This is a genomic window from Streptomyces sp. NPDC006193 (assembly GCF_040613915.1).
Lineage (GTDB): Bacteria > Actinomycetota > Actinomycetes > Streptomycetales > Streptomycetaceae > Streptomyces.
The window spans coordinates 57343-113699 of record NZ_JBEXTB010000008.1 but is presented as its reverse complement, the minus strand read 5'-3'; the positions used below and the strand labels follow the sequence as shown (position 1 = coordinate 113699).

49 protein-coding genes (1 of these 49 running past the window's edge) are annotated in these 56357 nt (G+C 75.0%); 31 read left to right on the top strand and 18 right to left on the bottom strand.

The genetic code is table 11. The features are described from left to right. The 3 genes from helR to ABZ261_RS11345 form a co-directional block, all read right to left on the bottom strand. On the bottom strand, positions 1-2114 hold the 5' portion of the coding sequence (helR, locus tag ABZ261_RS11355) for an RNA polymerase recycling motor ATPase HelR (RefSeq protein ID WP_356857763.1). 58 nt of this gene lie to the left of the window's left edge; only the first 2114 of its 2172 coding nucleotides appear in the window; its start codon is at positions 2112-2114; its stop codon lies beyond the left edge, outside the window. A gap of 115 nt (positions 2115-2229) precedes the next feature. Beyond that, positions 2230-3291, bottom strand: a complete 1062-nt coding sequence (locus ABZ261_RS11350) for a glycosyltransferase (RefSeq protein WP_356857761.1) — start codon at positions 3289-3291, stop codon at positions 2230-2232. 156 nt (positions 3292-3447) lie between these two features. Further along, on the bottom strand, positions 3448-4119 hold the full coding sequence (locus tag ABZ261_RS11345; protein ID WP_356857759.1) for a flavin reductase family protein: 672 nt from the start codon (positions 4117-4119) through the stop codon (positions 3448-3450). A 371-nt stretch (positions 4120-4490) separates the two neighbouring features. Here ABZ261_RS11345 and ABZ261_RS11340 point away from each other — a divergent pair, with 371 nt between their 5' ends. The 8 genes from ABZ261_RS11340 (at position 4491) to ABZ261_RS11305 (ending at position 10267) form a co-directional block, all read left to right on the top strand. Continuing rightward, on the top strand, positions 4491-5039 hold the full coding sequence (locus ABZ261_RS11340) for a phosphatase PAP2 family protein (RefSeq protein WP_356857757.1): 549 nt from the start codon (positions 4491-4493) through the stop codon (positions 5037-5039). 98 nt (positions 5040-5137) lie between these two features. Continuing rightward, positions 5138-5590: an SRPBCC family protein gene (locus ABZ261_RS11335; protein ID WP_356857755.1), complete on the top strand. Its 453-nt coding sequence runs from the start codon at positions 5138-5140 to the stop codon at positions 5588-5590. A 138-nt stretch (positions 5591-5728) separates the two neighbouring features. Continuing rightward, positions 5729-6013, top strand: a complete 285-nt coding sequence (locus ABZ261_RS11330) for a hypothetical protein (RefSeq protein ID WP_356857753.1) — start codon at positions 5729-5731, stop codon at positions 6011-6013. Positions 6014-6239: 226 nt separating this feature from the next. After that, positions 6240-6668 (top strand): phage holin family protein, encoded by a 429-nt coding sequence (locus ABZ261_RS11325; RefSeq protein ID WP_356857751.1) that lies wholly within the window; start codon positions 6240-6242, stop codon positions 6666-6668. After that, positions 6665-7180: a DUF3618 domain-containing protein gene (locus ABZ261_RS11320; RefSeq protein WP_356857749.1), complete on the top strand. Its 516-nt coding sequence runs from the start codon at positions 6665-6667 to the stop codon at positions 7178-7180. Before ABZ261_RS11325 ends, ABZ261_RS11320 begins: the two co-directional genes overlap by 4 nt. A 279-nt stretch (positions 7181-7459) precedes the next feature. Further along, positions 7460-7705, top strand: a complete 246-nt coding sequence (locus ABZ261_RS11315) for a hypothetical protein (protein WP_356857747.1) — start codon at positions 7460-7462, stop codon at positions 7703-7705. A 403-nt stretch (positions 7706-8108) separates the two neighbouring features. Further along, on the top strand, positions 8109-8969 hold the full coding sequence (locus ABZ261_RS11310) for an oxygenase MpaB family protein (protein WP_356857745.1): 861 nt from the start codon (positions 8109-8111) through the stop codon (positions 8967-8969). 203 nt (positions 8970-9172) lie between these two features. Continuing rightward, positions 9173-10267 (top strand): glutamate--cysteine ligase, encoded by a 1095-nt coding sequence (locus ABZ261_RS11305; RefSeq protein WP_356857743.1) that lies wholly within the window; start codon positions 9173-9175, stop codon positions 10265-10267. Between the two features lie 83 nt (positions 10268-10350). Here the strand turns inward: ABZ261_RS11305 and ABZ261_RS11300 are convergent, their stop codons facing one another. Then, positions 10351-10707, bottom strand: a complete 357-nt coding sequence (locus ABZ261_RS11300; RefSeq protein ID WP_356857741.1) for a PRC-barrel domain-containing protein — start codon at positions 10705-10707, stop codon at positions 10351-10353. Between the two features lie 144 nt (positions 10708-10851). Then, positions 10852-12057: a spore photoproduct lyase family protein gene (locus ABZ261_RS11295; protein WP_356857739.1), complete on the bottom strand. Its 1206-nt coding sequence runs from the start codon at positions 12055-12057 to the stop codon at positions 10852-10854. 468 nt (positions 12058-12525) lie between these two features. Here ABZ261_RS11295 and ABZ261_RS11290 point away from each other — a divergent pair, with 468 nt between their 5' ends. Both ABZ261_RS11290 and ABZ261_RS11285 read left to right on the top strand, forming a co-directional pair. Beyond that, positions 12526-16383: a helix-turn-helix domain-containing protein gene (locus ABZ261_RS11290; RefSeq protein ID WP_356857737.1), complete on the top strand. Its 3858-nt coding sequence runs from the start codon at positions 12526-12528 to the stop codon at positions 16381-16383. Between the two features lie 174 nt (positions 16384-16557). Further along, entirely contained in the window at positions 16558-17424 is an 867-nt protein-coding gene (locus ABZ261_RS11285; RefSeq protein ID WP_356857735.1) for an NlpC/P60 family protein, read from the top strand. 85 nt (positions 17425-17509) lie between these two features. Here ABZ261_RS11285 and ABZ261_RS11280 read toward each other — a convergent pair whose 3' ends face one another. Next, on the bottom strand, positions 17510-17974 hold the full coding sequence (locus ABZ261_RS11280; RefSeq protein WP_356857733.1) for an SRPBCC family protein: 465 nt from the start codon (positions 17972-17974) through the stop codon (positions 17510-17512). A gap of 162 nt (positions 17975-18136) precedes the next feature. Then, positions 18137-18352, bottom strand: a complete 216-nt coding sequence (locus ABZ261_RS11275; protein WP_356857731.1) for a hypothetical protein — start codon at positions 18350-18352, stop codon at positions 18137-18139. 137 nt (positions 18353-18489) lie between these two features. On the opposite strand from ABZ261_RS11275, the gene ABZ261_RS11270 reads away from it, so the two are divergent. Both ABZ261_RS11270 and ABZ261_RS11265 read left to right on the top strand, forming a co-directional pair. Continuing rightward, positions 18490-19035, top strand: coding sequence for an AAA family ATPase (locus tag ABZ261_RS11270; protein ID WP_356857729.1), 546 nt, complete (start codon positions 18490-18492; stop codon positions 19033-19035). Between the two features lie 143 nt (positions 19036-19178). Continuing rightward, positions 19179-19802: a polysaccharide lyase family 7 protein gene (locus ABZ261_RS11265; protein WP_356857727.1), complete on the top strand. Its 624-nt coding sequence runs from the start codon at positions 19179-19181 to the stop codon at positions 19800-19802. A 52-nt stretch (positions 19803-19854) separates the two neighbouring features. Here the strand turns inward: ABZ261_RS11265 and ABZ261_RS11260 are convergent, their stop codons facing one another. Beyond that, the gene (locus ABZ261_RS11260) at positions 19855-20652 is read right to left on the bottom strand and encodes a family 16 glycosylhydrolase (protein ID WP_356857725.1); all 798 of its coding nucleotides are present in this window, start codon (positions 20650-20652) and stop codon (positions 19855-19857) included. Between the two features lie 226 nt (positions 20653-20878). Here ABZ261_RS11260 and ABZ261_RS11255 point away from each other — a divergent pair, with 226 nt between their 5' ends. After that, entirely contained in the window at positions 20879-21130 is a 252-nt protein-coding gene (locus tag ABZ261_RS11255) for a hypothetical protein (RefSeq protein WP_356857723.1), read from the top strand. Positions 21131-21285: 155 nt separating this feature from the next. On the opposite strand, the gene ABZ261_RS11250 is transcribed toward ABZ261_RS11255, so the two are convergent. Beyond that, positions 21286-22653, bottom strand: coding sequence for an alkaline phosphatase PhoX (locus tag ABZ261_RS11250; RefSeq protein ID WP_356857721.1), 1368 nt, complete (start codon positions 22651-22653; stop codon positions 21286-21288). 326 nt (positions 22654-22979) lie between these two features. On the opposite strand from ABZ261_RS11250, the gene ABZ261_RS11245 reads away from it, so the two are divergent. Genes ABZ261_RS11245 through ABZ261_RS11235 form a run of 3 tightly spaced genes read left to right on the top strand, consistent with a single transcriptional unit; the run spans position 22980 to position 25467 of the window. Continuing rightward, entirely contained in the window at positions 22980-23783 is an 804-nt protein-coding gene (locus ABZ261_RS11245; RefSeq protein WP_356857719.1) for an alpha/beta hydrolase, read from the top strand. Next, the gene (locus ABZ261_RS11240) at positions 23783-25135 is read left to right on the top strand and encodes a SpoIIE family protein phosphatase (protein WP_356857717.1); all 1353 of its coding nucleotides are present in this window, start codon (positions 23783-23785) and stop codon (positions 25133-25135) included. Before ABZ261_RS11245 ends, ABZ261_RS11240 begins: the two co-directional genes overlap by 1 nt. Next, on the top strand, positions 25132-25467 hold the full coding sequence (locus ABZ261_RS11235) for an STAS domain-containing protein (protein WP_356857716.1): 336 nt from the start codon (positions 25132-25134) through the stop codon (positions 25465-25467). Before ABZ261_RS11240 ends, ABZ261_RS11235 begins: the two co-directional genes overlap by 4 nt. A 90-nt stretch (positions 25468-25557) precedes the next feature. On the opposite strand, the gene ABZ261_RS11230 is transcribed toward ABZ261_RS11235, so the two are convergent. After that, positions 25558-25869, bottom strand: coding sequence for an STAS domain-containing protein (locus ABZ261_RS11230; protein WP_356857714.1), 312 nt, complete (start codon positions 25867-25869; stop codon positions 25558-25560). After that, complete coding sequence (locus tag ABZ261_RS11225) at positions 25869-30035, bottom strand: SpoIIE family protein phosphatase (RefSeq protein ID WP_356857712.1); 4167 nt, start codon at positions 30033-30035, stop codon at positions 25869-25871. The genes ABZ261_RS11230 and ABZ261_RS11225 overlap by 1 nt, the downstream gene beginning before the upstream one ends. Before the next feature lie 306 nt (positions 30036-30341). Here ABZ261_RS11225 and ABZ261_RS11220 point away from each other — a divergent pair, with 306 nt between their 5' ends. Next, positions 30342-30743, top strand: a complete 402-nt coding sequence (locus tag ABZ261_RS11220) for an STAS domain-containing protein (RefSeq protein ID WP_356857710.1) — start codon at positions 30342-30344, stop codon at positions 30741-30743. A 131-nt stretch (positions 30744-30874) separates the two neighbouring features. Here ABZ261_RS11220 and ABZ261_RS11215 read toward each other — a convergent pair whose 3' ends face one another. Next, positions 30875-31324 (bottom strand): ATP-binding protein, encoded by a 450-nt coding sequence (locus ABZ261_RS11215; RefSeq protein ID WP_356857708.1) that lies wholly within the window; start codon positions 31322-31324, stop codon positions 30875-30877. A gap of 249 nt (positions 31325-31573) precedes the next feature. Beyond that, the gene (locus tag ABZ261_RS11210) at positions 31574-31720 is read right to left on the bottom strand and encodes a hypothetical protein (protein WP_356857706.1); all 147 of its coding nucleotides are present in this window, start codon (positions 31718-31720) and stop codon (positions 31574-31576) included. A 207-nt stretch (positions 31721-31927) separates the two neighbouring features. Between ABZ261_RS11210 and ABZ261_RS11205 the strand changes: the two genes are divergently transcribed. The 3 genes from ABZ261_RS11205 (at position 31928) to ABZ261_RS11195 (ending at position 33268) form a co-directional block, all read left to right on the top strand. Then, positions 31928-32311: a hypothetical protein gene (locus ABZ261_RS11205; protein WP_356857704.1), complete on the top strand. Its 384-nt coding sequence runs from the start codon at positions 31928-31930 to the stop codon at positions 32309-32311. Between the two features lie 54 nt (positions 32312-32365). Next, positions 32366-32632, top strand: a complete 267-nt coding sequence (locus tag ABZ261_RS11200) for a hypothetical protein (RefSeq protein WP_356857702.1) — start codon at positions 32366-32368, stop codon at positions 32630-32632. Between the two features lie 207 nt (positions 32633-32839). Then, a complete protein-coding gene (locus ABZ261_RS11195) occupies positions 32840-33268 on the top strand; it encodes a hypothetical protein (RefSeq protein ID WP_356857700.1) in 429 nt (142 codons plus the stop codon). 243 nt (positions 33269-33511) lie between these two features. Here the strand turns inward: ABZ261_RS11195 and snpA are convergent, their stop codons facing one another. Then, positions 33512-34222, bottom strand: a complete 711-nt coding sequence (gene snpA, locus ABZ261_RS11190) for a snapalysin (RefSeq protein WP_356857698.1) — start codon at positions 34220-34222, stop codon at positions 33512-33514. A 182-nt stretch (positions 34223-34404) separates the two neighbouring features. Between snpA and ABZ261_RS11185 the strand changes: the two genes are divergently transcribed. Further along, the gene (locus tag ABZ261_RS11185; protein WP_356857696.1) at positions 34405-35421 is read left to right on the top strand and encodes a LysR family transcriptional regulator; all 1017 of its coding nucleotides are present in this window, start codon (positions 34405-34407) and stop codon (positions 35419-35421) included. Between the two features lie 100 nt (positions 35422-35521). On the opposite strand, the gene ABZ261_RS11180 is transcribed toward ABZ261_RS11185, so the two are convergent. Further along, the gene (locus ABZ261_RS11180) at positions 35522-39274 is read right to left on the bottom strand and encodes a family 78 glycoside hydrolase catalytic domain (RefSeq protein ID WP_356857694.1); all 3753 of its coding nucleotides are present in this window, start codon (positions 39272-39274) and stop codon (positions 35522-35524) included. A gap of 285 nt (positions 39275-39559) precedes the next feature. Between ABZ261_RS11180 and ABZ261_RS11175 the strand changes: the two genes are divergently transcribed. From ABZ261_RS11175 to ABZ261_RS11165, 3 genes are all read left to right on the top strand, one after another. Beyond that, positions 39560-41368 (top strand): protein kinase, encoded by a 1809-nt coding sequence (locus tag ABZ261_RS11175; protein ID WP_356857692.1) that lies wholly within the window; start codon positions 39560-39562, stop codon positions 41366-41368. 86 nt (positions 41369-41454) lie between these two features. Further along, positions 41455-41631, top strand: coding sequence for a hypothetical protein (locus ABZ261_RS11170; protein WP_356857690.1), 177 nt, complete (start codon positions 41455-41457; stop codon positions 41629-41631). A 711-nt stretch (positions 41632-42342) separates the two neighbouring features. After that, positions 42343-43464: an NAD(P)/FAD-dependent oxidoreductase gene (locus tag ABZ261_RS11165; RefSeq protein WP_356857688.1), complete on the top strand. Its 1122-nt coding sequence runs from the start codon at positions 42343-42345 to the stop codon at positions 43462-43464. A 287-nt stretch (positions 43465-43751) separates the two neighbouring features. Here ABZ261_RS11165 and ABZ261_RS11160 read toward each other — a convergent pair whose 3' ends face one another. Continuing rightward, positions 43752-44786, bottom strand: coding sequence for an alcohol dehydrogenase catalytic domain-containing protein (locus tag ABZ261_RS11160; protein WP_356857686.1), 1035 nt, complete (start codon positions 44784-44786; stop codon positions 43752-43754). Positions 44787-45077: 291 nt separating this feature from the next. On the opposite strand from ABZ261_RS11160, the gene ABZ261_RS11155 reads away from it, so the two are divergent. From ABZ261_RS11155 to ABZ261_RS11135, 5 genes are all read left to right on the top strand, one after another. Next, positions 45078-45995 (top strand): helix-turn-helix transcriptional regulator, encoded by a 918-nt coding sequence (locus tag ABZ261_RS11155; RefSeq protein WP_356857684.1) that lies wholly within the window; start codon positions 45078-45080, stop codon positions 45993-45995. Positions 45996-46410: 415 nt separating this feature from the next. Beyond that, on the top strand, positions 46411-46851 hold the full coding sequence (locus ABZ261_RS11150) for a pyridoxamine 5'-phosphate oxidase family protein (protein WP_356857682.1): 441 nt from the start codon (positions 46411-46413) through the stop codon (positions 46849-46851). A gap of 133 nt (positions 46852-46984) precedes the next feature. Further along, entirely contained in the window at positions 46985-49369 is a 2385-nt protein-coding gene (locus tag ABZ261_RS11145; RefSeq protein ID WP_356857680.1) for a phosphoketolase family protein, read from the top strand. A gap of 136 nt (positions 49370-49505) precedes the next feature. After that, positions 49506-50195: a response regulator transcription factor gene (locus ABZ261_RS11140; RefSeq protein WP_356857678.1), complete on the top strand. Its 690-nt coding sequence runs from the start codon at positions 49506-49508 to the stop codon at positions 50193-50195. A gap of 221 nt (positions 50196-50416) precedes the next feature. After that, the gene (locus ABZ261_RS11135; RefSeq protein ID WP_356857676.1) at positions 50417-52147 is read left to right on the top strand and encodes a GAF domain-containing protein; all 1731 of its coding nucleotides are present in this window, start codon (positions 50417-50419) and stop codon (positions 52145-52147) included. Between the two features lie 337 nt (positions 52148-52484). Here ABZ261_RS11135 and ABZ261_RS11130 read toward each other — a convergent pair whose 3' ends face one another. Then, positions 52485-52943 (bottom strand): cyclic nucleotide-binding domain-containing protein, encoded by a 459-nt coding sequence (locus ABZ261_RS11130; RefSeq protein WP_356857674.1) that lies wholly within the window; start codon positions 52941-52943, stop codon positions 52485-52487. A 523-nt stretch (positions 52944-53466) separates the two neighbouring features. Between ABZ261_RS11130 and ABZ261_RS11125 the strand changes: the two genes are divergently transcribed. Further along, entirely contained in the window at positions 53467-54150 is a 684-nt protein-coding gene (locus tag ABZ261_RS11125) for a pyridoxamine 5'-phosphate oxidase family protein (protein ID WP_356857672.1), read from the top strand. Positions 54151-54230: 80 nt separating this feature from the next. Here ABZ261_RS11125 and ABZ261_RS11120 read toward each other — a convergent pair whose 3' ends face one another. Next, entirely contained in the window at positions 54231-55439 is a 1209-nt protein-coding gene (locus tag ABZ261_RS11120; protein ID WP_356857670.1) for a phospholipase D-like domain-containing protein, read from the bottom strand. A 319-nt stretch (positions 55440-55758) separates the two neighbouring features. On the opposite strand from ABZ261_RS11120, the gene ABZ261_RS11115 reads away from it, so the two are divergent. Next, entirely contained in the window at positions 55759-56208 is a 450-nt protein-coding gene (locus tag ABZ261_RS11115; protein ID WP_356857668.1) for a hypothetical protein, read from the top strand. Positions 56209-56357 lie beyond the last annotated feature (149 nt).

Here is a 56357-nt window from a genome sequence, read left to right as displayed (position 1 = left end):
TCCACCGCCCCCTCGACGCCCTCGCCGAACCGTCCGGGCTCGACGAGGACGACCAGGTCGAACTCCAGGCCCTTCGACAGCGCGGGGGTCAGCGAACGGACCCGGGACGCCGGCGGCCGGAACGAGGGATCACCGATGACGCAGGCGGTCCCCTCGGCGTGCTCGGCCAGCCAGGCGTCGAGGACCGGGCGCAGATCGCCGACGGACCCGTGGACGACGGGGACGCCGCTGCGGCGGACGGAGGCCGGTACGTTGGCGTCCGGCAGCACCGACCGGATGACCGGCTCGGCCTCCGCCATGACCTCCTTAGGCGTGCGGTAGTTGACGCTCAGCGAGGCCAGTTCGATCCGGTCGAACCCGACCCGCTCCAGCCGCTCCCGCCACGACTCGCTGAAACCGTGCCGGGCCTGGGCGCGGTCCCCGACGACGGTGAAGCTCCGGGACGGGCACCGCAGCAGCAGCATCTGCCACTCCGCGTCCGTCAGTTCCTGCGCTTCGTCCACGACGATGTGCGCGAACGGGCCGGCCAGCAGGTCGGGTTCGGCGATGGGCAGCTCCGACTCGTCGACCAGGCTGACCCGCGCGTCCGCGCCGCGCAGCATCGTCACCAGGCCCTCGCCGTCGTCGCCGTCGGCGCCGGAGTCGGCGGCGGCCCGGACGAGGTTGTCGACGACCTGCGTCATGCGTTCGCGCTGGGCGGCGAGGACGGCCTCCTGCCGGCGTCTGCGGCGCGCCGCCTGCGGGTCACCGAGCCGCTGCCGTGCCGCGTCCAGCAGCGGCAGGTCGGACACGGTCCAGGCCTGCGGGTCCGCGCGCTGCAGCCTGCGCACCTCGTCGCGGCTGAGCCACGGTGCGCACATCCGCAGGTAGGCGGGCACGGACCACAGGTCCCCGACGAGGTCGGCCGCCTCGATCAGCGGCCAGGCGCGGTCGAAGGCGGTGAGCAGTTCCCCGTCCTGCCGCAGCGACCTGCGCAGCAGGTCGTCCGGGACGTCGTCGCCGTGCTTGCCCACCAGGATGGCGAGCAGCTCCTCCAGGATCTGCTCGCGCGCCTCGTTGTGCGGTGTGCCGGGCTCCGCGGCCTCGAACGCCGCGGCCCAGTCCTCGGGGCCGAGCCGGATGTCGGACCAGTCGGTGGCGACCGTCATCGCCTCGGCGGGCGGCTCCTCGTAGAACCGGACGGCCGTCTCGATCGCCCTCACCATGTCCGCGGACGACTTCAGGCGGGCCGCCTCCGGGTCCGTCTCCACCCCGGCCGACGCGCCCTCGGCGACGAGGTCCCGCAGCGTGCAGGTCTGCACGCCCTCTTCCCCGAGGCTGGGCAGGACGTCGGAGACGTACGCCAGGTAGGGCCGGTGCGGACCGACGAACAGGACGCCGCCCCGGCGGTGGCCGATGCGGGGGTCGGAGTGGAGGAGGTAGGCGGAGCGGTGCAGCGCGACGACCGTCTTGCCCGTGCCGGGGCCGCCGTCGACGACGAGGGCGCCCCGGGACCCCGCGCGGATGACGGCGTCCTGGTCGGCCTGGATGGTGGCGAGCACGTCCCGCATCCGGGCCGACCGGTTGCCGCCCAGGCCGGCGATGAAGGCGGACTGGTCGTCGAGCGCCGCGTGCCCTTCCAGCCCGTCGGGGACGAACACCTCGTCCCAGTAGTCCCGGACCCGGCCGTCGGACCACCGGTACCTGCGGCGGCTCGCCAGGCCCATCGGGTTGGCGTGGGTGGCCCCGAAGAACGGTTCGGCCGCGGGGGAGCGCCAGTCCAGCAGCAGCCGGCGCCCCGCGCTGTCGGTGAGGCCGAGACGCCCGACGTACACGGGCTCGGGGCTGTCCGCGCCGACCATGCGCCCGAGGCACAGGTCCAGGCCGAAGCGGCGCAGGGTGCGCAGGCGGGCGGTCAGCCGGTGGATCTCCGCGTCCCGGTCCAGCGCCTGCCGGCCCGTGCCGCCCGGAGCCCTGCGCTCGGCGGCGAGGCGGTCGGTGAGTTCGGCGATCGAGCGGCCGAGGCATTCCGCGACGGCCGCGAAGTGCCGCTCGTCCCCGGCGATCAGCGTCGGGTCGGCCTTGGGGGAGAGGTGGTCGGGCAGGTCGAACACGCCGGTGGTGAGGGGGTTCATGGTTTCGGCTCCGAGGTGAGGTCGCCCGCGGCCATGATGTGCGGCGGGCTGTCGGGGTGGGTCGCCGTGTCCGGTTCGGTGATCCCGTGAGGTGCACGCGGACACGGGCGGTGCTTCAGCGGCCGGCGGTGCCGGACAGCGGCCGCGTGGCCACCGCCGCCCCGTCGGCGCGGACGGCGCGGGCCGCTTCGGCCGCACGTGCGCGGGTCGCGGGGGCCAGGGCCGTGGCGAGCGCGGCCGCCGGGGAGCCGGCGGCCGGGACCGGACCGTCGTGCGCAGCGCCGATGCCCGACTCGGTGACGCGGCCGGCCCGGTACGTCCGGTCCGCCGCCTGGACGACCACGACTTGGGGCGCGCCGGCGCGGGCGGCGGCCGTCGTGGTCCCCGCGCGGCCGTGGGGCCCGCGCCGCCGTGGCGCACGACGGCGGCCACCCGCCCGCCACAGCGCCTCCCGGTGGGCCTCGCCGACGACGGGGCAGTCGTCGCGGTCGTCCTCCGGGCCGAGTCCGGCCCGGCGGCGGGCGAGGAGGACACGGCGGCCGTGCGCGCGGACCGCCTCGACGGCCGCCCGGGCGACGTCCTGGGGGGCGTGCAGGGGCATGCTCCCGAACACCACGTGCAGCTGCGGCGCTCCGGCGTCGAGGAACGCCTCCATCCTTTCCGGCAGCGGCCGTTCGTCCGGCACGGTCCACGCCCCGGTCCGCACGGCGTCGAGGCCCGGCGCCCCCCGCCGCGGATCCAGGAGCGGATCGGTCGCCGGCCAGGGCCGGTCCCCGGTGACGTGGTCGCGGACATGGGACACCGGCGGCCGGCGGTGCGGCGACGGCAGGGTGAGCCGCTGGAAGGTCACGGGCACACAGCGGACGCCGAGCCTCCCGGCCGCCGCCGGCATGTCGCCTCCCTCGGCCACCGCCGGGATCGTCTCGAACCGGGCGGCGATGACGTCGGCCGCACGCCGGGGCGGGGAGGACGGAGCCGGCGCCGCGGTCGTCGGGGCCCGCGCCGACCGGCCCACCGGCACGAGCGGCACGCCGGCGCCGGCCGGCCGCTCCTCGGAAGTCTCGGCCGGCGCAGCGCACACCCGCGCCGCGGCGCCGAGTTCCGCCGACCGCACCGCGAGGGCCACCAGCGGTTCGGCGTCCCCGCGTGACCCTGAGGCCGACAACACAGTGCGCACTTCGTGAAACTCCCATATCCGCAGCTATCCGGGTCCGGCCGGCAATTCTGCGGTACGACGGGGGCCTTGCCGCAAGACCCCCGGTGCGCTATACGTTGAGAGTGGCAAGGAGTGGGTGAGCTCCTTGCCGTTCGTTTTTCCGCCGCCCCCTGCGCATCAGCACCGCACGTGCGGTGGCTCCCCCCGGGTGGCGGTTTCCGCGGCGCGCCGCGCCGGCATCTCCCAGCCGCGGGCCAGCGCCGACGGGTGCAGGTTGGGGCCGCCGCCGTAGAACTCGCAGAACTTCATGATCAACGGGTCCCACCGGTCGGCGTCGATGTACCGGCGACTGCCCGGCACCAGGAGGTCCTCCTCGACGTGGACCCGCACGATCCGCGCGTCGACGGCCACGACGCCCGAGTCCTCCTCGGCGAAGGCGTGCACCCTGTCGACGACGGCTTCCAGATGCACCGGGCACTCCGCGACCCGCGGCGCACCGACCGTCTCCGCGGGCAGCGGCGTCAGACCCGCCGCGCCGAACTTGTCGGGCTCGTAGCGGTACCCCTTGCGCCGCTTGTGTTCCGGCACCACCGGTGACCCGGTCAGCAGGGCGAGGCGGTCGACGGCCGCGACGAGTGCGGACGACGGGAGGTTCAGCACGCACTCCCCGGTGCGGGTCAGGTTCTCCGTCGTCCGCGACGTCTCGTCGAGCCCCAGCATGCAGGACCGCCCCACCCACCACACGGACGACATCGGCGCCAGGTTCGCGGACCCGTCGTCGTTCGCCGTACCGAGCAGGACCACGGGTGTGCCGAAGTACAGGACTCGTGGGTCGATGGTGCGGTGCATGCTCTGGCTCCACCTGTCGTGCTGCCGTCCGGGCCGCGCCCGGACGATGATCCGCCGGCGGCGGACACTCCACTGTGCGGCGGCGGCGGCCTCGGCACCGGCGGAAAACCGACGTCGAGTCATCGACGGACGCACGGCGCGCCCCGCCGGGTCCGGCGCCCCGATGCCAGGAGTGCGACGTCCGGCGCGGGCTTGCGCAACGCGGCCCGGAGGCAAGGCCGTTCACGTGCGCCCGGCGGGCCGTGCGGGTCCGCTGCGGCCATCGCGCGCTCCGGGACGCGGGGGGCGGGAGGAGCGGCCCGGGCGGGGGATCGCCCGGCCGAAGTGGACGATCATGGTGTAGGGCCCCGGCTGCGGGATACACGCGCTGCATGAGGGTGATGGCGGAGTTGCAGAAAGCCGACCGGGTGCTGATACGGAAGGCCGCTTCCCGGATTCCGCCCGGCGTGGGGAAGGCCCTGTCGGTGGTGGAGGAGGCCGCGGAGAGCACCAAACTGTGGTGCGGCGCCGCCGTGGTGATGGCAGCGGTCGGCGGATGGCGCGGCCGGACGGCGGCCGGCGCCGGACTGGCGTCGATGGCGCTGGCGCAGCTCGTCTCCAACGGGCTGTGCAAACAGCTCGCCGACCGGGACCGGCCGCCGAAGGAATGGATCCCGCACGACGAGGTCCACGACCGCCCCGACTCCTCCTCGTTCCCCTCCGGACACACCGCCGCGGCGGCCGCCTTCACCGCGGCCGTCGCACCGACCTGGCCCGTCGCGGGCGCCCTGTGCGCCGTGCCGGCGGCCGCGGTGGCGCTGGAACGGGTGCAGTCCGGCGCCCACTACCCGAGCGACGTCGTCACCGGCGCCGCCATCGGCCTGGCCAGCGCCTGGCTCGTCCGGCGCTCGCCGCGCCTGCTGCTGCGGCGCGCCCTGTAGCGGCGTGCCGCAGCGCGAGCCGAACCGTCGCACGCACACGTGCACGTGCCCGGCCGGGCCCCGGCCCGGCATCGAACGCGAGAAGAAGGAGGACACGCATGTCGCAGGTGGAAGAGTCCATCGAGGTCGACGTCCCGGTCCGCACGGCCTACAACCAGTGGACGCAGTTCGAGACCTTCCCCCAGTTCATGGACGGCGTGGAGCGCATCGAGCAGCGCACCGACACGCTGACCCACTGGGTGACCAGGATCGGGGGCGCCGAGCGGGAGTTCGACGCCGAGATCACCGAGCAGATCCCCGACGAGCGCGTCGCCTGGACCACCGTCGGAGGCGAGGCCAAGCAGGCCGGGGTCGTCACCTTCCACCGCCTCGACGACACCCGCACCAAGGTCATGCTGCAGATGGACTACGAACCCGACGGCCTGTCCGAGAACGTCGGCGACAAGCTCGGTTTCGTCAAACGGCAGGTCACCGGTGACCTCAAGCGGTTCAAGGAGTTCATCGAGTCCCGCGGAGGCGTCGAGACCGGCGCCTGGCGCGGCCAGGTGTGACACCCGGCGCCCCACCCGGCGCCCCGCCCTCCTCCCACGGGGGCGGGGCGCCGGTGCGCCGCCCGGCATGACCCGGGCCGAGCGGGCTATACGCCTAGGCATCTGCGCGCTACCGCGCTGTGAGAAGGGGACGAGGCGATGGTGATCGGACGCTACGAGGCACTCGCGATCGGCGCTGCGGCCGTGGGGGGAGCGGGGGCGGCCGTCGCGGCCGTCCGCTGGTGGGCCCGCCGCCGGCCGCGGCCCGATCCGCTTCCTCCGGGCGAGGACCGGGTGGCGCGACTGCACCGGGCCTTCCAGGACCCCGCGGCGCCGCCCGCCGGCGCACCGGACGCGGTGCTGCGCGCCTACTGGAGCCGGCTGCAGCCGCTGGACCTGGCAGCCGGGGCCGAAAGCGCCGTCCCCGCGCTGCCGCCCGAGTGACCGCACCCGCGTCCGTCCGGCGCATCACCGGGGCTTCGCGGGCCACCCCGCAAAGCGCCGGCGCCGCACCGGCCGGCGCCGGGAGCAGGAAGCCGGGCCGCCCGGCCCCTGAACCGGCCCGTACCGGGTACTCGCACGGTCACCGGACGGCCGGGCGCACCGGTGGGCCTTTCGGCCCGGACGCGGCCGGCGGGACGCAAGCAACGAGAGACGGGAGGTGATCGCCATGTCGAGTACACAGGCCCACCAGGGAACGGACCGGCAGGTCCCGGGCCACGAGCCGGTGGGCGAGCTCGTGCAGCGCGCGTCGCAGCAGCTGACGGAACTGGTACGCGCCGAACTGCGCTTGGCGCAGGCGGAGATGAAGGAGAAGGGCAAGCGGTACGGCAAGGGCGGCGGCCTGTTCGGCGGCGCCGGAGTCGTCGGCTTCCTGATGCTCCAGGCCCTGGTGGCCACCGTGATCGCCGCGCTGGCGGTGCCGCTGCCGGTGTGGGCCGCGGCGCTCATCGTGACGGCGGTCCTCGGCGTGATCGCCGCCGTGCTGGCGATGACCGGGAAGAAGGAGGTCGCGCAGGCCGCGCCGCCCACACCCCAGCAGACGATCGAGAACGTGAAGGCCGACGTGGCCGAGATCAAGGAGAGTGCGCATCGATGACCCAGCCGCCGCATGACGAGCCGACCGCCTCCAGCCAGGAGGAGCTGCGCGAGCAGGTGGAGCAGACCCGGCAGGAGTTGGGGGAGACCGTGGAGGCGCTCGCCGCCAAGGCCGACGTCAAGGCCCGGGCCCAGGAGAAGGCCGTCGAGGTCAAGGATCAGGCCGCCGCGAAGGCCGGTGAGCTGAAGGAGCAGGCCGCGGTGAAGGCCGGGGAGCTGAAGGAGCAGGCCGCGGTGAAGGCCGGGGAGGTCAGGGTCCGGGCCGCCGAGGCGGCGGCCCGGATGCAGGACAAGCTGCCCGAACCGGTCAAGGACAAGGCCGCGCTGGCCGCCGAGCAGGCCCGGGCGAAGGCCGCCGAGGCGGGCCGGCTGTGGGAGGAGAAGGCGCCGGAGCCGGTACGGGCGAAGGCGGCGCAGGGTGCTCGGATGGCGCGGGAGAACCGCACCTTGCTGCTGGCGGCCGCCGGGGCGGTGGTCGTCGTCGGTCTGGTCTGCCGCCGCCGCAAGGGGTGAGCCCCCGCAGACGTCCCGACGTCTCGCACCGGTGAGGCGTCCCGGAGGGTGCGGCGGACCCGCTCGTCCCTGACGGCCGGGTCCCGCAGACACGCGGCGAGGACCGCGGGCCCGAGGGCCCGTACGGGCAGCAGGGCGGCCGCCGGTTCGGCCGGTGGCCGCCCCGCCGCCGCACCGACCGGGGCGGCCCGCCGGCCGCCGGCCGCCGGCCGCGGACCGGGTCCGCGTACCGGCGCCCCGCCCAGCTTCAGCCCACCGCACGGAAAGGTCGACACGGTCGTGCCCGCACACGCGACGTCCGCCATCGCCGCCACCGTGGCCACAGGCATCGTTCTCGCCGCTCGCTGGAGGAGCGCCGGCAGAGGCGCACGCACCAGGTTCCGGGCCGGCCCGGCGCGGCCGCCCTGGCGCCGCACCGCGGGGACTCCCGCACCGGGCGACGTCCCGCCGCCGGTCCGGCAGGCCGAGGAACACGTGTACCGCTGCTGGCGGCACCTGCGCACGCAGTACGGCTACGGCGACTGAGAGCCGCGCACGGCACACCCGCGCGCGGGTGTGCGGACAGAGCCGGACCGCGCGGGACGCCCGGCCCCCGTTTCTCCCGGCCGAGTGCCGCAGCCGTCACAGGGCGGAGTGCGTCCGGAAGGCGTCCCTCGGGGGGCGTCCCCCCGGCCCCGGGCGGTGCCGCACAGGGGCCCGCGCGGTCGCGGTCGCCTCCGCGCCCACCCGCTCCCGCGCCCAGGCCGGCGGCGGGCCCGCGCGCGCTCCCGTCCCACGGGGTCCCCGGAGGCGTCCCCCCGGCCCCCTCAGGCGCAGCCGCCGCGGGCGACCCGCACCGCCCTTCCGCCCGGACCTGCCCGGAGCGGGACCCCGTGCCCCCGGACGACGCCCGGGGATCCGGGACACTGGAAGGTGATGGGAGGCGGCCATGGTGAGGGATGTGCGCGGGCAGCTGGGCCAGGCCCTGTTCCGGCGGGTGGCCGGACCCGACGGAGCGGTCGTCCGGGCCCGGATCCACGGGACGCCGGGCCCGCGCTGGTTCGGCCCCGACCGTCCGATCCGGGCGGTCCACGGCGACGCGTCGATGTTCATCGGGGGGATCAGCGCCCTGCTGCTGCAGTCCCTGCACCCGCTCGCCATGGCGGCCGTGGCCGCCCACTCCGGTTACCGCGGCGACCCCTGGGGCCGACTGCAGCGCACCAGCACCTTCCTGGCCGTGACGACGTACGGCACCGCCGAGGACGCCCAGCGGGCCGTCGACCACGTCCGCGGCATCCATGAGCGGATCCGCGGGACGACGGCCGAGGGACTGGCGTACCACGCGGCCGATCCGCGGCTGCTCGGCTGGGTGCACGCGGCCGAGACGGACAGTTTCCTCCGTGCCCACCAGCGCTTCGGGGCCCGCCCGCTCGACGCCGCCGGCTACGACGCCTACGTCGCCGACACCGCCCGGGTCGCCGAGGCCCTCGGGGTCGTCGACCCGCCCCGGGACCGCGGTGAGCTGTCCGAACGGCTCGCCGCCCACCGGCCCGGGCTGCGGGCCACCGCCGAGGCCCGCGCCGCCGCACGCTTCCTGCTGCTCCAGCCCCCGCTGCCCCTGGTGGCACGGCCCTTCTACGGCGGGCTGGCCGCGAACGCCGTCGCGCTGCTGCCGCCGTGGGCCCGGGGCATGCTGTGGCTGCCCCGGCTGCCGTTGGTCGAGGACATCGCCGTACGCCCCGCCGGCCATGCGCTCACCAGAACCATCCGCTGGGCCATGACCCCGCCGCCGCTGTCCCGCACGGAATGAAACCGGACGCCGCGCGGACGGCCGGAAGTCGGCCTCACCCGTTCGCCGCCGGGGGGCCACGTTTACGGAACCCTTCCGCGCGGCACTTGCAGGGGGCACCCTGAGGAAGACGGGGGCGGCGCCGGGCGGAGTGGTGTGCGCCCGGCGGGAACGCGCCCGTTCCCCGCTGGGGTTGGCGTGCCGTGGGAACGGAGGGTCGGCTCATGGCGACCGTAGGCGTCGAGGAGGAGTACCTGCTGGTCGACCCGGTCACGGGCCGGCTGGCTCCGTACGCGGAGAAGATCCGGGCGGCGGCCGGTCTCGAGCCGTTCGTCACCTCCCGGGAGATCCAGTCGGAGCTGCTGCAGGCGCAGGTCGAGGTCGCCACGCCCGTCTGCAGCTCGCTGGAGGAGGTCGGGGGCCACCTGCTGCGGCTGCGGCACGCCGTGGCCGGGGTGGCGGAGGAGCACGGCTGCAGGATCGTCGCCAGCGGGACGGCGCTGCGCCGGGAGGAGGTGCCGGTCCCGGTCACCGAGCAGACGCGGTACAAGGCCATGCAGCGGCAGGCGCCCCAGCTGGTCGCCGAGCAGATGGTGAACGGCATGCACGTGCACGTCGCCGTCCCCGACCGGCGGGTGGGCGTCGCGGTGCTGAACCGGCTGCGGGTGTGGCTGCCGACGCTGACTGCGATGGCGGCCAACTCCCCGTTGTGGGAGGAGCACGACACCGGTTTCGCCAGCTGGCGCACCGTCGTCTTCGACCGCTGGCCGGTCAGCGGCATCCCGCCGCACTTCGCCGACGAGAAGGACTACGACGCCCGGGTGCGGCGGCTGGTGGAGACCGGGGTGATCAGCGACGTCGGGCAGGTGTACTGGCAGGCGCGGCTGTCCGAGCGGTACCCGACGGTGGAGGTGCGGTGCACGGACGTGCAGCTGCGCACGGACGACGCGGTGATGTTCGCCGGCCTGGTGCGGGCGCTGGTCGACACCGCGGCCCGCGAGGCGGACGGAGGGCAGCCGCTGCGGCAGACCGACCCGGAGCTGCTGCGGGTGGCGATGTGGCAGGCGGCGCGGCACGGGCTCAGCGGTGAACTGATCGACGAGAAGGGCCGGCGCCGGCGCGCCGGGGACGTGGTCTGCGGACTCCTGGAACACGTCGCTCCGGCCCTGGAGGCGGCCGGTGACAGCCGTGGGATCACCTCGCTGGTGCACCGTCTGCTGCAGGAGGGGACCGGCGCCGACCGGCAACGCCAGGCCCTGGCCGGGGGCGGCCTCGACGCGGTCATGCGGATGCTCGTCGAGGCCAGCGGTATGCCGTGAGGCAGGCCGTCGCCGCCCGGACGGGCCGCCGCGCGCGCGGGGGGTGCCGGCCGGTCGGCCGGACTCCCGGCGGCCGTGGTGCCTCAACGGCGGCCCAGGCGCCGCTCGCCGCCGGCGCCCGGCGTGTACGGCAGGTCGTAGTGGGCGAAGACCTCGGGTTCGTCGGCGGCGGGCAGCTCGCCGTCGGTGTCGATCGACGGCGCCTTCTTGACCGCGTCCTTGCTGTGGGCGACCTTCAGGTAGTTCGGGCCGACCGTCGCCCCGGTCAGGGGCACGAACGCCAGACGGCGGCGGGTGGGCAGGCCCAGGGTCACCGTGGCGAAGAAGGGCTGGTCGGTGGCCGTGTCGACGTAGACCGACTCCAGGACGCCGATCTTGTGGCCGGCCGTGTCGACCACGTCGTGGCCGCGCCACTCACGGATATCGGATGCCTCGAACATCGCAACCTCCCGTGCAGGAGTACCCACGCCGGAGTACCCACGGGGAGCGGGGTGATGTCATCCCGGGGCGTCCCGGCCGCGGCGGGCGGCGAGCGCGCGGCCCCGGCCGCCCGCCGCGTGCCGGGCACACCGCGGGCCGGGCCGTCAGAACGCGTACCGGATGCGCAGCCAGGGCGCCCGGGCCGCCACGAGTCCGCGCAGGGCGTCCACCGCCTCCGCCTTGACACGGTTGGTGTAGCGGACGTTCAGGGCCCCGTTCTGGGAGCGTTTGCCCTGCTGGAGGGCGGGCTGCCACAGCACCTCCTCGGCACGGGGGTGCCAGCCCAGGTTGACCTCGTGCAGGTCCCGGTTGTGCGTCAGCATGATCACTTCGGCGGCGGCCTGCTGCTTGACGCGGTCCGGCAGGACGTCGTCCAGATGCCGGAGCAGATCGGCCCAGGCCTCCTGCCAGCCGGGGCGCAGGACGACGGGGGAGAGGTTGAAGTGGACCTCGTACCCCGCGTCCAGGAAGTCGGCCGCGGCCGCGATCCGGTCCTCCACCGGCGAGGTCCGCAGGTCAAGCAGCCGTGAGTCCGCCGGGGGCATCACCGAGAACCGGACGCGCGTGCGCCCCCGCGGGTCGAGCGCCAGCAGGTCGGGGTTGACGAACTTGGTGGCGAACGACGCCTTCGCCGTGGGCCACTGGCGGAAGGACCGCACGAGATCGGCGGTGTTGTCGCAGATCAGCGCGTCCACCGAGCAGTCCCCGTTCTCCCCGATGTCGTAGACCCAGGCCGAGTCGTCGCACTGGTTGGGTTCCCGTTTGCGCCCCTGGCGGGCGATGTGCCGGGCCAGGTGGGCGATGATGCCGTCGATGTTGGTGAAGACGGTGACCGGGTTGGCGTACCCCTTGCGCCGCGGCACGTAGCAGTAGGCGCAGGACATGGCGCAGCCGTTGGAGGGGCCGGGGGCGATCCAGTCGGCGGACCGCCCGTTGGGCCGGGTGGCCAGCGTCTTCTTCTCGCCGAGGACCAGGGTCTCGCCCTTCACGCGCACCCAGCGCTCGACGTTCCCCTCGTTGCCGTGCAGTCCGGGGATGCGCCAGTGGGAGTCCACCTCGATCACTTCGGCGTCCGGGAAGCGGGCGAGGATCTCGCGGCCCCGCGGGGAGGCCGCCGCGGCCGGTTCGGCGTAGACGGCGCGGACGGGCAGGAGGCGGCGGGCCGCGGGGGAGTCGCGGAACGGCAAGCGGCCTTCCGGCGGGACCCTGGGGTGCGCGCCGCCCGCTCCCCGGGGCGCGGGGGCGCCCAGCGCGTCGAGACCGAACAGGGCGTCGGAACCGTCGTCCGGTCCGGCGGAGGGGTGCCTCATGAGTGCTCCGCTCGGGATGGTCGGGATGCTCAGGCTGCTCGGGATGCTCGGGATGGCCGGGGTGTCGGAGGTGGAGTCCTCCCTTCCACTGTAGGCACGTGCCGCACGTGCCCGGCCGCGCGCCATCGACGGGATCCCGCCCGGCGGCCCTTTCGTCAACGCCGGTCTCCGTCTGCCACGATCGAGGGATGCCGCAGGGTCCAGGCACCCGCCGCCGGCGGCGGGCCGAGCGGCCCGGCACCCCGCCGGCCACGACGAACGGCCGGGGATCCCGGCGGGGACGGGGTGAGCGGGCTGCCGCACTGCGCCGGTGACGGGTCGGGCCGACCATCCCGCACGCCCCCTGAAGCGCAGGCGTCCACCCCGCCGGCCCCGTTTTCGGTCACCTCGGCACGCGTGGCCGGGCCACCGGTCGGGGCCCGGCAGTAACCTGGGCTCCCGCCGTCTCACGGCCTGGGCACACTCGCCATGGGGGACGCCTTGGGGGAGCCGCAGCAGGGAGCCGACGCCGGCGACCGGAACCAGGACGACGGGGAGCGGACGGCGCCGACCACGCCGTCCTTCCCCGCACAGTTGCGCCGACTGCGACAGCAGCGCGGTCTGTCGCTCGCCGACCTGGCCAGACAGACCCACTACAGCAAGGGGTACCTGAGCAAGATCGAGACCGGTGCGAAGCGCGCCACCGTCGACGTGGCCCGCCGCTGCGACCTGGTCCTGCACGCCGAGGGCGCGTTGCTGCGCCTGGTCGCGCCGCCGCGCACGGCGGAAGGGGGCGACGGGGCCGACGCCGCCGGCCCCGCCTGCCCCTATCCGGGCCTGTCGGCGTTCACCGCGCAGGACGCCGGCCGCTTCTTCGGCCGGGAGCGGGCCACGGCCGCGCTCGTGGAGCGGGTCTTCAGCAGGGTCGGCGAGGGACCGGTGCTGCTCGTCGCCCCCTCGGGAGCGGGCAAGTCGTCGCTGCTCAACGCCGGCCTCGTGCCCGCGCTCCGACGCCCGGGCGGCTTCCCGATGGCCGGCGTCGACCGCTGGCCGGTCGTCGCCCTCACCCCCACCGCGCACCCGCTGGAGGAACTGCTGGAGCGCACCGCCAAGGTCCTCGGCGGCGATCTGGAGCTCACCGCGGCCCGGCTGGGCGAGCGGCCCGAGGCGCTCCTGACGGCCGTCCAATCCCGCGCGGACGCCGGCGGGGACGGCCGCCGGCCGCCCCCGCCCACCCGGCTCGTCCTGCTGGTCGACCAGTTCGAGGAACTGTTCACCCTCTGCTCCGACGAGACCGAACGGCGCGCCTACGCCCGCGTGCTGTGCACGCTGGCCGCACCGGCGCCGTCCGCCGGCCGCGATCCCGCCGTGGTCGTCCTCGGGGTGCGCGCCGACTTCACCGGCCGATGTCTCGAACTGCCGGAACTGGCCCCCGTCTTCACCGACGGCCTCCACGTGCTGCCCCCCATGACCACGGCGGAGCTGTGCCGGTCCGTCACCCGGCCCGCCGAACTCGCCGGTCTCACCCTCGATCCCGGCCTGCTTCCGGTGCTGCTGCGCGACGCCGGGCTGGCGGGCGCCCCGGACACGCAGGTGGTCCCCTCCGGGGTGCTGCCGCTGGTGTCCCACGCGCTGCTGGCCACCTGGCGCCACCGGGAGGACGGCACGCTGACCGTCGCCGGGTACGAGCGGACCGGCGGCATCCAGGGCGCCGTGGCACGGACCGCCGAGGACGCGTTCGCGCAGCTCTACCCGGCCGAGCAGAAGACCATCCGGCGCATCCTGTCCCGGCTCGTGCACGTCTCCGAGGGCGCCGGCGCCACCCGGCGCCGGGTCGGCCGTGCCGCCCTCATGTCGCGGCCGGCCGACGCGGAGAGCGCGGACACCGCGCTCGACGTCTTCGTCCGCGCCCGGCTCATCACCGTCGACAGCGACAGCGTCGAGATCACCCACGAGGCGCTGCTGCACAGCTGGCCCCGGCTGCGGGAATGGATCCGCGCCGACCGGGCCGGACTGCTGGTCCGCCAGCAGCTCGCCCACGCCGCCGCGGAATGGGAACGCGAGGGGCGCGACCCTTCCGCCCTGTACCGCGGCACACGGCTGGACACCGTCCGGGCCTGGGCCGAGGAACCGGACGGGCTCGGCCCGCTGAGCCCGGTCGAGGAGGCGTTCCTGCGGGCCGGCGAGGCGGAGGAGGAGAACCGCCGGCGCCAGGCCCGCCGTCAGGCGCGGCTGCGCCAGGCGATGGTGGCCACGCTCGTCGTCCTGCTCGGCTGCGCCCTGACCGCCGGCGGCCTCGCCTTCCGGCAGCGCGCCGAGGCACTCGCCCAGGAACGCCTCGCCCGCTCGCAGGCACTCGCCGCCCGGTCCACCCTGCTGGCCGGGGGCCGCCCCGAGGCGTCCATGCTGCTCGCCGCGGAGGCCTACCGCACCCGGCCGACCCCCGCGGCCCGCGGCGCCCTGCTGAGCACGCAGGCCGAACCGTTCGCGGCCCGGCTCGGCGGACACCGCGGCCCCGTCAACGCGGTCGTCTTCGCGCCCGGCGGCCGTCTGCTGGCGACCGCCGGTTCCGACGGCACCGTCCGCCTGCGGCGCCTGACCGGCCGTCGGACGACCGCGGTCCTCACCGTGCCCGGGCGGATCCGCTCGATCGCCTTCAGCCCGGACGGCCGCACCCTCGCCGTCACGTCCACCGCGGGTCCGGTGCGCCTGTGGTCGCCGGACGGACCCGCCCGCGCCACCCCGCTGCCGGCCGCGGACACCCGCGCCGCCCGCGCGGTCGCCTTCGCCCCCCGCGGCCACACCCTCGCCGTCGCCGGCGCCGACGGAACCGTCCAGTTGTGGGACACCGCCACGACCCCGCGGCGGACGGCCCGCCTCACCGGCCACCAGGGACAGGTCGACGCGCTCGCGTTCGCCCCGGACGGCGCGACGCTCGCCTCGGCCGGCGCGGACCGGACCGTCCGGCTGTGGGACACCCGCCGGGCCGGGCCGGCGGCCGTCCTGCGCGGCCACACCGAGGAGGTACTCGGCCTGGCGTTCGCCCCCGACGGCCGCGGCCTGGCCAGCGGGGGAGTGGACCGCACGGTACGGCTGTGGGACGTCGGCGGCCGCCGGGCCACGGCGACGCTCACCGGCCACAGCGACGACGTCAACGCCGTGGCCTACACCCCCGACGGCACCACCGTGGTGAGCGCGAGCGGGGACGGCACGACCAGGCTCTGGGACGTCCGCGGCGGACGGATCGTCACCACCCTCACCGGACACACCGACTACGTGATGTCGGTCGCCGTCGACGCCACCGGCACACGGCTCGCCACCGGCGGGTTCGACCAGTCGGTGGTGCTGTGGGACCTGCGCGGCCGGATCCTGGCCGCACGCCCGTTCACGGAGGTCTCCGCCGTCGCCTACCGGCCGGACGGGCGGCTGCTGGCCACCGCCGACGCCGACCGCACCGTACGCCTGTGGGATCCGGCCCGCCGCGGCACGCCCACCACCCTGACGGGACGGCAGGGAAGCGTCACCACCGTGGCGTTCGCGCCGGACGGCCGCACCCTCGCCTCGGCCGGCTCCGACGGCACGGTCATGCTGTGGGACGTGGCGGGCCGCCGCCCGCTCACCGCGCTGCGCGGGCACAAGGGCGCCGTGTTCGCGGTGGCGTTCGCGCCCGGCGGCCGCACCCTCGCCTCCGCGGGCGCCGACGGCAGCCTGCGCCTCTGGGACGTCCCCGGCCGCCGCCCGCTCGCCGTCCTCACCGGCCACACCGACTACGTCAACGACGTCGCCTTCAGCCGGGACGGGCGGACACTGGCCAGTTCCGGCGACGACCTGACGGTGCGCCTGTGGGACGTGCGCACCCACCGGCCGCTGGCCACCCTGACCGGCCACACCGGCGCCGTCCGGGGCGTCGCCTTCAGCCCCGACGGCCGCACGCTGGCCAGTTGCGGCAACGACGGCACCGTGCGCCTGTGGGACGCGGCGCGGCGCCGGCTCCTCGTCTCGCTGACCGGCCACACCGGGTCGGTGCGCGGACTGGCGTTCTCCCCGGACGGGCGGATGCTCGCCAGCAGCGGCAACGACCGTTCGGTACGGCTGTGGGACGTCCCGCGCCGACGGCCGTGGGCCACACTCACCGGGCACGCCAACGCGGTGTGGAGCGTGGCGTTCGCACCCGACGGGTCGACGGTGGCGAGCAGCAGCAGCGACGGCACGGTACGCCTGTGGAGCCTGGACACCGGGGCGCGGCTGGCCGACATCTGCCGCCTGGACCGCGGCATGACCCCGGCCGCTCGCCGGGCCCTGCTGCCCGGCGAGCGCCTGCCCGGCGCGCCCGCGTGCGGCCGCTGACCGACCGGCCTGCTCGGCAGGGGTTTCCCCCGGGGTTTCCCGTTGCCCTTCGCAACAGGCCCGCGCGGACTGCTCGACCGGCGCCCCTCGCCCCGGAAGGCTGGGGCCGCACCACTTCTTCCTCCTCCCCGGCGGAACCGGCGGAGGACCGGATCACGGAACGGGGGTACCGGTATGCTCCGCCGAACCGGCGCCATCGGCACACTCATCACCCTGCTGACAGCTCTGCTCCTCACCCCGGCGGCACTCGCCGTCGACCGGCTCACCCGGCCGGCCGCCGCGGCGGCCGGCTGCGGCGTCCTCGCGCCGGGCGCCTCCGCCGCGGCCGAACGGGCCGTCGACGCCGCCTGCGCCCAGGTCGCGGCCGGCGTCTGGTACACCTGGGGCGGCGGCCACGGACCCCAGCCCGGCCCCACCTACGGGCACGTGGACCCGACCGACCCGGCCAGCGAACACGACCCCGAACGCCTCGGCTTCGACTGCTCCGGCCTGGTCCGCCACGCCTATGCCCGGGCCACCGGCGCCGACATCCTCGACGGGGACGCCAGCGCCCAGTACTACACCCACCGCACCGCCGCCCGCTTCACCGCGGCCGAGGGGCTGGCCCCGCTGCGCCCCGGCGACCTGCTCGCCTGGGGCACCTCCGCGCACCTGCACCACGTCGCCCTCTACCTCGGCGAGGGCAGGATGGTGGAGGCGCGCCAGTCCGGCACCAGGCTGATGGTCAGCGACGTCCGTCTCGGCGGCGACTACTTCGGCGCCGTCCGCGTCGACACCGGAACCGTCGAAGGCCCCGTCGTGCGCACCTGGGGCACCGGCGTGTGGACCAAGGCCCAGCCCTCCACCAGGGCGGCCCGCGTCTACGCCTTCCCCGGCCCCACGACCGTCCGCGTCGCCTGCCAGAAGCACGCCGAAGTCGTCACCGCCGAGGGCTACACGAACGACGCCTGGTCCTACCTCCCCGACTACCGCGCCTGGGTCACCAACATCTACATCCAGGGCCCCGCCTGGCTGGACGGCGTACCGGCCTGCGCGACCTGACCGACGGGAAGGGCGTACGCCGCCCGCCCGGCGTACGCCCGCCCCGCGTGCGCCCGCTCGGATGCTGTCCGGCCCGGTACCGGGGTCAGGATCCGGCGGCGGACGCGTGGCGGGCCAACTCGGCGGCCAGCCGTCGCATGACCGTGCGGTTGGCGCGCCGCATCGTGGCCCGGACGACGGGCGCCAGCAGGCGGTCGGCGACCGGGGCGCGTGACCAGGCGTAGGTGAACGCGACCCGGCTCCCGCCGTCCCGCAGCGGTTCGATGGTGTAGACGCCGTGGGCCACGCGCCGGCCGGCCGCGCTGACGTTGCGCTCGACGATGCGCCGCGGTGCCTGGGCCTCGACGACCTCGATGGCCACGTCGGTCCTCGTGCCGGCCAGCGCGGCGGTGACCGTGGCACACGATCCGACGCCGCGGGCGGGGCCGCTGTAGCGCCAGTCGGTCAGGTAGTGGTCCGTGAACCGCTGGTGGTGAGCCATGACGTCGAGGAAGTCGTAGACCTGCTCGGGCGCCTGCGGCACGTCGATCGACACGGTGACGGGCTCCATGCGCCACACGGTACAGGGAAGGGGTGCCGATGGGTCCGCTCGCGGCGTGGTGGATGCGGGAAGACGCGCGGTCCGAGTCCGCGCACGGCACGGACGGGGGCCGGCGTACCCGATCGGCCGAGGCCCTTGGTGGCCGCGTGTGGCTCGCCGAAGAGACACGCCCTAGCCGGCGTCGCGGTCCATGACGCGGCGTGCCGCCTCCGCCTCCGCCGCCGCCGGGGACAGCTCGTCGAGGATGTCCAGCTCGTCGTCCGCTTCCAGTTCCCGCTCCCAGGCCGCGGCGAGCTGTTCCTGTTCCTCGCGCGGCTTCGCGCCGACGGCCTCCCGGTGGCCGGGGTCCAGGGCCGCCAGGAATCGTTCGACCGGGTCCGTCCGCATACCGTGCTCCTCGCCGCCAAGGGGGCCCTATCGGCCCAGCATGGCCAACCGGGGCCGCCGGCGGCCGCCCGACACGGGCCGGGTCCACCCTGATGGCTCTGCCGCCCGGCGTGTGCCGCGGCCCGGCGGTGGGTAGCGTGCCGGCTGTGAGGGTGGGCACCGAGGAGACCCGGCTCGTCGTGCTGCGGGGCAACAGCGCCTCGGGCAAGTCGTCCGTCGCGGCGGGCGTCCGGGAGCGGTTCGGCCGCGGTGTGGCCCTGGTCGGCCAGGACAATCTGCGCCGCGTCGTGCTGCGCGAACGCGACCGGCCCGGCGCCGCGAACATCGGGCTGATCGACCTGACGGCCCGTCACGCCCTGGACGCCGGTTTCCACGTCGTCGTCGAAGGCATCCTCTACGCCGCCCACTACGGCGAGATGCTCACCCGGCTGTGCGCCGACCACCGCGGCCCGACCCACTGCTACTACCTGGACGTGCCGTTCGAGGAGACGCTCGTCCGGCACGCCACCAAGCCGCAGATGAGCGCGTACGGCGAGGCGGAGCTGCGCGACTGGTACCGGCCCCTGGACCTGTTGCCCGGCGGTGCGGAGACCGTGATCGGCGCCGGCAGTCCACTGGGGCGGACGGTCGACCGCGTCATGTCCGACACCGGCCTGGCCGGCCTCCCCCCGCGCGAGCGCTGACTCCGCCCGCCCGCAGGCCCCTTGACGGCTTTGGTTCAGACCTTTATGTTCACGGGTCACCAGCCATCCAAGGATGCGCTCGCTGTTCAGCATGCTGAACGCCGGTCTGTCTCCTCCCCCCACCCTCCAGCTCGTCGGGGGACTTGTCCCGCAGCACTCACCGCACCATCCCCTCCTCCCGCCTCAGGGGACCCGACGGCTACCAGGACGCGTACTTCTCCACCGACACGCGCGACGGCGCGATGACCTTCTGGGCGCCGGAGAAGGGGGTCACCACGCCCAACTCCCGTTACGCCCGCTCGGAGCTGCGCGAGATGAACCGCGACGGCAGCGCCGCCGACTGGCCCCTGAGCGGCGCCCACCGGATGAGCGCGACGCTGCGCGTGGTCTCGGTGACCTCCAGCGTCTGCGTGGGCCAGATCCACCTCGGCAGCGGGGGCTCCTCCACCAAACCGCTGCTCGAGCTGTACCAGCACGCCGACGGCGACATCGTGCTGGGCACCGAGAACTCCCCGTCCGGCGGCCAGACGCCGCACACGGTGGGACACGTGCCGATCGGCAGGACCTGGAGCTACACCATCGCCGTCTCCGGCGGCGACACCATCGACCTGACCGTCAACGGCACCACCACCCACTACGCCATCCCGTCGTCCTTCAAGCCGTACAAGCAGTACTTCAAGGCGGGCTCGTACAACCAGTCGTCGTCGGACAGCACCACGAAGGGAGCCCGCGTCGCCTTCTACGGACTGACGGTCTCGCACGGCTGACGACGTGCACCGCACCCGCCCCGGCGCGCCGGCCCCCCGAACCGGCGGCACGTCACGGGCCGGCCGGCCGTCGCCCGCCCTCGCCCGCCGCGGACGCCGTCCCGGGATCCTCGGCGGCGGCCGCCCCGCTCCGCGCGGCGCCGCCCGCGGACGGACGCCGTACCACCAGGCCGCTCACCTCGTACGACATCTCGGTGGTGCCGGGGGCGGGCGCCGGGTGGTAACGCCCGGCGCACACCGAGAGGTTGACGATCAGATACGCCCGCCAGGCATGTCCCACGCCCCGTCCGTCCGCGAAGACCCGCTTCCCGTTCAGCCACCACACCACGGAGTGCGTGCCGAACTCGGTACGCAGGTCCACCCAGGCGCCGGGGCGGACGGCGTCGTCGCGGTGGTAGCGGTTGGCGCCGCGCACGTGGTTGGTGAACTCGAGCAGGTCGGGGTTGTCCGGGTGGTACTCGAAGACGTCGATCTCCTGGTCGCCGTCCCGCCATGTCCAGACGGCCGGCCAGGCGCCGATCTCCCGCGGCAGCCGGACGCGGGCCTCCAGCACGTCTCCCGGCCGGACGGTGAAACCCTCCCTGCTGCCCTCGGTGGTCAGCAGGCCCGTGTTCCACCTCCCGTCCGGCCGGCGGGTGGCCCGGAAGACCCCCGAGCGGCTGTACTCGGGGTCCGGGACCAGGTAGTCCAGTTTGTTGTCGTCCGGGTTGACCGGGCCGCCTCCCGGATAGGCCCAGGAACGCCCCGCGACCCACTGGGCCGCCGAGGTGAAGTCCGCCGTGAACACCACGTCGGAACCGGCCGGGCGGCGGGGGGCCGGCAGCGGGCTGCCCGGTGTCGCTTCGTCCATGTCCGATGTCTCACCGTCCGGCGGCCGGTCATGCGCGCGGGCCGCGACCCGCCGGTGAGAACGACCCGTGTGAGTGAACGGCACGGCCCGGGAACCCGCCGCGGCGGCGGGGCGGTTCCGCAGGCCGCGCCGACGGGCCGGGAAACGGCGCCGGGACGTGCGGTGAAATCGCCGTCCGGGGGTATCGGCAGGGCAAGGCGCGACGGCACGGTACGGAAGGGTGACGATGGGTTCGCTGAGGCAACTGCGACAGCTCAGGGCCGTGTACGCGGGCGGGGTGGCCGCCTGGTCCCTCTGCCTGGTGCTGGCCATGGTCCGGGACGACGGGTCGGCACGGCAGACGGTGACGCTGCTGGGCCTGCTCGCCGTCTTCCTCGTCCTGCTGCTGTGGACGACGTGGTGCCTGTGGGAGGCCGGGACGCGTCGCCGGGCGGACATGGCCGGGCCCACGGCGAGCGCCCACGCCGAGCAGTCCTAGGTGTCCGTCTCCGCGGTCGGCGCCGGGTCGGACGAGGATGCCCACGGCGCCGATGGCGGTCCCGGCCCGTCGGGCAGCGGACGGCCCGCAGCCGGACCGGATCGCCGAGCGCGTGCCGGGGCGAGGGACGGGCGCCCCGCCCCGCACGCGGGCTGCTATCTGCGCCACGGGCCGGTCACCGCGAACGTGGTGCCGGGTGTGTAGCAGTTGACGTACATCGTCCCGCCGTCGGGGGAGAAGGTGACCCCGGCGAACTCGCCCCACTCGGGCTCCTCGGCCGTCCCGATGTTCTGGCGGCCCCGCGCCAGCGGGTACACCTCGCCCGTGCGGGTCACGCCGAAGACGTGCTGAGCGCCGTTGCCGTCCTCGCACACCATCAGGCCGCCGCCGGGCGCGAGGCAGATGTTGTCCGGGGACTCGCCGGGCAGCCGCACATCGGTGTCCGGGCCGAACACGACGACCAGGGTCAGCCGGCGGCGCGCGGGATCGTAGCGCCAGATCTGGCCGTAGTGGTCGGCCGCGGAGCCGTCCGCGCTGCGGGCGAAGGACGACACGAAGTACACACAGCGGCCGCCCCAGTAGCAGCCCTCCAGCTTCTGCGCGTGGGTGATGCCGCCGGGGCCGTAGTCCTGCAGCCGGGTGGGGACGGTGGCGGCCAGCGGGTCGGGTACGTCCACCCACGCCACGCCGTCGAAGTGCGCCCCGGTCTCCTGGATCGTCGACAGGTCCGGCACGCCGGGCACCCGCATCGCCTGGAGCCGGCCGCCCGCGCGCAGTGACCCGACGCCGCCGAGCGGCCGGTGCGGGAGGAATCGGTAGAAGAGGCCGAACGGCTTCTCGAAGGCGTCCTCCGTCTCGTAGACGATGCCGGTGCGCGGGTCGATCGCGACCGCCTCGTGCTGGAAGCGGCCCATCGCGGTGAGCGGGACCGCGCCGGTGCGGTGCGGGTCGGTGGGGTGGACCTCGAAGATGAAGCCGTGGTCCTCGGTGTAGCCGTTGACGCCCGCCCTGTCCTCGGTCTCCTCGCAGGTGAGCCAGGTGTCCCAGGGCGTTCGGCCGCCCGCGCAGTTGACGGCCGTACCGGCGATGGCGACCCGTTCGGACAGGACCCGGTGGCCCGCGTCGACCGTCAGGGCCGTGCAGCCGCCCTTGCCCGCCGGGTCGTAGGTGAGGCCGCTGACGGACGGGACCGGGATCTTCGCGGTGACGCGGTTCTCGTGGTTGCGGACGAGGTGCGTGCGGCCCCCGCTGCCGGCGAAGGCGGCCATGCCGTCGTGGTGCGAGGGGACGCTGCCCTCCCCGGAGCGGAGCCGGTCGCCCTCGCGGGAGAGCACCGTGTAGCGGAAACCTTTCGGCAGGTCGAGCAGTCCGTGCGGGTCGGGGACGAGCGGGCCGTAGCCGGTGCGGCCCAGGTCCTGCGCGGCGGCGGTGCCCGCGAAGAGCTCGGACAGGGCCCCGGTGAAGGCGATGCCCGCCCCCAGCGCACTCGCTCCGGCCAGGACCTGGCGGCGTGTTGCAGACATGCGGCAGCAACCTTCCTGCTGGCGGACAGGAACTGTGATCCCGCTGTGTCTATCACCTGGCGAGGGCCGCGGGAACCACGCGCGGAGCACGTGTCACACGGCGGGGGCCCGGTCCGGGGACCGGCCAGCCGGTGCCCGCGGCGGACCGGTCCGGTGGCGGGCCCCGGCGGCCCGCCCGTCGGCTGCGGGCCGGTCCGGTGGCGGGCGGGGGCGGGCTTCCGGGAGGCTCCCGGCGGCCCCGGCCCCCGAGCGGGCGGCCCCGGCCGGGCACGCGTCCCGGCGGCCCGCGAGCGGGACCGCTCGCACGAGGTGCGAGGATGGCCGGTATGGATATCCGCCGAAGGAACAATGTGACGGTCACCGGCCCGGCCGACGCGCCGGTGGTGGTGCTCGCGCACGGGTTCGGGTGCGACCAGAACATGTGGCGCCTGGTCGTACCGGCGCTGGCCGAACGGTACCGGGTGGTGCTGTTCGACTACGTGGGCTCCGGCGGTTCCGACCTGTCCGCCTGGAGCGAGGAGCGGTACTCCTCGCTGGACGGCTACGCCCAGGACGTGGTCGAGGTCTGCGCGGCGCTGGACCTGGAGGGCGCGGCGTTCGTCGGGCACTCGGTCAGCGCCATGGTCGGGGTGCTGGCGGCGAACGCCGCGCCCGAGCGGATCGGGTCGCTGGTGATGGTGGCGCCCTCCCCGTGCTACATCGACGACGAGGGCTACCGCGGCGGCTTCACCGCCGCCGACATCGAGGAGCTGCTCGGCTCCCTGGAGTCGAACTACCTGGGCTGGTCCTCCGCCATGGCCCCGGTGATCATGGGCAACCCGGACCGTCCGGAGCTGGGGCAGGAGCTGACCAACAGCTTCTGCGCCACCGATCCCGACATCGCCCGGGTCTTCGCCCGCACCACGTTCCTGACCGACAGCCGGGACGACCTCAAGAGCGTGACCGTGCCGACCCTGGTGCTGGAGTGCGCCCAGGACGTGATCGCCCCCCGTGAGGTCGGCGCCTACGTGCACGCCGCGATCCCCGGCTCCCGCCTGGTCACCCTCGATGCCACGGGCCACTGCCCGCAGCTCAGCGCCCCGGAGGCCACGGCGCAGGCCATCCTCGGCTTCCTGGCGGCCGGGTCGTGATGTGCCGTGTGGACGGCGTGCCCGAGCCGTCCGAGACTGGTGACGAGGAGGCCACCGACGCGGCCTTCACCGCCCTTTTGGAGGACAGCGCGGAAGATCTGTACGAGTCGGCGCCCTGCGGCTATCTGTCCACACTGATGGACGGCACCATAGCCAAGGTCAACAACACGCTGCTGGACTGGCTGGGCCTGGAACGCGCGGACGTGGTGGGGCGCATGCGCTTCGCCGACCTGCTGACGGTCGGCGGCAAGCTGTACCACGAGACGCACTTCGCCCCGCTGCTGCGCATGCAGGGCGAGCTGCGCGGCATCGCCCTGGAGATGAAGACGGCGAAGGGCGGCCGGCTGCCGGTACTGGTCTCCTCCGTGATCAAGCACGGCACGGAGGGCGACCCGCTGCTGATCCGCACCACCGTCTTCGACGCCTCCGACCGGCGCTCCTACGAGGAGGAGCTGCTGCGCCGCCGCCAGGACGCCGAACGGGCACGCGCGGAGGCCGAGCAGGCCCGTGCGGAGGCGGAGCAGGCACGTGCCGAGGCGGAACGGGCCCGCCGCCAGGCCGAGGCCGACCGGGAACGGCTGGCCGACGCGCTCGCCGTGCTGCAGCAGTCCCTGCTCCCCCACACCCTGCCGGCGCTGCCCGGACTGGAGACGGCCGTCTACTACCACACGGCCTCCCCCGACCAGCTCGGCGGCGACTTCTACGACCTGTTCCCCATCGACGGCGGCCGGTGGGCCTTCTTCCTCGGCGACGTGTGCGGCAAGGGCCCCCAGGCCGCCGCCCTGACCTCGCTGACCCGCTACACGCTGCGCGCCGCCGCCTACCACGACCCCGACCCGGAAGCCGCGCTCAGCACGCTGAACGTCGTCCTGCACGAGCGGTACACGGCCGGCGGAGACCCCCGCTACTGCACCTGCATCTTCGGCGTCCTGGAACCCGGCGAGGACGGCCGGGTGGCGGTCCGCCTCGGCTCCGGCGGCCACCCGCCGGCGCTCGTGATGCGGGCGGGCGGACGGGCGGAGTTCCTGCCCACCCCGGGAGGTCTCCTCGTCGGCGTCCTGCCCGCCGCGCCCTTCGTGACCGCCACGGCCGTGCTGGCCCCCGGCGACACCCTCCTGCTCTACACCGACGGCCTCACCGAGGCCCGCACCGGCCTGACCGGTGAGACCCTGTACGGCGAGGACGCCCTGCTCGCCTTCGCCGCCGAACACGCCGCCCCGACTCCCGGCACCGTGATCAGCGCGCTGTCCGACCTGCTGGAGAGCTTCGGCGACGGTCTCAACGACGACACCGCCCTGCTCGCCCTCGGCGTCCCGGCACCCGTCGACCCGGCAACGAACGACCCACGATGACCCCGCTGAACATCACACACCGCGCCACCGCCACCGGGCCCGTCCTGCACGTGACCGGAGAACTCGACTACGACCAGGCCGCCGCTCTGCGCCGGCGGATCGAGGAGGTCTCCCTGCGGCCGGGACAGTGCCTGACGCTCGACCTGTCCGGCCTGGAGTACTGCGACTCCACCGGCATCACCACCCTGCTCGCCGCACGCCAGTACGCGCAGGCCGCCGGCGCCGACATCGCCCTGTCCGCCGTGCCGCCCGCCCTGCGGCGCGTCCTCGGCATCGTCGGCCTCGACCAGGTCTTCACCCTCCGCCCCGACGGCGGCCCGGCCGTCTCCTGAACACCCGGCGCCGGCCGTCGCCGCGGCCGCACCGCTCCACCCGAGACAGCCCCCGCCCCGCAGCCCGGTGCCGGGGCGGCCGTCCCGCGTTCACCGCGGCGGCTCCTCACCGGGGTCCGGGCCGTGGACGGTGGTCAGCGCGGACAGGCCCGAGACGGTGAGCACGGGCTCCAGCAGGGGCGTGGCGACGAGCTCCAGGCGGTCCGCGTGCGCGAACAGCACGCTCAGCCCGGCGCTGTCGAGATACTCCACGCCGGTCAGGTCCAGCACGACCGGCCCCTCGGCGGCCTCCAGGGCCTTCGCGAGGGAGCCCGCGTTGCTCATGTCGATCTCACCGGCGGCGGTGAGCTGACGCGTTCCGTCCGGGCGCCGACCGGGGGTGAGGGTGAGAGGAGTGGACATCAGGCGATCCTCATCTGCATGTCGACGGTGGTGCCGGACGGACCGGGAACGATGGTGACCTGCTGCATCAGGGCCCGCATCAGGGCGACCCCCCGGCCGCGGTGGGGTTCGCTCCCCGGCTGCGGGTGCTTCCACCGCCCGCTGTCGGCGACCGTCAGCCGCAGCCGGTCGGCGAAGGCCTCGGCGCGCAGGCGGACGGTCCCGCCGGGGGAGTGCCGGTGGCCGTGTTCGATGGCGTTGGCGCACGCCTCCCCGGCGGCGACGAGGACGTTCTGCACGGTTCCCGGGGCCAGGTCGCACAGGGCGAGCCAGTCGCGCAGCGCCTTGCGTACCGGCGCCAGCCGCGCCGACTCGGCCGGGAAGGCCACCTCCAGCGGCGCCGGATGGCGGTACAGCAGCAGGGCGACGTCGTCGTCGTAGCCGTCGGCCGGCGCGAGCCCGGACAGGACGCGGGCGGCGAGGTCGTCGACGGGCTCGCCGCGGCCCTCCTGCACGGCCGCGCCCGCCTGCTCGATGCCGTCCCGCAGGGAGCGGCGACGGCGTTCGACCAGGCCGTCGGTGTAGAGCAGCAGCGTGCCCCGCGCCGGCAGCGTGCACGTGCCCTCGGGCCGCTGCCTGCCGGGGCGCACGGCGAGCGGCAGGGAGCGGTTGTCGTCCAGGAGCCGGGTGCTGCCGTCGGGGTGGGCGAGGACCCCCGGCGGATGGCCGGCGCTGGAGTACGTCAGCTCCCCGGTCCCGGGGTCGAGGGTGCCGCAGAAGACGGTGGTGCAGGCCGCGCCCGGGACGCCGGCGGCGAACTGGTCGAGGGCCATCAGCGTCCGCGCGGGACTCGCGTCCTGCAGCAGCAGGGCGCGGCAGGCGCTGCGCAGCTGCCCCATCACGCTGGCCGCCTCCAGACCGCGGCCGACGCAGTCGCCGACGACGATGCCGATCCGCCCGTCCGGCAGCGGGACGGTGTCCCACCAGTCGCCGCCCACCTCCAGGGGCGGGGTGGCGGGTTCGTACCGGACGGCGAAGCCCGTCGGCAGCCGGTCCGGCCCGAGGATGGCGCGCTGCAGCGCGATGGCCGTCTCGCGCTGCTGGTCGATCTGGTGCGCCCGCACCAAACCCTGGGCGAGGTGGCCGGCCAGCAGGGACAGCAGCAGCTGGTCCTCCGGGGTGAAGGGCCGGTGTTCGCCCAGGTCGATCCAGACGGCGAGGGGGCCGCACGGGTGCTCCAGCAGGACGCCCGCGCCGGTCTGCGCGGGGACCGGGGTGAGCGGGGTCCGGCGGCGCAGGCCGTCCAGCGCCTCACGGCGGTCGGCGGGCAGGTCCTCCCACCGCAGACCGGCCTCGGTGGCCGTGAGCGCCGGCACGTCCTCCCGGCCGAAGACGGCGGCCAGGACGCTCCGCGCGTGCCACAGGGTCTGCAGTTCGCGCAGGGCGGCGAAGAGCGCCTCGGGCAGACTGGCGGCCCGGGACAGGGCGGTGCTCAGCGCGGCGAGTGCCGTCTCCCGCTGGACGGCGTAGTGCTCGGCGGTGACGTCCCGGAAGGTGCCCACCGTGACCACGCGCCCGGTGTCGGGGTCCTGGGCCTTGTTGAAGCTCGCGGTCACCCACAGCCGGTGGCCGTCGCGGTGGACGACAGGGACGGTGCAGGAGCCCCGGGCGTCGGCGACCAGGTCGCGGAAGGCCTCCTCGACCTGCCGGTGCGCCTCGGGATCGGCGTCGGCGTCCGGCCACCAGGGGTGGACCGGCCGGTACGGCAGGCCCTCGGGCCCGTAGCCGAGGATGCCGGTGAACGCCGCGTTGATCTCCACGACGGCCCCGGAGTCGTCGCAGACGAAGAACGCCTCCTGGAGGGAGTCGATGAGCGCGGTGCGCCAGCGGGCGTGATGGGTGCGCAGGCGTGCCATGTCGACGTTCGCGCGGACCCGGGCCAGGAACTCGGCCGCCGCGAACGGCTTGACCAGGTAGTCGTCGGCGCCTGCCTCCAGGCCCTCGATCGACGCCTCCTGCCCGGCCCGCGCCGACAGCAGCAGCACCGGCACGGACGCGGTACGCGGATGGCCGCGCAGCCGCGCCACCAGCTCCAGCCCGTCCAGCCGGGGCATCATCACATCGCTGACGACCAGGTCGTAGGCGCCGCGGTGGACGGCGTCCAGGGCCTCGGCCCCGTCGCAGACGGTCACGGCGTCGTAGCCCGAGGCGGCCAGGATGCGCGCGAGGTACTCGCGCATGTCGGCGTTGTCGTCGGCGACCAGCACCCGGGCCCGCGCCGTCCGGCCCGGGCTGTCGAGGGCGGCGGCCCCCGTGTCCCCGCGCACCACGGTCTCCTCGGCGGACCGTGCGGCGCCCGGCAGCCAGCGCAGGGCTTCCTGGACGTACGGGTCGGCGGTCGCGGAGGCCACGGCGCTGCCCGCCTCCGCCACCACCGCGTCGGCCGGCAGGTGGGCCGTCCCGAACGGGATGCGGAGGGTGAACGCGGTGCCCACGCCCTCGGTGCTCTCGGCCGTGATGGAGCCGCCGTGCAGAGCGACGAGCTCCTGCACCAGGGCCAGCCCGATGCCGCTGCCCTCGTTCGAGCGGGACCGGGCGTTCTCGATGCGGTGGAAGCGCTCGAACAGGCGGGGCATCTCCGCCTCGGGCACACCGATGCCGGTGTCGGCCACGGTGACCACGGCGTGCGCGCCCGCCGCGCGCACGGCGACCCGGATCGAACCCTCGAAGGTGAACTTCAGCGCGTTGCTCAGCAGGTTCAGGACCACCTTCTCCCACATGGAGCGGTCGACGTGGACCGGCTCGCCGAGCGGCGGACAGTCCACGTGGAAGGCCAGCCCGGCCTTCTCGACGGCCGAGCGGAAGACGCTGGCCAGCTCGGCGGTGACCACGGCCAGATCGACCGGCTCGTACCGCGCCTGCATGCGGCCGGCCTCGATGCGGGAGAAGTCCAGCAGTGTGTTGACCAGCCTGCCCAGCCGCAGCCCGTTGCGGTGGATGACGTCGAGTTCCCGCCGCACCTGTCCGTCCCCGCCGGCGAACCGGGCGCGCAGCTCCTCCAGCGGCCCCATGATCAGGGTCAGCGGGGTGCGGAACTCGTGGCTGATGTTGGAGAAGAAGGCGGTCTTGGCCCGGTCCAGTTCGGCCAGCTCCTCCGCCCGCCGCTGCTGCGCCTCGTAGCTGCGGGCGCTGCCGATGCCGGAGGCGATGTGGCCCGCGGTCAGCTCCACGAAGCCCCGGTACCCCTCGTCCAGCACCCGGTACCGGTTGAGCGCCGCCACCAGGAAGCCGTAGGGCGCGCTGCCCTGCTGCAGCAGCGGGACCACGAGTGCCTGCCGGGGCGGCTCCGGCCAGTCGCCGGCGGGCAGATCGGCGAACGCCTCCCCGGCCAGCGGCACCAGCCGCGCCTCACCGGAGGCCAGAGCCGCCGCGGGCCACACCGGGTCGGTGTCGTCCGCGGCGAGGACGGCGGGTGCGGCCGGATGCCCCGGGGGGATGCCGGTCGCACCGGCGAGCCGGGCGGTCCCGTCGTCGAACAGGTAGGTCAGGGTGAACGGCAGATCCTGCCGGTTGCGGCTCAGCTGCAGGTCGGCGAAGGCCAGCACCTCCTGCTCGGTGCGGATGACGCTCGGGTCGGATCCCAGGTCCCGCAGCGTGGCCATCCGCCGCTCGCCGATCACCCGCTCGGTGTCCTCGCTGACCACGCACAGCATGCCCACGACGTCACCGCCGTCGTCCCGGAGCGGGCTGTAGGAGAACGTGTGGTACGTCTCCTCGCTGTAGCCGGAGCGCTCCAGGAACAGCAGCAGCCCCTCGTCCCAGGTGGCCTGCCCGGTGCCGAGCACGGTGTCGATGCGCGGCCCGATGTCGTCCCAGATCTCCGCCCACACCTCGCTCGCCGGACGGCCCAGCGCCCACGGGTACTTGCGGCCCAGCGTGTCCCGCCGGTAGGCGGCGTTGCAGAAGAAGGTCAGCTCCTCGCCCCAGGCCATCCACATGGGGAACCGGGAGGAGAGCAGGATGCTCACCGCGGTCTGCAGGCTCTGCGGCCAGCCCTCCGGCGGACCCAGGGGCGTGGCCGCCCAGTCCACCTCGGCCAGGTCCCTTCCCACCTCGCGGTCGGCGGCGAAGACGCCGCCCCCGGCCGCCGTGGACGGCATGTGCCCAGCGTCGTCCGCACGCGCCATGCGACACCCTTCCGTATCCGCCGGCCCCTGAGGCCGTCACCCTGCGGGGGCGCGTCCACGCGGCCCCGTGCGCAGGACACCGCCCGCCGCGCCCCGGCCCGCACCGGCGCGGCGGAGGACGCGCCCGCCGCCGCGACGCCGGTCGCCCGTCCCCCGCGGACGGCCGCCGGGAGGCCCGGGGCCCCGAGAGAACCGGGTCCCGCCCGCGCGAGCCGGTGGGCCCCTAGGATAATGCTGCCCTTTGGGCACTTGGTGGGGGTATGCAGGTCCCGCTGCCCCGCCGACCTCGTCGCACAGAAGGAAACCGTGGCCGAGATAGAGGGCGCTCTCGCCATCACCACCCAGCACGACGCCTCGGGGGCCGTGGTGCTGTCCGTCACCGGAGAGCTGGACCACTACACGGGTCCCGCGCTGCGCCAGGCCGTCGAGGAGGTGCTGCGCACCCCCGGCACCGGGCTCATCGCCGATCTCTCCGGCGTCCAGTACTGCGACTCCACGGGCATGACCGTGATCATCACCACCTACCACCGCGCCGAGGCGGCGGGCTCCCCGCTCGTCGTCGCCGGACTCAGCCCGGGGCTGGCCGAGCTGTTCCGCGTGGCCGGGCTCGACCAGATCTTCCCGCTCTATCCCACTGTCCGGGACGCCGTGGGCGCGTTCCGCGGCACCGGCGGCGCCCCGGCTCCCGGCGGCGGCCTGCGCCACTGAGGACGGCGTCCCGGACGACCGGCGCCGCCCGGGGCGGCTACGGTCCGGGCGGCAGGGCCCGGGCCGCGCCGCCGCGCGCCGCGACGGTCCGGCCGGGCGGCCGCCGGCCCGTGGGCGGCCGCCCCGTGCCGTCAGCGTTCCGTCCGCGCCCCGTCGCGGTGCGGGCCCGGCCCCGTCTCCTCGGGCGGGCGGAAGCAGGCGGTGACGGTCTTGCCGTGGGGGCAGGGGCGGGTCTCCCACGTGTCGGCCAAGGCGTCGACGAGGAACATGCCCCGTCCCCCGTCGCGTTCGGTGCTCGGCGGGCGGGGCGACGGCAGGGCGCTGGAGGCGTCGTGGACGGCGATGTGCAGACAGCGGTTGTCCCACGTCATGATCAACTGCGCGTCGCTGTGCGCGTGGGTGTAGGCGTTGGTCACGAGTTCCGAGACGGTCAGCAGGATCGCGTCCACCGTCTCGGGGCTGCGGGAGGCCCAGCCCAGGGTCTGCAGGTGCTCGCGCGCCCAGTCCCGTGCCGCTTTGACCTCGCTGTTCAGCGGCAGTGAGCGTGCCCAGCCCACTGCCCGGAGGGACGATCCGTCCACTGTTTGAACCTCTTCCTTGTCAGTCCTGACCGTGTCCGGGTACCCATGAGAACGGCCGGAAGGGGCGGTGCGCCCCGGTCGGGTCCGCGTCCGGCCGCGTCACCGCCGCCGGGAGGCGTCCCCTGCGGCGGCCCGCCGCACCGGCGGCACCCGCCCCGCCCGCACCGGACCGTCCGCACGGCCCGCACACGCCGAGCCCCGTCCGGCGTGATCACCGGACGGGGCTGCCTCGTGCGCCGGAGCGCGCCGTCACCGGCGGGTGCGCAGCTTCTCGAGGAGCCGCTGGGCCTGGGCGCGGCGGCGGGGGTCGGCGGCCGCGCGGCGCGCCTGTTCCATCGTGCGCCTGCCCTGCGGACTTCTCGCGAACTGCTTGATCCGTTCGATCACTGCGGACACGACGATCCTTCCGTCCGGGGTCCCTGCTCCTTCCAGGTCCTGTGACACCGCGTGTACCCGGTCTCCGGCGATCCAGCCCTCCGGCCCCGGGTGGTCCGCGCGCGGCGCAGCTCCGTGCGGGGACGTCGCGGTGGTCGCCCCCGGCGCCGTCGCTCTGGCATGGTGGTTCGGCACACCGACGGCCGGGCGGTGACGGGGGGTTGGGACATGGCCGACGAAGACGGCTTTCCGGTACTGGTCCGCGACGAGGACCCGTGGCAGGCGGCCGGCGCAGTGCGCGGCACGCACCTGCGGGTGTGGCGCCGGGGACCCGGCCGGGTGGCGGCGGTGATCAGCGGTCCCGGCGCGTGGGCGTACGAGGAGGCGGTCGCCCGGCTGCGCGACGAGTATCCGCACGACGCCGTCGAGCTCTACCACCACCATCCCGGCGACTGGACGACCGCGGCCTTCTACGCGCGGCTGACGGTGGCGGACGACGGCGCCGTGACCCGCACGCGGCTCTTCGGCGACGAGCTGGCGCGGCGCCTGGGGCCCTCCCTGTACGCGACCGAGGACGTCGAGGACGAGACGGCCGGATACGGCGGCCCCTGAGCGCTCCCGTCCGCGCGGAACGCACGCCCGTGAACGACGGAAGGAGTACGACAGGTGACGCTCTACGGGATCAAGCCCGCCCACATCGCCGGTTTCGCGTTCCTCTGCCTGGCGGTGGGCGCGGTGCAGCTGTACCGGCACGACGGCCCGTACTGGCTGATGCCCGTCCTCTTCGTGGCCGTGGCCTGGAGCAACGGGCGCTGGCGGGAGGCGGGGCGTCAGGACCCGGCTCAGCTGTCCGGCGCGGCCTTCCTCGTGATGCTGCTGGCCCTGCCGGTGAGCCTCGCGGCGCTGGTGTGGAGCGTCGCCGTGGAGCTGTGAACAGGGGACCGCGCGCCCCGGTGGCGGTGGCCGTCCCCGCCCCCGGCGCCGGTGCGTCCGCCCCGCCGCGTGCCGAACGGCGTGCGCCGTCGGGGAGTTCGGGCGTCGCCGCACGGCCGCCGGCCGGGGACCGGCCTCGGGGACGCGGCCCGGCGGGGCCGGGGGACCGACACGTTTGCCCGTGCCGGGGCGGGCAACGCGAAGCCCATGACTGCATCGAACAACGGGACGAGTCAGAAGTCCGCACGGGATCAGGCGACCGCCTCGAAGGCCCGGCGGACGGCCGACAAGGCGACGGCGCCGGCCGGTCGCGCCGCGGACAAGGCCGCGGCGGCCTCCGACGACGCGGCCTCCGCCGTGAAGGCGGGCGCCGGACGTGCGGCCGAGACGACGGGCGCGGCCGCCCGCACCGCCGCCCGGAGCGTCGAGTCGGGCCGTCGGGCGCTGGTCACCGCATCGGGCCGGGTCGCGGCCACCGCCAGGACGGCCTGGACGGTGGTCGCCCGGCGGAAGCTGGTCGCCGCCGGGGTCGGGGCCGGCCTCACCGCGCTGACCGCCGCGTCGTACGCGGTGGGCCGCCGGGCCGAGCGCCACACCCACGGACCCCTCACGCGCCTCACCCAGGGCCGCATCTGACGGGTCGCCGCAACACACCGTGCGGCGGGGGCCGCGCGACCGCGCCAGGCGGTGCGGGCGCCAGGTCCCGCCGCGAACGGCACGGCCCTGCGAGCGCGCCGAGGGGCTCGGCCTTCCACGGACGAAGGCCGAGCCCCTCGGCGCGCCCCCGGTCTGCGGTACGGACCGCGGGCCGGCGCCGCGGTCCGTACCGCGGTGACGGGCTGGGCCGTGGGGGAGCTCAGCCCGTCACGCTCACCGGGGTCAGCGCTCGGCGGCCACCTGCGCCAGGGCCCGGGCGAGGCCGTTGGCCCACAGCTGGTTGACCCGGGAGCGCTCGGTGGCGTTCGGGTACCGGTTGGTGCAGGACGGGCCGGGGCCGCCGCCCGACATCAGCTCGCTGCACGGGCCGCTGTAGTGGTCCGGCAGACCCAGCACGTGACCGGTCTCGTGGGCGGTGACCCGGATGGAGTCGTACTGCCGGTTCTGCGCGTAGTCCAGGAAGATGTAGCCGCTGCCGTGCCCGTCGGTGGAGGCGTACGACCCGCGCGAGTCGTTGCCCTCGTAGTAGGCGAAGTCGCCGCTGCCCGAGGTCGCCTGCAGCTTGACGTTCGACACGGAGCTGTTCCAGATGGAGGCGGCGCTCGATATCTGGGAGCGGAAGCTCGGCGCCTGCGAGGCGTTGTAGTAGACGGTCACCGCCTTCAGGGAAGGCTGCGCGGCCTGCCTCTTGGCGACCGACTTCAGCACGGCGTCGAAGAACGCCTTGCTGCCCGCCTGCTCGGCCGCCGTGCCGACATAGCCGGCGGAGGCGGCGGAGGCGGCGGAGGCGGTACGGGCGGGCGCCGCGGCGGTGTCCTGGGCGCCGGCCGGGCCGGCGGTGCCCAGCGCGGCGGAGGCCAGACCGAGACCGAGGGCCAGGGCCACGAGTCTGCGGGAGTTCTTCGGCCCGTCGGGGGTGCGGAACGACGCCATGTGGGGGCTCCTACTCGTCCTGTGGGGTTGAACGGTGAGTTGCCAGTGAGTCTCGGACAGGCAGACGGGACGGCGGATGATGGCAACTCGGGATAGTGCGGGGCTATCGCGGGCCGACTCGTCCGCTTTCGTTGGAACTTGAACGTCTGGTGCGGTGCCGCGCGCGGACCTACGCTCCCCCCATGGAGCTCGAGGTGAGGCATCTGCGCGTTCTCTGCGCCATCGCCGACACCGGCAGCCTGCACAAAGCGGCACGGGAACTCGGCCTGGCCCAGCCGTCGTTGAGCACTCAGCTGCGGCGCATCGAGCGAGCGCTCGGTGCCCAGCTCTTCGTACGCGCCCGGACCGGCTGCCGCCCCACCCCGCTGGGCCTGGCCGTGCTGAGCCGGGCCAGGCCGCTGCTGGCGGAGTTCGCGGCGATCGTCACCGAGACCAGGGCGGCGGCCGCCCGCGCCGCCGGCGGTTTCCAGCTCCGCATCGGCGCCACGGCGAGCCGGGCCATACCGGGCTGGCTGCGCCTGCTGAGGGCGCGCGTACCGCGGATCGAACCGACGCTGCAGATGAACGTGTCCGCCAACGCCCTGCTGGACATGGTCGCCGCGGGCCGGCTCGACATGGCCTTCGTGCACGAGGTCGAGGGCAGCCCGCTGCGTGTGCCGCCCGGCCTGTGCGTGCGCGTACTGGTCGAGCGGGAGCCGCAGTTCGTCACGCTCGCCGCGGACCATCCGGCGGCGTCATGGCGGGTGGTGCGGCTCGCCGACCTGGCCGGCGACCGCTGGATGGTCGACTCCACGGTCGACGGCGAGTGGGACGCCCTGTGCCGGGTGCTGCGCGCCGCGGGCCTGGAGTGCGAGATGCTGCACGGCGACTACCTCACCGCGTACTCGCTGGCCGCCACCGGTGAAGTGGTCACGGTCAGCCAGGCCACCGCCCATCCCCGCCCCGACCTCGCGATCCGCCCCCTCGAGGGCGACCCGATCGGCGTACGCCTGCTGCTGGCGGCCCGTACCGAGGCCGACCTGGACGACGCCTACCCGGAGTTGGAGGAGGCCTACTGGACGGCGGCCTACGAGGCGCCGGCCTACCGCGAGTGGCTGGAGCGCGCGCACCCGCCCGGCGCGGCGGCCCCGCCGCACGCCTGCCCGGGCGTGCCCGCGCCGCCGGCGCCACGGGGACGCCCGGCGGCGCTGGACCGGTAGACACCGTCGACCCGCCGCACGGCACCGAAGCCCTTCCGGCGCCGCGCCGGGCACGCCCGTCCGGCGACCGAGCCCGGGGCCGGGCGCGGTCGCCGTCCGGTCAGACCGGCGCGGTGAAGGTGTGACTGCCGGACGGCAGGTGGTACGTCGCCGGGCCCGCAGGGACGGCATGCGCGGGGGCGGAGACCGCCCCCGGCCGTGAGGTGGGGACCGTGACCTCGGCGACGGTGTTGACGGGCACGGTGACCCGCAGGGTGAGCCGGGAGCCGGACACCGACCAGACGCTCGCCGCCGTGCCGTACGGGGTCTCGTAGGTGCTCTCGGCGCCGGTCAGCCCGCCGCCGGGCCGGGGTGCGACGCGCAGGGAGGCGTAACCGGGACTCGCGGGCCCGAGGCCGCCGACGTGTTGGTAGAGGAAGTCGCCGACCGAGCCGAGCCCGTAGTGGTTGAAGGAGTTCATGCCGGGGTCGTTGAACGAGCCGTCGGGACGGATGCCGTCCCAGCGTTCCCAGACCGTGGTGGCGCCGTGCTCGATCATGTAGCCCCAGCCGGGGAAGCCGCGCTGCAGCAGGACCCGGTAGGCGGTGTCGGCGTGGCCGTGGGCGGCCAGCACGGGCAGCAGGTTCTCGACGCCGAGGAAGCCCACGCTCAGATGCCCGCCGGCGGCGGCGACCCTGGCGGCCAGTTTGTCCGCGGCGGGCTGGACCAGGGACGCGGGGAGCAGGCCGAAGGCCAGGGCGAGCACGTAACCGGTCTGGGTGTCGCCGCGGACGGTGCCGTCGCCGGTGACGAAGCGGGCGCTGAAGGCCGCCGCCACCTGGTCGGCGAGCCGCCCGTACGACGCGGCCTCGGCGGCACGGCCCGTGGCCTCGGCCATGCGCGAGACCAGACGGGCCGACCGGGCGAAGTAGGCCGTGGAGATCAGATCGTGCGCGGTGTCGTCGCCGACGTTGAGCCAGTCCCCGAACGTCCGCCGGTCGCGGATCAGGTCGCCGCCGGCGGTGGCGCGCAGGTAGTCGACCCATTTCGCCATGGCCGGGAAGTGCCGGTCGACGACCGCGAGGTCGCCGAAACGCTGCCACAGCGTGTACGGGACGATCGTGCCCGCGTCGCCCCAGCCCGCCGCGCCGGAGCCGTCGATCACCGCGGGCGCGACATCGGTGAAGGCCCCGTCGGCCTGCTGGGCGTCGGTCAGGTCGTCGGTGAACTTGGCGAGGAAGGCGTGGGTGTCCAGGTTGAAGGTGGAGGTCGCGCAGAACGCGGCGATGTCGCCCGTCCAGCCCAGCCGCTCGTCGCGCTGGGGGCAGTCGGTGGGGATCGAGAGCATGTTGCTGCGTTCGCCCCACACGATGGCGTGCTGCAGCCGGTTCAGCAGCGGGTCGGAGGTCCGGAACGTGCCCGGCTGCGCGGCGTCGGTCCACACCGCCCGGCCGGTGACCGTGCCGGCGTCGGGCCGGAAGCCGTCCGGCAGCCCGCTGAGTTCGACGTACCGGTAGCCGTGGACGGTGAACCGGGGCTCGTACGTCTCGACGTCCCCGGTGCCCGCGAGCGTGAACCGGTCCGTGGCCCGGGCGGCGCGCAGGTTGGCGGTGTAGAGGGTGCCGTCCGGGTTCAGGACCTCGGCGTGCCGGACGGTGACCGTGGTGCCCGCGTCGCCCCGCAGCGCGATGCGGTTCCAGCCGGTGAAGTTCTGCCCCAGATCGAAGATCCACACCCCCGGTTCCGGCTGGGTGATCCGCCGCGGCCGGAACTCGTGCCGCACGGCGACGCCGTTGTCGACCTGCGCGACCAGGCGGGGCGAGGCCGCGTCGCGGACGGCGGCGGCGGTCCAGCCGCTGTCGTCGAAGCCGGGGAGGTCCCAGCCGTGGACGGCCAGACGGGCGTCGTAGGACTCGCCGTCGTACAGGTCGTCCGCGGTGATCGCGCCGGTCGTGGTCCTCCAGCCGTCGTCCGTCGTCACCCGCTGGGTGGTGCCGTCGGTGAAGGTGATGAGCAACTGCGCGGAGTACCACGGCTGAGAGCCGTACCGCCGGCTGCCGGCGAAACCCAGGCTGCCCGAGTACCAGCCGTTGCCCAGCCAGGCGCCGAGCGCGTTCGCGCCCTGCCGGATCCGCGTGGTGACATCGTGGACCCGGTACTGCAGGCGCTTGGTGTAGTCGGTCCAGCCGGGAGCCAGCACGTCGCCGCCGACCTTCCGGCCGTTGAGCCGGGTCTCGTGCAGACCGAGCGCGGTCGTCAGCAGCCGGGCGGAGGCCACCGGCCGGCGCACGGTGAAGCTCGTGCGCAGCAGCGGAGCGGGCCCGGCGACGCGCACGCCGGTTCCCCACGGCCCACCGCCGTACGGCGCGACGACCCGCGCCGCCGGCCAGTCGCCGTCGTCGTGACCGGGGGCCTGCCAGCCGGACGGCGCCTGGCCGTACGCCTTCCACGCCGCGTCCGTGACCACGGTCGGGCCGCCCGCCACGGTCAGCTTGGCGATCAGCCCCGCCGGGGACTCGCTGGTGTTGCGGCAGGCGATCGCGACCGTGTTGCGGCCGCCGGTGAGGTGGGCGGTGACGTCGACCAGGGCGGCGCTGCGCCACGCGTCGGTCACCCGGGGCGAGGCGCTCACCAGGGTCCCGTTGACCCAGACGTCCGCGGTGTCGTCACCGGTGACGACCAGGGTCGCGGCGGCCGGCGCACCGGTCAGCGCGAAGGTGCGCCGGAAGCACCGGGTCTCCACGGGCCGTCCTGCCCCGGGATCGCCCTCGGGGTACCAGATCCACGCGGCGTCCGACAGGTCCGGTCCCGGCGGCCGGCCGATGAACGCGGCGCGCCACTCCTCGGCCGGCGACAGCAGCCCGGTCTCGAACCACTGCGGTGCGCTCCACGCGCTCGCCCGGCCCTGGGCGTCCCAGACGCGCACGCGCCAGAAGCAGCGCGTCAGGCTGGTCAACTGCTTCCCGGCGTAGGGGATGCCGGTCTGCCGGTCGGACGGCACCCGGCCGCTGTCCCACAAGTCACCGGCGCCGTCGGCCGTGGACGACACCCGGATCCGGTACCCGGCCTGCCGCTGCCCAGGTGCCGCCGAGCCGAGCTTCCAGCCGAACCGCGGCCGTGCGGCGTCGACTCCGAGAGGCACGGCGCGGTGCTCCACGGTGCACGCGGCGACGCGCAGCGGCGAGGCCGCCGCGAGGTCGGGAGCGGCGACCCCGGTGTGCCAGGGAGCCGTCCCGTAGGCGCCGAGGTCCCGGGCCGCCGGCCAGCCGCCGTCCTCGAAGCCGGGCTGCTCCCATCCGTCGCGCACCTCCTTGCCCGCCGACCAGCGGGCGTCGGTGACGACGTCGGTCGTGCCGCCGGAGGTGACGACGCGCACCCGGCCGAGGACACCGGCCGGGCCGCCCAGGTTCCGGCTCGCCAGCGCGAGGGTGTTGGCGCCGGGTCTCACCTCGGACCGCAGGTCCACGTAGAGGGCGGTGCGCCAGGACCGCGCCGTCCTGGGCGATCCCGCCAGCGGCTTGCCGTTGAGCCACACGTCGACCGTGTCGTCGCCGGTGACGACGAGCTGAGCCTCGCTCACCTCCCCGTCCGCGACGGTGAACGTCCTGCGGAAGAAGCGGTGTCCGGCGGGGGCGTCGCTGCCCGGACCGCCGTCCGGATACCGGATCCAGCGCGCCGGGGACAGGGCGACGGGACCGGCGGGCGGGGCGCCGGCGGACGCCTCCGCGGAGCCGGGGAACCCGCCGACGCCCGCGGCGGCGAGAGCGCCCGCCGCCAGCGCCGATCCCGTGCCGAGGAAGTCCCGCCGGCTGAGCGGGGACGGGTCGCGGGGGGCGGGTGAGCCGGGGGAGGGGGGAGTGGTCCGACTGGACAACGGAGGACTCCTTCACGCGGGTCGGGGGAGCGGGGCAAGCGGCCTGCTGGGCTGCGCGGCGGACGGGGAGGGGACCGGCCGGCCGGGCGGACGGCGGCGGAGCGGACGGTCGGCCGGAGGAGACGCAGGCCGACGGAGGCGCGGCGATTGAAACGTTTCAAATCGACAATGCGGTCGCAACGTACGAGAGTTGACCGGGCGCGTCAAGAGAGCGCGGTGGGTCCGGCCGGGCGGCTCCCCGGGCCCGTGCGGGCGCCGCCGGCCGGGACAACTAAGCTCCCGCGCATGAGCGAAGCGGTCAGCGGCAGCGGTGGCAGAAGGGTTGTCGACGGGCGGTTCGAGCTGGAGAAACGGCTCGGCGGCGGCGGGATGGGCATGGTGTGGCTGGCCCGGGATCTGGTGCTGCACCGCAACGTGGCCGTCAAGGAGGTGCGGCCGCCCGATCCGGACCTCGCCGAGTACGACCCGGAGGCCGCACGGATGCTGCGGGAGCGGGTGCTGCGGGAGGCGCGTGCCCTGGCCCGGGTCGACCACCCCAACGTGGTGACCATCCATCACATCGTGGACGGCGGCCCGGGCACCTACCCCTGGCTCGTCATGGAACTCGTCACCGGAGGCTCCCTGGCCGACCGCCTCGCCCGCGGGCCCATGGACCCGCGGGAGGCCGCGCTGCTGGGCCGGGAGGTGCTGGCCGCCCTGCGCGCGGCGCACGAGGCCGGCATCCAGCACCGGGACGTGAAACCGGCCAATGTGCTGCTGCGTCCCGACGGGCGTCCGGTCCTCACCGACTTCGGGATCGCGGCGATCCGCGAGTCCACCGCCCTCACCGCCACCGGGTCGGTCATCGGCACACCGGACTACATGGCTCCGGAGCGCGTCTCGGGCGACGGCGGTGGCCCCGCCTCGGACCTGTGGTCGCTGGGCATGATGCTCTACACCGCTGTGGAGGGCCGTCATCCGCTGCGCCGGGGCACGACGCTCGCGACGCTCGCCGCCGTCCTGAGCGAAGAGATCCCGCCACCGGTGCGGGCCGGTGGGCTGAAGGACGTTCTGCTCCGGGTCCTCGTCCGCGACCCCGCGGCCCGGCCGGGCGCGGCGGAGCTGGCGCGGATGCTGGACACCGCGGCCGGCGCGGCCGGGCCGCCCACCTCCTACCGGCTGTCGCCCCCGCCCGCCGCACCGGCCGCCGGTTCGGCGTCGTCCCAGGCGGCCGCACCGGCTCCCGGTCCCGGGGCTCCCGGTCCCGGCCCGGCCGCACCGGCTGCGGCCTCCGGCCCGGCCGCTCCGGTTCCCGGTTCCGGCCCCACGGCGCCCGGGTTCGGTCCGGCGCCCGCAATGCCCGCGGGGCCGTACGACGCCCGCCCCGCCCCCACGGTGGCCTCCGGGGGCAAGGACGCGCGCCCCGCGTCCACGACCCTGCCCGTGCGCCCCGGCCGGCGCCGGCCCTGGGCGACGGCGGCCGTGCCCGTCGCGGCGGCGGTCCTCGCCGGCAGCCTCGCCTGGACGCTGTGGCCGGACGGGTCCGGCCGGCGCTCCGGCGGCACCGGGCCCTCGGCCTCCGCCGGTCCGGCCACGAGGCCGCCGTCGGGGGAGCGTTCGGGTTCCTCCGCCTCCCCCGCGGGACAGGAGCGGACCGGTGACACGGATTTCCTGACCCCGGCGGGCATCCGCACCGCTGTCGCCGCCTTCGAGAAGGAGACCGGGCGGCACCGTTTCGGCCGCCTGAGCGTGTATCCGGAGTACGTCACCGCCGACCTCATGGTGAACGGCAGCGACAGCAAGTACGACAGTTACACCTACCGTGCCGGCCAGGGGGTGCGGAAGGGCATCATCAGCGGCACGCTGAGCAGTACGACGCCCCTCACCCTGGACGAGTTCGACTGGGACGCGCTGCCCGCGCTGCTGCGCGAGGGCGAGAGGAAACTGAACGTCGACGACGTCACCTCCCGCTACCTGCTGGTGAATCCCCCGAACAAGGTCTTCGGCACACCCGCCGGCATGTCCGTGTACCTCAGCAACTCCTACGGCCAGACCGGCTATCTGCAGGCGGACCCCCGAGGAAAGGTGCTGAAGGTCGTGCCCAACGACGACTGAGGGACGCGCCGGGTGTGTCCGGCCCGCCGAGGGGCAAGCGCAGTGCACCGGACTTGACACCCCACGGCATCGGAGGGATCGGCACCTTGCTGTCCATCGTCTCGGCGGTTCTGTTCTTCATCGCCTTCCTGATCAACGCGGCCGACATCTCGACCAACGACACGTTCACCTCGACGAACATCATGCTCATCGGTCTCACCCTGCTCGCGCTGCACCTCGCGGGCGTGGGGAGCGGCTGGCCGGCCCGGGGCCGCAGACGCTGAACGGCCATGGCCCCCCAGGCCGCCCGGGCGCCCCGGCCGTGCGTTCGCCGCCGGGGTGCCCGGGCGGTGTCCTTCCGCGCCGTCCGGCGCCGGCGACGGCGCGGGACGGCTCCGGACGGCGCCGGGCGTCGGTCCACGACCGCTCCGCCCGGCCCGCAGACCAGGCGCCGCTGCACGAGGACGAGGAACACCGGCCCACCGGCGCCGTCATCACCGTGGACGCCGCCACGACCCCGCCCCAGTCCGGCTCGTCGGGCCGGCTCGTCGGGCCGGCCGCCGCGGCGGCCGGCCCCGGCCGGGCGCGCCGCCGCGCACCGCCGGCGGTCACCGCAGTCCTCGGCCGCCTGCCCGCCGCCCCGCCCGGCGGCGGCCGTGCCGGGCAGCTCATGCGCGATCGCGACACCGCGCCGCACCCCTGAGGGCGGTCCTGGCCGCCCGCCCGGCGCCACCGGCGCCCCGACGCATCCGGCCACGGCACGCCCGGCCTGTGCGGTGCGTCGCAGCCCACCGGGCCCCGGCTTCTGCGAAGCGGATCCCGGGTTATAGTCACAGCGTCGCGAAAAGCGAAGTTCCGGGGGTTCGCCGCCGGACATCGCCCGTACATCGATGCAGATGGTTCTCATCGTTGAGCGTCTCCTGGCCGGAGCCGGACATCTCGTCCGCCGGCAAAGACCGTCGTCGGCCGGTGCCGGCGCAATCGAGGAGCGCTGCATGCAGAAGACCATCGCCATCGTCGGAGCGGGACTGGGCGGGCTGACGCTCGCCCGGGTGCTGCAACTCCACGGCGTCGCCGCGACGATCTACGAGGCCGAGGCCTCGGCGACGACCCGCACGCAGGGCGGCCTGCTCGACATCCACGAAGAGACCGGACAGGTCGCGGTTCGCGCAGCCGGTCTGTACGACGAGTTCCGCACGCTCGTCCGCCCGGGCGAGGACGCCAAGCGCGTGGTCGACCGCCACGGCACGGTCCTGTTCGACCAGCCCGCGGATCCCGGTTCGACCCGTCCAGAGGTGGATCGCGGCGAACTGCGGCAGCTGTTCATCGACTCGCTGGCGCCCGGGACGATCAGGTGGGGGCACAAACTCGCTTCGATCCGACACCGCCCGGAAGGCGGTCACGACCTCACCTTCGCAGATGGTTCCACCACGCGTGCCGACATCACCGTCGGCGCGGACGGCGCCTGGTCGAAGGTGCGTCCACTGCTCACGCCCGCCAAGCCTCTCTACAGCGGCACCTGCTTCATCGAGATCGCTCTCAGCGCAGGTGCCCATGACGCTCAGGCGAGCGTGGCCGCGATCGGCAGCGGCACGCTGATGGCGGTCGCGCCGGGCAAAGGCATCATCGCCCACCGCTACGCCGACGGGCATGTGCGCGGGTACGTGGCGCTGAACAAGCCCGAGGAGTGGATGAGGTCGATCGACTTCGGTGACCCGGCTGCGGGCCTCCGCCGGCTCGCCGGCGAATTCGACGGCTGGTCGCCCCTGCTCACCGCCTTGGTGACGGAGAGCGACGCGGAACCGTGGCTCCGGCCCATCCACGCGCTTCCTGTCGGACTCACATGGGACAGGTCACCCGGCGTGACGCTCGTCGGCGACGCCGCGCATCTGATGTCCCCTTTCGCCGGCGAGGGCGCGAACCTCGCCATGTTCGACGGTGCGGACCTGGCGAACGAGTTGGTGGAGCAACCCGACATCGAGGCCGCGCTCGCTGCCTACGAAGAGCGGCTGTTCCCGCGCAGCAGCGACTCCGCCGGACGCTCGGCACAGAACCTGAAGGTGTTCTTCGGCCAGGAAGCGCCGCAGAGCGTAGTCAGACTGTTCGATCGCTCCTGACACCTCAGTCCGAGATCTTGCGGGGGGCCCGGAGGGCCACAGCCACGGTTGCCGCGTGATCATCGGGCGTTGTGTGAACGCCGCCAGCGCGGCCCCGGACCGGGTCACCGATCCGAACCACCCCACCGCAGCCACGAACTGATCGCGCTGGCCGTCCCGGAGATCCGCTGCCTACTCGCACCACGGCCCGACGCAGCCACTACCGACGACGATCCGCCGAACCCAAGGAACAGGTTGCGAGACCGTACTGGAGTACCAGTCCAGCGGCCCGTTGCGGGACCGGCCGCTCAGAAGGTGATGAGCGCCTTGATGACGCGGCGCTCGGCCATGGCCCGGTAGGCGTCCGGGGCCTGCTCCAGGGAGTAGCTCCGGTCGAAGACGCGGCCCGGTGCGATGGAGCCGTCCAGCACGTCCGGCATCAGCTCCTCGATGTACGCGCGGGCCGGGCTGGCACCGCCGGTGAGGGTGACGTTCCGCAGGACCATGGACCGGCCCACGGGGCCTTCCTCGTACTGCGGCACGCCCAGACGGCTGACGGTGCCGCCGTCGGCGACCGCGGTCAGGGCGGTCTCCAGCGCCTGCCGGGTGCCGACGGCCTCGATGACCTTGGCGACCCCGTCGCCTCCGGTCAGCTCGCGCACCCGGGCGACGCCCTCCGCACCGCGCTCGGCGATCACATCGGTGGCGCCGAACTCGCGGCCCAGGCCGGTGCGCGCCTCGTGCCGGCCCATGAGGACGATCCGCCCTGCCCCCAGCCGCCGCGCGGCGAGGACCGCGCACAGACCCACCGCGCCGTCCCCGACGACCAGCACGCAGTCGCCCCGGCCGACACCCGCGGTGACGGCGCCGTGGTGCCCGGTGCCCATCACGTCCGACAGGGTCAGCAGCGAGGGCAGCAGCCCGGCGTCGACGCCGGCCGGCAGTTTGACCAGGGTGCCGTCGGCCTGGGGGACGCGCACCGCCTCGCCCTGCCCGCCGTCCACGCCGTCGAAGCCGTACCGCCCGCCGTGCCGGCAGGAGAAGTGCAGGCCGCGCGCGCAGCGGTCGCAGGTGTTGTCGCAGTACGTGAACGGAGCGACGACCAGGTCACCGGCCTTCACGGCGGACACCGCGGAGCCGGTCTCCTCGACCACACCGAGGAACTCGTGCCCCATCGGGCGGCCGGCGCCGGTGGCGGGCATGGACCCGTACGGCCACAGGTCGCTGCCGCACACGCACGCCAGGACGGTGCGGACGACGGCGTCGGTGGGCCGCTGGACCACCGGGTCGGGACGCTCCTCGACCCGAACGTCTCCGGCTCCGTACATCACGGTGGCACGCATGAGAGGCAGCTCCTGTTCCGCTGTGTGTTCCGCCGGTCCGGCGGGGAGAGGGGGACTGGTCGCCGTGGGCCGGGCGCCGGCCCGCCGCTGTACGACGGGGCACCCGGTGACGGCGCCGGGCAGGCGCGGCCGGCGCCGCCCCGCAGCACGGGGCCCGGCGCCGGTCCGGCCGACCCGGCCCGTCCACCCTCGCGCGGTTCCGGGCGCCCCGGCAGGCCGGGCCCTTCGGGGGTATTGACAGGGCCCCCCACAGACGGGCTGCGCAGGCCGGCGCGGTGGGACACTCGAGCCATGGCACCCGAGCGCACCCGCACCACCAGCGAGGGCGCGGAACTGGGCCGCTTCCTGCGCGCCCGCCGCACCCGGACCAGCCCGCAGCAGGCCGGCCTCACGGTCGGCCCCGGACTGCGCCGCACCCCGGGGCTGCGCCGGGAGGAGCTGGCCACCCTGGCGGGCATCAGCATCGACTACTACGTGCGCCTGGAACGCGGCAAGGAGACCCGCCCCAGCCCCTCCGTCCTCGACGCGCTCGCCCGCGCGCTGCGGCTGGACGAACAGGAGCACCAGCATCTGCGCGAGCTGGCCGCGCGCGCCGCCCGCTACGCCCCCGAGCCGCCGCCCGCCCCCAGCCGTACGGTGGGCCCGCACGTGCGGCTCCTGCTGGAGTCGATGCGCCCCCACCCGGCCTATGTGCTCAGCCGCAGCATGGACGTGCTGGCCTGGAACCCCGGCGGCCTCGCCCTGTACGCGGGCCTGGACGAGTGGCCGACCGGACGACGCAACCTGGCCCGCTACCTCTTCCTGCACCCGGCGGCCCGTGGACTGTTCCCGGACTGGGACCGCCAGGTCACCGGCTGCGTGGCCCGTCTGCGCGCCGTCGCCGGCACCGCGCCCGACGCGCCCGACCTGACCGGTCTCGTCGGCGAACTCCTCGTCAAGAGCCCCGACTTCGCCGGGCTCTGGGAACGCTACGAGGTGACCGGCCGCAAGCCCGCGCGGAAGACCTTCCGCCACCCCCGCGTCGGCACCGTCACCCTCACCTCCCAGGTGATGCACCTGGAGGGCACCCCCGGCCAGCGCCTGGGCGTCTACACCGCGGAACCCGGCACCCCGGACCACGACGCCCTGCTCCTGCTGGACATGACCGAGCCCGGACCGGCGGCGCGCGTCGCACCGCCGCACACGGCAGCGCCCCACGACGGACCCTGACGCCGGCGGCGGATCCGGGCAGGTCCCTGACCGGACGGGCCGGGCCGTCCGACGGCGGCGAGCACGGCTCGCCCCGCCCCCGGGACGGCGAGCACCCGGCCCGCCCCGGCGCGCGGACCGGCCCCCTACGTCGCCTCGGCCCGCCGACAGTCTCGCCCCGCCGGCCGCCGCGCCCCACCGGCCGCCGCGCCCCGCCGGCCGCCGCGCCCGCCCACCGCCGCACCCGCCCACCCGCGCCCGCCCACCGCCGCGCCCGCCCAGCCCGCGCCCCCGCGCCGCATCCGCCCGGGGACCCGGCCCGCACCGGCGAACAGGGCCGCTTGCCGGGAGGACAGGGACCCGCGGCCCTCGTGCGCGGCCGGTGCCCCGCCGACGATGGAGCGGCACCGCTCCACCGGCGAAAGACGGACTGGCCATGTATGCGAACGACGGATTCCGAGAGCTCGGCCGCGACGAGTGCCTCCGTCTGCTGACGAAGACACCGGTGGGCCGGATCGTCCACACGCGTCACGCCCTGCCCGCCGTGCTCCCGGTCAACTTCCGCCTGGACCGCGACGGCGCGGTCCTGCTGCGCACCTCCGCGGCCTCCGAGCTCGCCCGTGCGGTCGACCGGTCGGTGGTCGCCTTCGAGGCGGACGAGGTCGACGTGGTCACCCACTCGGGGTGGAGCGTCGTCGTCACCGGCCTGGCGGCCGTGGTCACCGACCCGGTGGAACGGCAGCGGTTGGCCCGGACCGGCCCGCGCTCCTGGGCGCCGTCCCCCGAGGAGGTGTTCGTGCGCATCCATCCGGAGCTGGTCACCGGGCGCGAGCTGGCCGCAGGCCGGAGCCTGTACGGGGTGAGCCTCCCGCCGTGAACCGGTCCTGCCGGCCGGCCCGGGGACGTGGCCCGAACGGCCCTGCCGGGTACCCGCCGGTCCGCCGGAGGGTGGTGTGCGTGCCCCGGCACCCGCTGCATCCCGACCGCCCGCCCGATCCGGAAGGACCCCGATGTCCCCCACCCCCCGACAGGCGCCCGCCGGACTCACGGACGAGGAACTCGCCACCCTGGATGCCCACTGGCGTGCCGCGAACTACCTCTCCGTGGGCCAGATCTACCTCATGGCCAACCCCCTGCTGACCGAGCCGCTGCGCCCCGAACACGTCAAGCCGCGGCTGCTCGGCCACTGGGGCACCTCACCCGGCCTGAACCTGGTCCACACCCACCTCAACCGCGTCGTCGAGGCCCGCGGCCTGGACGCCGTGTGCATCTGGGGTCCCGGCCACGGCGGGCCCGCCGTCCTGGCGAACTCCTGGCTGGAGGGGTCGTACACCGAGACGTACCCGGACATCACCCGGGACGCGGCCGGCATGGCCCGGCTGTTCCGGCAGTTCTCCTTCCCCGGCGGGGTGCCCAGCCACGTCGCCCCGGAGACCCCGGGCTCGATCCACGAGGGCGGCGAACTCGGCTACTCCCTGTCCCACGCCTACGGCGCCGCCCTCGACAACCCCGACCTCCTCGTCACCTGCGTGATCGGCGACGGCGAGGCGGAGACCGGCCCGCTGGCCGCCTCCTGGCACTCGAACAAGTTCCTCGACCCGGTCCACGACGGCGCGGTGCTGCCCGTCCTGCACCTGAACGGCTACAAGATCGCCAACCCGACGGTGCCGGCCCGCCTGCCCCAGGCCGAACTGGACGACCTCCTCAGGGGCTACGGCCACGAACCGATCCACGTCGCCGGCGACGACCCGGCCGCCGTCCACCGCATGATGGCCGAGGCGATGGACACCGCAGTCGACCGCATCGCCGCCCTGCAGCGCGCCGCCCGCGAGGACGGCGTCACCGACCGCCCCCGCTGGCCCGTGATCGTGCTGCGCACTCCCAAGGGCTGGACCGGCCCCGCCGAGGTCGACGGACTGCCGGTCGAGGGCACCTGGCGCGCCCACCAGGTGCCGCTGGCCGCCGTGCGCGACAACCCCGACCACCTGCGCCGGCTGGAGCAGTGGATGCGCTCCTACCGGCCCGAGGAGCTGTTCGACGAACACGGTGCTCCGCGCGCCGACGTGCTCGCCTGCGTACCGCAGGGCAGCCGCCGGCTCGGCGCCAACCCGCACGCCAACGGCGGACTGCTGCTGCGCGAGCTGCCCCTGCCCCCGCTCGAACGCTACGCCGTCGACGTCGGCGGACCCGGCGCGAGCCTGCACGAGCCGACCCGGGTGCTGGGCGACCTGCTCAGGGACGTCATGGCGGCCACCGAGGACCGGCGCGACTTCCGCCTCGTCGGCCCCGACGAGACCGCCTCGAACCGCCTCCAGGCCGTCTACGCGGCCAGCGGCAAAGCCTGGCAGGCCGGCACCCTCCCGATCGACGAGCACCTCGACCGGCACGGCCGGGTGATGGAGATCCTCTCCGAACACACCTGCCAGGGCTGGCTTGAGGGATACCTGCTGACCGGCCGGCACGGGCTGTTCTCCTGCTACGAGGCGTTCGTCCACATCGTCGACTCGATGGTCAACCAGCACATCAAGTGGCTGCGCACCACCCGCCGGCTGCCCTGGCGCGCCCCCATCGCCTCCCTCAACTACCTCCTCACCTCCCACGTGTGGCGCCAGGACCACAACGGCTTCTCGCACCAGGACCCCGGCTTCGTCGACCACGTGCTGAACAAGAGCCCGGAAGTGGTGCGGGTCTACCTGCCGCCGGACGCCAACACCCTGCTGTCGGTGGCCGGCCACGTGCTGCGCAGCCGCGACTACGTCAACGTCGTCGTCGCCGGCAAACAGCCCTGCTTCGACTGGCTGTCGATGGAGGAGGCCGAGGTGCACTGCGCCCGCGGCGCCGGCATCTGGGAGTGGGCCGGCACCGAGGACGGCACGCGCGAACCCGACGCGGTGCTGGCCTGCGCGGGCGACGTCCCCACCCAGGAGGTGCTCGCCGCCGCCCAGTTGCTCCGCCGTCATCTGCCCGGGCTCGCGGTGCGGGTCGTGAACGTCGTCGACCTCGCCCGCCTGCTGCCGGGTGAGGAACACCCGCACGGCATGAGCGACTCCGAGTACGACGGCCTGTTCACCGCGGACAAGCCGGTGATCTTCGCCTACCACGGCTACCCCTGGCTGATCCACCGCCTGGCCTACCGGCGCACCGGGCACCGGCACCTGCACGTCCGCGGCTACAAGGAGATCGGCACCACCACCACGCCGTTCGACATGGTGGTCCGCAACGACCTGGACCGCTACCGCCTGGTCATGGACGTCATCGACCGCGTCCCCGGGCTGGCGGTCCGGGCGGCGGCCGTGCGCCAGCGCATGGCGGACACCCGGCAGCGCCACGAGGTGTGGATCCGCGAGCACGGGACGGACCTGCCGGAGGTCGCGGACTGGACCTGGGACGGCTGAACAGCCCCGGCTGCGGGCGCCCGGGACCGGCTCGGCCTGCGCAGGCGCGGCGGACCAGGGCCGAACGGCCCTGGTCCGCGGGCGTGGCACGGGGCAGCATCTCCTTGAGGACCCGACACGTCGCAAGGAGTGATTCATGGTGGTGCGCGAGCAGGCCGGCCCCGGCGATCCGATCCGGGTCTTCCTCCTCGACGACCACGAGGTGGTACGGCGCGGGGTGCGCGACCTGCTGGACGACGAGCCGGACATCGCGGTGGTCGGTGAGGCCGCCACGGTCGAGCAGGCCCTGGTGCGGGTGCCCGCGCTGCGGCCCGACGTGGCGGTCCTCGACGTGCGGCTGCCGGACGGCGACGGGGTGACCGTGTGCCGCGAGCTGCGCTCGGGCATGCCGGAGCTGGCCTGCCTGATGCTGACCTCCTTCGACGACGAGGAGGCCCTGCTCGACTCGGTCATGGCGGGCGCCTCCGGGTACGTGCTGAAGCAGATCCAGGGCTCCGACCTGGTCACGGCCGTGCGCACCGTCGCCCGGGGCCAGTCGCTGCTGGACCCCAGCGCCACCACCCGGCTCCTGGCCCGGCTGCGCGGCGGGCGGCAGGAGGCCGAACCGGACGTCCTGCCGGGCCTGACCGAGCGGGAGCGGCAGATCCTCGCGCTGATCGGCGAGGGCCTCACCAACCGGCAGATCGGCGGGCGGCTGTACCTGGCCGAGAAGACGGTGAAGAACCACATCTCCCGTCTGCTCGCCAAGCTCGGCGTCGAGCGCCGCGTCCAGGCCGCCGTCATCGCCGCCCAGGCACAGGACCGGCTGCGCGGCGAAGCCCGCTGAGACACCCGCCCGCACGGGTCGCGCCACCGGCGCGCACACGGCGGTGAGCGGCGTGCACGGGGCGGCGGCGGGCGGGACGCACCGCCGCGCCCGCCGGGCCGCCGCCCGCCGGGGTCCGTTCCGCGCCCCGTGCCAGGCCCCGATACGGTGACAAGCGGTGAGAAGCGGTGAGACCCGAGCGGGACGACCGCACACAGGGCACGGGGGCCGGGAGGCACGCAGTGGGAAGCTCCGAAGGCGATCGCGGGGCACGCGTGCGGCTGCCCCAGCTGAGGCTGGACGAGCTGCTGGAGGAGTTGCAGGCCCGGCTGGACGCGGCGCGCGGCACGCAGGACCGGGTGCGCAGCCTGCTGGAGGCGGTGCTCGCCGTCGGCCGCGAGCTGGACCTGGAGCAGGCCCTCCGCAGCATCGTGGAGGCCGCCGCGGTGCTGGTCGACGCGGAGTACGCGGCGCTCGGCGTGATCGGCCCGGACGGCAGGCGGCTGTCGCAGTTCATCACCGTCGGCGTCGGCGACGAGGAGATCGCCCGCATCGGGCCGTTCCCCGAGGGCCACGGCATTCTCGGCGAACTGATCCGGCGTCCCGAGCCGCTGCGGCTGGCGAAGCTCTCCGAGCACGCCGCGTCGTACGGGTTCCCGCCGAACCATCCGCCGATGAACAGCTTCCTCGGTGTCCCGATCCGGGTGCGGGACCAGGTCTTCGGCAATCTCTACCTGACGGAGAAGCGGGGCGGGCTGCAGTTCGACGAGGACGACGAGTCGGTGCTGTCCACGCTGGCCGTCGCGGCGGGCGTCGCCATCGACAACGCCCGCCTGTACGAGGAGTCGCGGCTGCGCGAGCGCTGGCTGGAGGCCAACGCGGAGATCACCAGGAGCCTGATGTCGGGCGCCGCGCAGCAGGAGGTCCTCGGACTGATCGCCGAACGGACGCGGGACATCTCCGGGGCGGCCCTTGCCGTGGTCGCCATACCGATGAGGAACACCGCCACCCTCGCCGTGGAACTCGCCATCGGCCGGGGCGCGGAGGCCCACCGCGGCCTGGTGCTGCCCGTGGAGGGCACCCTGACCGGACGGGCCTTCGCCGAGGGCACGCCGGTCAGCAGCCCGGACGTGGAGCACGACGCGCGGGTCACGGCCGGGCCGCCGCGGTTCGCGGGCCTCGGCCCGGCGGTGGCGGTCCCCATCGGCAGCGGGGACCGGGTCCGGGGGGTCGTCCTGCTCGCCCGGGAGAGCGGCGCGAGCGGCTTCTCCGAACGGGAGACGCGGTTGCTGGAGGTCTTCGCCGGCCAGGCCGCCGTCGCCATGGAACTCGCGGAGCGCCGCCGGGACGCCGAGCAGATCGCGGTGCTGGAGGATCGTGACCGGATCGCCCGGGACCTGCACGACCTGGCCATCCAGCGGCTGTTCGCCACCGGGATGACGCTGCAGAGCGCGGGCCGGTTCATCCAGCACGCCGAGGCCGCGGAGCGGGTGTCGCGGGCCGTGGACGACCTGGACGCCACCATCAAGATCATCCGGTCGACCATCTTCGGCCTGCGCGCCCGCGACGACGACGCGGCCCCCGGACTGCGCGCCCGGGCGGTACGGGCGGTCGGCGAGGCGGCACCGGTGCTGGGCTTCGCCCCCAGCGTCCGGATGGAGGGCCTGCTCGACACCCACGTGCCGCAGGAGACCGCCGACCACGTCGTCGCCGTCCTCTCCGAGTCCCTCGCCAACATCGCCCGGCACGCCCGCGCCGACCGCGCCGACGTGGTCCTGCAGACCGACGGCGACGAGGTCCGCCTCACGGTGACCGACAACGGCGTCGGCGTCCCGGCCGGCGGCCGCCGCAGCGGTCTGCGCAACATGGCCGAGCGGGCGCGGAAGCTGGGCGGGGACATGGAGCTCACCGGCGGCGGCGACGGGGGGACCAGGCTCGTCTGGCACGCGCCCCTGCAGGAAGCGGCGCCCTGAGACCCCGCGGACGACGAGACGGCCCCCCGGCCGGCCGTCCGCCCGCACGGTGACGGACGCGGCCGCCGCGGCGCGCGGCGGATCGGCGCGCGCCGTCGGAGCCCGGTGAGGTGGCCGGCGGCCGCGTCACGGTCGCGGATCAGCACGGCGATGCGCTCGGTCAGCCGGTCACGCTCGGGTCCGGACGCGGCCACCGTCGCGGGGTGACGCCCCCGAAGAGGATCGGGTCGCGTGGTGCTGCCAGGCAGCGCAGGAGCGCACGGGTCACGTATGTCGACAGGCCGTTCTGTGCGTTCGGCCGCGACGCCGCACACCGGCACGGCGTCGCGCCGGCCGGTCAGCACCGGCTGCCGCTGCCGTAGGGGGCGTAGAGGTCGAGCAGTCGGATGCGGGCGGCCTGCAGCCGGTGGGCCACCACGCGGCCCACCCACACCGCGACGGCCCGGCCGAAGTCCGCGTCGCCCGCGCACACCGCCCGCACGGCCTCGGCGTCGAACTCGTAGGCGCGCACCGGGCTGGTGGCCTCGGCGCCCAGCTGCCAGAGGCCCGGCTCGAAGTGCCATGACCACCCGACCAGTTCGCCGTGCCCGAGGGTGTCGATCACGGCGGCACGACGACCGGGCACGCGCAGGTCGAGGGCGACGGTCCCCGTCCGCACGATCCAGAAACGGTCGGCTCGCCGGCCTTCCTCGAAGAGGCGGGCCCCGACGGGGAAGGAGACCTCGCGGGCGAGGTGCATGAGCCGCTCGCGGTGAGCGGACGGGAGGGCCGCGGTCAGGGTGGTGGTGGAGGTCATCGGTCCGTCTCCTTCCGCGCCCGCCGCTGCCGGCCGGACGAGTGCTGTGAGGTGGCTGCCGCCTCCAGCCTCCGGCCCTGCGGCGCCCGGCGCCACGGGCCGCCGGTCCTTGCCGGTGGGCCGAACGGCCCGGTCGCAGGGAGCCGCGCACCGCCGGGAGGGCCGGACCGCCGCGTACCGGGGCCCGCACGGGGCCGAACGGGCGCCACCCGCGGGCGAAGGTCCCCGGGCGGGGGCGGAACGGCCCTTCCACGGGGCCGCCGGCGCGTGTCACGGTGGCAGTGGAGTCCCGTGCCGGGGCGCCTGGCACCCGGGAAGAAAGGCGGTTGCGCCGGACGACGCAAACCGGCGGCGCGACCCGTTCGGCAGCAGCAGGAGCCCCGCCCCTCCGGGCAGCCGGGGGCGGGGGTGGCCGGGCGGCCCGGTTCGCGGGGACCGGTCCTGGTGGCCGGACGGGGCGACATCGGACGTGGGCCGCGGGCCGTTCCGGGAAGGACGACCGCAGCCCGGGAAGTGAGGAGCCATGGCCGAGCGGAGCGCACCGGAACACGCCCCCGCGGGCCGTCCCGCACAGGGCGACCTCGGACGCCGCATCGAACGGCGGCGGACGGAACTGGGCCTCACCTTGGAGGAGCTGGCGTTCAGGGCGGGCATGGCCCCGAGCTACCTGGCGCACCTGGAGCGGCACAGCACCGCAGCGCCGGAGGCCGGGACCCTGCTCAGACTGGCCGGGGCGCTGCGGACCGACCCCGCGGAACTGGGCGGCGGCCACGTGGACCTGCCGCCGGGCCTCGGGCACGCCGCCCGGGCGCCCCGCCTGACCGAACTGGACGAACAGGAATGCCGCCGGCTGCTGTCGACCCACGGCGTGGGCAGGATCGCGGTGTCCACCGACGCGGCCCCGCTCGTCGTTCCCGTCAACTACAGCGTCGTCGACGACGCCGTCGTCTTCCGGACCCAGCCGGGCACCGCCGCCCTCCAGGGGATCGGCCGCGAGGTGGCCTTCGAGGTCGACCGCGTGGACGACGCGCTCAGCCAGGGCTGGAGCGTCGTGGTGCGGGGCGTCGCCGAGACCGTGACCGGCCCCGACGCCGTACGCAGCCTCGCCGAACGGGCCTACAGCGCCCCCTGGGCCGGTGGTGAGCGTGACGTCTGGGTCCGCATCGGCGTCACCGCGCTGACCGGCCGCCGCATCGACGTGTGGTGAGCCGTGAGCCGACCCGGCGCCCGGAAATTCCTCGCGGCCGCCGCCGGGCCACGAGCGGGCCGATCCGGCGCCCGGCCGTCTCACAGGAAGTGCCGGATGGGGGTGACGGCGGCCTCCTTGGCGCGCTGGAGCACCGTGCGCCGCTTCCACCGGGCGAGGTCGATGCGCACACTGCGCTCCAGGTCCGCCTCGTAGTCCCGGTCGAGCTGCGCGGTGAACGTCTCGTCCAGGACCGCGAGCATGACCTCTTCGTCGTGGTCCATGGACCGGCGGTTGAAGTTGGTGGAACCGATCAGCGAGGCGACCGAGTCCACGGTGATGATCTTGGCGTGCATCATGGTCGGCTGGTACTGCCGGATGTGCACGCCGGCCTGCAGCAGGCGCGTGTAGTGGTGCTGGCCGGCGAGCTGGCAGGCCCGCTGGTCGGTGTGGGGGCCGGGGAGGAGGATCTCCACCCGCACACCGCGCCGGGCGGTCCGGCACAGCAGGTCGACGAAGTAGGTGTCGGGGGCGAAGTAGGCGGTGGCGAGCCGGAAGCGCTCCTCGGCGGAGGTGAGCATGACCCGGATGAGGGTCTGCATGTCCTGCCAGCCGATGCTGGCCGAGCCGCGGACCACCTGCACGATCGACGAGCCGGCCTGCGGGTGCTCGGTGAACCGGTCGCGGTCGTCGAAGAGTTCGTCGTGGCACTCGGCCCAGTTCTGCGCGAACGCGGCGGCGATGCCGTCCACGGCCGGGCCGCGCACCTGGACGTGGGTGTCGCGCCACTCGCCGGGATGGCGGGCGTCGCCGCACCACTCCTCGGCGATGCCGACGCCGCCGGTGAACGCGGTGTGCTCGTCGACGACGAGGGCCTTGCGGTGGCAGCGGTGGTTCTGCTTGAACGGCGACAGCCAGACGGGCTTGCGGAACCAGGCCACCTGCACGCCCGCGGCGTCCATGAGATCGAGCAGTTCCCGCTCGATCCGCTGGGCGCCGAAGCCGTCGAGCAGCAGCCGCACCCGCACTCCGGCGCGGGCGCGGTCGGCCAGGGCGACGGCGAAGTCGCGGGCTATCTGCCCACGCCAGTACACGAACGTCATCATGTCGATCGTGTGCCGGGCCGAGCGGATCGCCCCCAGCATCGCGGGGAAGATCTCGTCGCCGTTGCGCAGGGGGAGGAGGTCGTTGCCCTCGGTGGCGGCGACGCCGATCAGCCGCTCGAGTCGGCGGCGCAGGCGTTGCTTGCGGGCCGCCGTGTCGCCGGCGGTGTCACGGGCCGGGGCCGCCGATATGCCGTCCAGGATCACACCGAATCCCCCTTTGAGCGGAACGCGTCGGACCGGGCTGCCGGATGAGCCCGCACATGCGCATGCCCGGCAGGCACCGGCTCACTCCTCCGCCCGAACGGCAGGGCGGCCCGGACCCCGTGGCCGGCGTCCCGGGCAAGTGACGGCCGGAGCGCACCCGGTGAGACGGCGTCACGGCGGTGTCCCCCGGATGGCCGGACATGGACGCCGATTGTCTCCCCATTGCCCAGTTCAGCCCCTTTTCGAACGAAATGGCGGGGCTGAAGTGCGGCCAGGCGGGTAGGTGCGCCAACCGACGGCATCGAGGAAGGGGAAAGCCATGACAGTGCATCCCGAACCTGCCCAGGCGTCGGTGGCTGCGGAGCATGTCGCCGAAGCGATGATCGAGCTGTGGCAGCGAGCCCACGAGGATGTCGCCCCGACCGTTCCGGACGAGCAGATGCGTGCCCTGCTCACCCTGGAGACGGAGCAGGGCGACGTGGGCAGGATGGCCGAGATCCTCTGCGTCGACGTCGCCGTGGCCATGGAACTGGCCGACCGGCTGGAGCGGCGCACGCTGGTGCGCCGCGTCGCGCCCGGTGAGTTCCGGCTCACCGGCGCCGGGAAGTGCGTGCTGGAAGCGACACGTCAGCGCCGCCGCCAGCTCCTGGAGCAGGCACTGGTGACGACGGCGCCGCCGGACCGCCCGGTGCTGCGTGACGCGATCAACCAACTGTACGGGCTGGTGAGCCCGTTGGCCCGTGTGCCGCGCAGCCGGACGCCGCGCTGACCGGTCCCCGCGCGCCACGGGGCCGGAGCCGGCCGTGCGGACGGGACGCACGGACGTGGGGCCCGTCCACCGGGGGAAGCCGTCACCCGCGAGCAGGCCCGCGACCGCGCCGTCCGCACCGGCCGCGACCGCGTCGTCCCGCACCGGCG

Excerpts from the sequence above, each read along its gene's own strand:
- ABZ261_RS11345 (WP_356857759.1), bottom strand. The coding sequence starts at position 4,119 with ATGCACCGCACCATCGACCCACGAGTCCTGTACTTCGGCACACCCGTG.
- ABZ261_RS11340 (WP_356857757.1), top strand. The coding sequence starts at position 4,491 with ATGAGGGTGATGGCGGAGTTGCAGAAAGCCGACCGGGTGCTGATACGG.
- ABZ261_RS11335 (WP_356857755.1), top strand. The coding sequence starts at position 5,138 with ATGTCGCAGGTGGAAGAGTCCATCGAGGTCGACGTCCCGGTCCGCACG.
- ABZ261_RS11330 (WP_356857753.1), top strand. The coding sequence starts at position 5,729 with ATGGTGATCGGACGCTACGAGGCACTCGCGATCGGCGCTGCGGCCGTG.
- ABZ261_RS11325 (WP_356857751.1), top strand. The coding sequence starts at position 6,240 with ATGTCGAGTACACAGGCCCACCAGGGAACGGACCGGCAGGTCCCGGGC.
- ABZ261_RS11320 (WP_356857749.1), top strand. The coding sequence starts at position 6,665 with ATGACCCAGCCGCCGCATGACGAGCCGACCGCCTCCAGCCAGGAGGAG.
- ABZ261_RS11310 (WP_356857745.1), top strand. The coding sequence starts at position 8,109 with ATGGTGAGGGATGTGCGCGGGCAGCTGGGCCAGGCCCTGTTCCGGCGG.
- ABZ261_RS11305 (WP_356857743.1), top strand. The coding sequence starts at position 9,173 with ATGGCGACCGTAGGCGTCGAGGAGGAGTACCTGCTGGTCGACCCGGTC.
- ABZ261_RS11300 (WP_356857741.1), bottom strand. The coding sequence starts at position 10,707 with ATGTTCGAGGCATCCGATATCCGTGAGTGGCGCGGCCACGACGTGGTC.
- ABZ261_RS11295 (WP_356857739.1), bottom strand. The coding sequence starts at position 12,057 with ATGAGGCACCCCTCCGCCGGACCGGACGACGGTTCCGACGCCCTGTTC.
- ABZ261_RS11290 (WP_356857737.1), top strand. The coding sequence starts at position 12,526 with ATGGGGGACGCCTTGGGGGAGCCGCAGCAGGGAGCCGACGCCGGCGAC.
- ABZ261_RS11285 (WP_356857735.1), top strand. The coding sequence starts at position 16,558 with ATGCTCCGCCGAACCGGCGCCATCGGCACACTCATCACCCTGCTGACA.
- ABZ261_RS11280 (WP_356857733.1), bottom strand. The coding sequence starts at position 17,974 with ATGGAGCCCGTCACCGTGTCGATCGACGTGCCGCAGGCGCCCGAGCAG.
- ABZ261_RS11275 (WP_356857731.1), bottom strand. The coding sequence starts at position 18,352 with ATGCGGACGGACCCGGTCGAACGATTCCTGGCGGCCCTGGACCCCGGC.
- ABZ261_RS11260 (WP_356857725.1), bottom strand. The coding sequence starts at position 20,652 with ATGGACGAAGCGACACCGGGCAGCCCGCTGCCGGCCCCCCGCCGCCCG.
- ABZ261_RS11255 (WP_356857723.1), top strand. The coding sequence starts at position 20,879 with ATGGGTTCGCTGAGGCAACTGCGACAGCTCAGGGCCGTGTACGCGGGC.
- ABZ261_RS11250 (WP_356857721.1), bottom strand. The coding sequence starts at position 22,653 with ATGTCTGCAACACGCCGCCAGGTCCTGGCCGGAGCGAGTGCGCTGGGG.
- ABZ261_RS11245 (WP_356857719.1), top strand. The coding sequence starts at position 22,980 with ATGGATATCCGCCGAAGGAACAATGTGACGGTCACCGGCCCGGCCGAC.
- ABZ261_RS11240 (WP_356857717.1), top strand. The coding sequence starts at position 23,783 with ATGTGCCGTGTGGACGGCGTGCCCGAGCCGTCCGAGACTGGTGACGAG.
- ABZ261_RS11235 (WP_356857716.1), top strand. The coding sequence starts at position 25,132 with ATGACCCCGCTGAACATCACACACCGCGCCACCGCCACCGGGCCCGTC.
- ABZ261_RS11230 (WP_356857714.1), bottom strand. The coding sequence starts at position 25,869 with ATGTCCACTCCTCTCACCCTCACCCCCGGTCGGCGCCCGGACGGAACG.
- ABZ261_RS11225 (WP_356857712.1), bottom strand. The coding sequence starts at position 30,035 with ATGGCGCGTGCGGACGACGCTGGGCACATGCCGTCCACGGCGGCCGGG.
- ABZ261_RS11205 (WP_356857704.1), top strand. The coding sequence starts at position 31,928 with ATGGCCGACGAAGACGGCTTTCCGGTACTGGTCCGCGACGAGGACCCG.
- ABZ261_RS11195 (WP_356857700.1), top strand. The coding sequence starts at position 32,840 with ATGACTGCATCGAACAACGGGACGAGTCAGAAGTCCGCACGGGATCAG.
- snpA (WP_356857698.1), bottom strand. The coding sequence starts at position 34,222 with ATGGCGTCGTTCCGCACCCCCGACGGGCCGAAGAACTCCCGCAGACTC.
- ABZ261_RS11185 (WP_356857696.1), top strand. The coding sequence starts at position 34,405 with ATGGAGCTCGAGGTGAGGCATCTGCGCGTTCTCTGCGCCATCGCCGAC.
- ABZ261_RS11175 (WP_356857692.1), top strand. The coding sequence starts at position 39,560 with ATGAGCGAAGCGGTCAGCGGCAGCGGTGGCAGAAGGGTTGTCGACGGG.
- ABZ261_RS11165 (WP_356857688.1), top strand. The coding sequence starts at position 42,343 with ATGCAGAAGACCATCGCCATCGTCGGAGCGGGACTGGGCGGGCTGACG.
- ABZ261_RS11160 (WP_356857686.1), bottom strand. The coding sequence starts at position 44,786 with ATGCGTGCCACCGTGATGTACGGAGCCGGAGACGTTCGGGTCGAGGAG.
- ABZ261_RS11155 (WP_356857684.1), top strand. The coding sequence starts at position 45,078 with ATGGCACCCGAGCGCACCCGCACCACCAGCGAGGGCGCGGAACTGGGC.
- ABZ261_RS11150 (WP_356857682.1), top strand. The coding sequence starts at position 46,411 with ATGTATGCGAACGACGGATTCCGAGAGCTCGGCCGCGACGAGTGCCTC.
- ABZ261_RS11145 (WP_356857680.1), top strand. The coding sequence starts at position 46,985 with ATGTCCCCCACCCCCCGACAGGCGCCCGCCGGACTCACGGACGAGGAA.
- ABZ261_RS11140 (WP_356857678.1), top strand. The coding sequence starts at position 49,506 with ATGGTGGTGCGCGAGCAGGCCGGCCCCGGCGATCCGATCCGGGTCTTC.
- ABZ261_RS11130 (WP_356857674.1), bottom strand. The coding sequence starts at position 52,943 with ATGACCTCCACCACCACCCTGACCGCGGCCCTCCCGTCCGCTCACCGC.
- ABZ261_RS11125 (WP_356857672.1), top strand. The coding sequence starts at position 53,467 with ATGGCCGAGCGGAGCGCACCGGAACACGCCCCCGCGGGCCGTCCCGCA.
- ABZ261_RS11115 (WP_356857668.1), top strand. The coding sequence starts at position 55,759 with ATGACAGTGCATCCCGAACCTGCCCAGGCGTCGGTGGCTGCGGAGCAT.